56 protein-coding genes, 2 tRNA genes and 1 riboswitch (1 of these 59 running past the window's edge) are annotated in these 57225 nt (G+C 40.0%); of the genes, 22 read left to right on the top strand and 36 right to left on the bottom strand.

The features are described from left to right. Nucleotides 1-762, top strand: the 3' portion of a protein-coding gene (gene speB / locus ACTF5Q_RS04275) for an agmatinase (RefSeq protein ID WP_438953439.1). Its footprint begins 189 nt before the window's first position; 762 of the gene's 951 nt are visible here — the last part of the coding sequence; its start codon lies beyond the left edge, outside the window; it ends in the stop codon at nt 760-762. Between the two features lie 33 nt (nt 763-795). On the opposite strand, the gene ACTF5Q_RS04270 is transcribed toward speB, so the two are convergent. From ACTF5Q_RS04270 to ACTF5Q_RS04260, 3 genes are all read right to left on the bottom strand, one after another. After that, the gene (locus tag ACTF5Q_RS04270; protein WP_438953438.1) at nt 796-2289 is read right to left on the bottom strand and encodes a tripartite tricarboxylate transporter permease; all 1494 of its coding nucleotides are present in this window, start codon (nt 2287-2289) and stop codon (nt 796-798) included. Nucleotides 2290-2298: 9 nt separating this feature from the next. Further along, the gene (locus tag ACTF5Q_RS04265; protein ID WP_438953437.1) at nt 2299-2781 is read right to left on the bottom strand and encodes a tripartite tricarboxylate transporter TctB family protein; all 483 of its coding nucleotides are present in this window, start codon (nt 2779-2781) and stop codon (nt 2299-2301) included. A gap of 61 nt (nt 2782-2842) precedes the next feature. Continuing rightward, a complete protein-coding gene (locus ACTF5Q_RS04260) occupies nt 2843-3823 on the bottom strand; it encodes a tripartite tricarboxylate transporter substrate binding protein (protein WP_438953436.1) in 981 nt (326 codons plus the stop codon). 134 nt (nt 3824-3957) lie between these two features. Between ACTF5Q_RS04260 and ACTF5Q_RS04255 the strand changes: the two genes are divergently transcribed. Then, nucleotides 3958-4209, top strand: a complete 252-nt coding sequence (locus ACTF5Q_RS04255; protein ID WP_438953435.1) for a hypothetical protein — start codon at nt 3958-3960, stop codon at nt 4207-4209. 11 nt (nt 4210-4220) lie between these two features. Here the strand turns inward: ACTF5Q_RS04255 and ACTF5Q_RS04250 are convergent, their stop codons facing one another. Both ACTF5Q_RS04250 and ACTF5Q_RS04245 read right to left on the bottom strand, forming a co-directional pair. Next, nucleotides 4221-4427 (bottom strand): cold-shock protein, encoded by a 207-nt coding sequence (locus tag ACTF5Q_RS04250; RefSeq protein WP_438953434.1) that lies wholly within the window; start codon nt 4425-4427, stop codon nt 4221-4223. 219 nt (nt 4428-4646) lie between these two features. Further along, entirely contained in the window at nt 4647-5621 is a 975-nt protein-coding gene (locus ACTF5Q_RS04245) for an NAD(P)H-binding protein (protein WP_438953433.1), read from the bottom strand. A gap of 107 nt (nt 5622-5728) precedes the next feature. Between ACTF5Q_RS04245 and ACTF5Q_RS04240 the strand changes: the two genes are divergently transcribed. Then, a complete protein-coding gene (locus tag ACTF5Q_RS04240; RefSeq protein ID WP_438953432.1) occupies nt 5729-6190 on the top strand; it encodes a thioesterase family protein in 462 nt (153 codons plus the stop codon). Nucleotides 6191-6203: 13 nt separating this feature from the next. Here the strand turns inward: ACTF5Q_RS04240 and ACTF5Q_RS04235 are convergent, their stop codons facing one another. After that, the gene (locus ACTF5Q_RS04235) at nt 6204-6461 is read right to left on the bottom strand and encodes a hypothetical protein (protein WP_438953431.1); all 258 of its coding nucleotides are present in this window, start codon (nt 6459-6461) and stop codon (nt 6204-6206) included. 326 nt (nt 6462-6787) lie between these two features. Between ACTF5Q_RS04235 and ACTF5Q_RS04230 the strand changes: the two genes are divergently transcribed. Continuing rightward, nucleotides 6788-7513: a lipoprotein intramolecular transacylase Lit gene (locus ACTF5Q_RS04230; RefSeq protein ID WP_438953430.1), complete on the top strand. Its 726-nt coding sequence runs from the start codon at nt 6788-6790 to the stop codon at nt 7511-7513. Nucleotides 7514-7589: 76 nt separating this feature from the next. Here the strand turns inward: ACTF5Q_RS04230 and cobT are convergent, their stop codons facing one another. Further along, nucleotides 7590-8591: a nicotinate-nucleotide--dimethylbenzimidazole phosphoribosyltransferase gene (gene cobT, locus ACTF5Q_RS04225; protein WP_438953429.1), complete on the bottom strand. Its 1002-nt coding sequence runs from the start codon at nt 8589-8591 to the stop codon at nt 7590-7592. A gap of 95 nt (nt 8592-8686) precedes the next feature. Then, nucleotides 8687-8776: transfer RNA gene (locus ACTF5Q_RS04220), tRNA-Ser, on the bottom strand. Nucleotides 8777-8917: 141 nt separating this feature from the next. Between ACTF5Q_RS04220 and ACTF5Q_RS04215 the strand changes: the two genes are divergently transcribed. Genes ACTF5Q_RS04215 through ACTF5Q_RS04185 form a run of 7 tightly spaced genes read left to right on the top strand, consistent with a single transcriptional unit; the run spans nt 8918 to nt 15139 of the window. Then, a complete protein-coding gene (locus tag ACTF5Q_RS04215) occupies nt 8918-9649 on the top strand; it encodes an SPOR domain-containing protein (protein ID WP_438953428.1) in 732 nt (243 codons plus the stop codon). Then, nucleotides 9633-10823, top strand: a complete 1191-nt coding sequence (locus ACTF5Q_RS04210; protein WP_438953427.1) for a D-alanyl-D-alanine carboxypeptidase family protein — start codon at nt 9633-9635, stop codon at nt 10821-10823. Before ACTF5Q_RS04215 ends, ACTF5Q_RS04210 begins: the two co-directional genes overlap by 17 nt. Further along, on the top strand, nt 10820-11443 hold the full coding sequence (gene tmk / locus ACTF5Q_RS04205; protein WP_438953426.1) for a dTMP kinase: 624 nt from the start codon (nt 10820-10822) through the stop codon (nt 11441-11443). The genes ACTF5Q_RS04210 and tmk overlap by 4 nt, the downstream gene beginning before the upstream one ends. Nucleotides 11444-11446: 3 nt before the next feature. Continuing rightward, the gene (locus tag ACTF5Q_RS04200; protein ID WP_438953425.1) at nt 11447-12604 is read left to right on the top strand and encodes a DNA polymerase III subunit delta'; all 1158 of its coding nucleotides are present in this window, start codon (nt 11447-11449) and stop codon (nt 12602-12604) included. Beyond that, nucleotides 12597-13400 carry a TatD family hydrolase gene (locus ACTF5Q_RS04195; protein WP_438953424.1) on the top strand — a complete coding sequence of 268 codons (804 nt, stop codon included), beginning with the start codon at nt 12597-12599 and terminating at the stop codon, nt 13398-13400. Before ACTF5Q_RS04200 ends, ACTF5Q_RS04195 begins: the two co-directional genes overlap by 8 nt. After that, nucleotides 13400-14203, top strand: a complete 804-nt coding sequence (locus ACTF5Q_RS04190) for an MBL fold metallo-hydrolase (protein ID WP_438953423.1) — start codon at nt 13400-13402, stop codon at nt 14201-14203. Before ACTF5Q_RS04195 ends, ACTF5Q_RS04190 begins: the two co-directional genes overlap by 1 nt. A 3-nt stretch (nt 14204-14206) precedes the next feature. Beyond that, entirely contained in the window at nt 14207-15139 is a 933-nt protein-coding gene (locus ACTF5Q_RS04185; protein ID WP_438953422.1) for an AEC family transporter, read from the top strand. 107 nt (nt 15140-15246) lie between these two features. Here the strand turns inward: ACTF5Q_RS04185 and ACTF5Q_RS04180 are convergent. Continuing rightward, nucleotides 15247-15333, bottom strand: a tRNA-Leu gene (locus ACTF5Q_RS04180). Nucleotides 15334-15509: 176 nt separating this feature from the next. Here ACTF5Q_RS04180 and lipB point away from each other — a divergent pair. The 3 genes from lipB to ACTF5Q_RS04165 all read left to right on the top strand — a co-directional run bounded on the left by lipB (nt 15510) and on the right by ACTF5Q_RS04165 (nt 18524). Further along, entirely contained in the window at nt 15510-16157 is a 648-nt protein-coding gene (gene lipB / locus ACTF5Q_RS04175; protein WP_438953421.1) for a lipoyl(octanoyl) transferase LipB, read from the top strand. Between the two features lie 115 nt (nt 16158-16272). Further along, the gene (ctaD, locus tag ACTF5Q_RS04170) at nt 16273-17946 is read left to right on the top strand and encodes a cytochrome c oxidase subunit I (protein ID WP_438953420.1); all 1674 of its coding nucleotides are present in this window, start codon (nt 16273-16275) and stop codon (nt 17944-17946) included. A gap of 86 nt (nt 17947-18032) precedes the next feature. After that, nucleotides 18033-18524 carry a DUF2244 domain-containing protein gene (locus ACTF5Q_RS04165; protein ID WP_438953419.1) on the top strand — a complete coding sequence of 164 codons (492 nt, stop codon included), beginning with the start codon at nt 18033-18035 and terminating at the stop codon, nt 18522-18524. Here ACTF5Q_RS04165 and ACTF5Q_RS04160 read toward each other — a convergent pair. Then, nucleotides 18521-18982, bottom strand: a complete 462-nt coding sequence (locus ACTF5Q_RS04160) for a GatB/YqeY domain-containing protein (protein WP_153695801.1) — start codon at nt 18980-18982, stop codon at nt 18521-18523. The genes ACTF5Q_RS04165 and ACTF5Q_RS04160 overlap by 4 nt on opposite strands. 155 nt (nt 18983-19137) lie before the next feature. Here ACTF5Q_RS04160 and carA point away from each other — a divergent pair, with 155 nt between their 5' ends. Further along, nucleotides 19138-20307, top strand: a complete 1170-nt coding sequence (gene carA, locus ACTF5Q_RS04155) for a glutamine-hydrolyzing carbamoyl-phosphate synthase small subunit (protein ID WP_438953418.1) — start codon at nt 19138-19140, stop codon at nt 20305-20307. A 22-nt stretch (nt 20308-20329) separates the two neighbouring features. On the opposite strand, the gene ACTF5Q_RS04150 is transcribed toward carA, so the two are convergent. Next, nucleotides 20330-20965, bottom strand: coding sequence for a GntR family transcriptional regulator (locus ACTF5Q_RS04150; protein WP_438953417.1), 636 nt, complete (start codon nt 20963-20965; stop codon nt 20330-20332). 577 nt (nt 20966-21542) lie between these two features. Here ACTF5Q_RS04150 and ACTF5Q_RS04145 point away from each other — a divergent pair. Next, a complete protein-coding gene (locus ACTF5Q_RS04145) occupies nt 21543-22757 on the top strand; it encodes an FAD-dependent monooxygenase (RefSeq protein ID WP_438953416.1) in 1215 nt (404 codons plus the stop codon). A gap of 14 nt (nt 22758-22771) precedes the next feature. Here ACTF5Q_RS04145 and ACTF5Q_RS04140 read toward each other — a convergent pair whose 3' ends face one another. The 3 genes from ACTF5Q_RS04140 to ACTF5Q_RS04130 form a co-directional block, all read right to left on the bottom strand. Next, entirely contained in the window at nt 22772-23899 is a 1128-nt protein-coding gene (locus ACTF5Q_RS04140) for an aminotransferase class V-fold PLP-dependent enzyme (protein ID WP_438953415.1), read from the bottom strand. Nucleotides 23900-24005: 106 nt separating this feature from the next. Next, nucleotides 24006-24461, bottom strand: coding sequence for an Lrp/AsnC family transcriptional regulator (locus ACTF5Q_RS04135; protein WP_438953414.1), 456 nt, complete (start codon nt 24459-24461; stop codon nt 24006-24008). Further along, complete coding sequence (locus tag ACTF5Q_RS04130; RefSeq protein WP_438953413.1) at nt 24458-24913, bottom strand: Lrp/AsnC family transcriptional regulator; 456 nt, start codon at nt 24911-24913, stop codon at nt 24458-24460. The genes ACTF5Q_RS04135 and ACTF5Q_RS04130 overlap by 4 nt, the downstream gene beginning before the upstream one ends. A 128-nt stretch (nt 24914-25041) precedes the next feature. Between ACTF5Q_RS04130 and ilvC the strand changes: the two genes are divergently transcribed. Both ilvC and ACTF5Q_RS04120 read left to right on the top strand, forming a co-directional pair. Beyond that, entirely contained in the window at nt 25042-26064 is a 1023-nt protein-coding gene (ilvC, locus tag ACTF5Q_RS04125) for a ketol-acid reductoisomerase (protein ID WP_438953412.1), read from the top strand. A 92-nt stretch (nt 26065-26156) separates the two neighbouring features. Beyond that, on the top strand, nt 26157-27071 hold the full coding sequence (locus ACTF5Q_RS04120) for a DMT family transporter (protein WP_438953411.1): 915 nt from the start codon (nt 26157-26159) through the stop codon (nt 27069-27071). Here the strand turns inward: ACTF5Q_RS04120 and glmM are convergent. The 8 genes from glmM to ACTF5Q_RS04080 all read right to left on the bottom strand — a co-directional run bounded on the left by glmM (nt 27066) and on the right by ACTF5Q_RS04080 (nt 37335). Beyond that, on the bottom strand, nt 27066-28406 hold the full coding sequence (gene glmM / locus ACTF5Q_RS04115; RefSeq protein WP_438953410.1) for a phosphoglucosamine mutase: 1341 nt from the start codon (nt 28404-28406) through the stop codon (nt 27066-27068). The genes ACTF5Q_RS04120 and glmM overlap by 6 nt on opposite strands. 12 nt (nt 28407-28418) lie before the next feature. After that, entirely contained in the window at nt 28419-29423 is a 1005-nt protein-coding gene (folP, locus tag ACTF5Q_RS04110) for a dihydropteroate synthase (protein WP_438953409.1), read from the bottom strand. Between the two features lie 22 nt (nt 29424-29445). Next, nucleotides 29446-30387, bottom strand: a complete 942-nt coding sequence (locus tag ACTF5Q_RS04105; protein WP_438953408.1) for a dihydroneopterin aldolase — start codon at nt 30385-30387, stop codon at nt 29446-29448. Between the two features lie 102 nt (nt 30388-30489). After that, nucleotides 30490-31125, bottom strand: a complete 636-nt coding sequence (locus tag ACTF5Q_RS04100; RefSeq protein ID WP_438953407.1) for a cell wall hydrolase — start codon at nt 31123-31125, stop codon at nt 30490-30492. A 38-nt stretch (nt 31126-31163) separates the two neighbouring features. Next, nucleotides 31164-33701, bottom strand: a complete 2538-nt coding sequence (locus ACTF5Q_RS04095; RefSeq protein WP_438953406.1) for a putative PEP-binding protein — start codon at nt 33699-33701, stop codon at nt 31164-31166. 96 nt (nt 33702-33797) lie between these two features. After that, on the bottom strand, nt 33798-35891 hold the full coding sequence (gene glyS, locus ACTF5Q_RS04090; protein ID WP_438953405.1) for a glycine--tRNA ligase subunit beta: 2094 nt from the start codon (nt 35889-35891) through the stop codon (nt 33798-33800). 2 nt (nt 35892-35893) lie between these two features. Further along, the gene (locus ACTF5Q_RS04085; protein WP_438953404.1) at nt 35894-36415 is read right to left on the bottom strand and encodes a DUF6446 family protein; all 522 of its coding nucleotides are present in this window, start codon (nt 36413-36415) and stop codon (nt 35894-35896) included. Beyond that, nucleotides 36412-37335 (bottom strand): glycine--tRNA ligase subunit alpha, encoded by a 924-nt coding sequence (locus ACTF5Q_RS04080; RefSeq protein WP_438953403.1) that lies wholly within the window; start codon nt 37333-37335, stop codon nt 36412-36414. Before ACTF5Q_RS04080 ends, ACTF5Q_RS04085 begins: the two co-directional genes overlap by 4 nt. A 172-nt stretch (nt 37336-37507) precedes the next feature. Between ACTF5Q_RS04080 and ACTF5Q_RS04075 the strand changes: the two genes are divergently transcribed. Beyond that, the gene (locus ACTF5Q_RS04075; RefSeq protein WP_438953402.1) at nt 37508-39280 is read left to right on the top strand and encodes a trypsin-like peptidase domain-containing protein; all 1773 of its coding nucleotides are present in this window, start codon (nt 37508-37510) and stop codon (nt 39278-39280) included. Between the two features lie 6 nt (nt 39281-39286). On the opposite strand, the gene ACTF5Q_RS04070 is transcribed toward ACTF5Q_RS04075, so the two are convergent. The 7 genes from ACTF5Q_RS04070 to xseA form a co-directional block, all read right to left on the bottom strand. Continuing rightward, nucleotides 39287-40738 (bottom strand): TrkH family potassium uptake protein, encoded by a 1452-nt coding sequence (locus tag ACTF5Q_RS04070; RefSeq protein ID WP_438953401.1) that lies wholly within the window; start codon nt 40736-40738, stop codon nt 39287-39289. Nucleotides 40739-40786: 48 nt separating this feature from the next. Beyond that, complete coding sequence (gene folE2, locus ACTF5Q_RS04065; RefSeq protein WP_438953400.1) at nt 40787-41884, bottom strand: GTP cyclohydrolase FolE2; 1098 nt, start codon at nt 41882-41884, stop codon at nt 40787-40789. A gap of 89 nt (nt 41885-41973) precedes the next feature. Then, the gene (gene metZ, locus ACTF5Q_RS04060) at nt 41974-43164 is read right to left on the bottom strand and encodes an O-succinylhomoserine sulfhydrylase (RefSeq protein WP_438953399.1); all 1191 of its coding nucleotides are present in this window, start codon (nt 43162-43164) and stop codon (nt 41974-41976) included. A gap of 52 nt (nt 43165-43216) precedes the next feature. Further along, nucleotides 43217-43294: riboswitch (SAM riboswitch) on the bottom strand. 70 nt (nt 43295-43364) lie between these two features. Further along, nucleotides 43365-43961, bottom strand: coding sequence for an inner membrane-spanning protein YciB (locus ACTF5Q_RS04055; RefSeq protein WP_438953398.1), 597 nt, complete (start codon nt 43959-43961; stop codon nt 43365-43367). Between the two features lies 1 nt (nt 43962). Next, nucleotides 43963-44865 (bottom strand): EamA family transporter, encoded by a 903-nt coding sequence (locus ACTF5Q_RS04050; protein WP_438953397.1) that lies wholly within the window; start codon nt 44863-44865, stop codon nt 43963-43965. Nucleotides 44866-44923: 58 nt separating this feature from the next. Next, entirely contained in the window at nt 44924-46069 is a 1146-nt protein-coding gene (gene ftsY / locus ACTF5Q_RS04045) for a signal recognition particle-docking protein FtsY (protein ID WP_438953396.1), read from the bottom strand. 117 nt (nt 46070-46186) lie between these two features. Then, nucleotides 46187-47770 (bottom strand): exodeoxyribonuclease VII large subunit, encoded by a 1584-nt coding sequence (gene xseA, locus ACTF5Q_RS04040; RefSeq protein ID WP_438953395.1) that lies wholly within the window; start codon nt 47768-47770, stop codon nt 46187-46189. Nucleotides 47771-47840: 70 nt separating this feature from the next. Between xseA and purD the strand changes: the two genes are divergently transcribed. Next, a complete protein-coding gene (gene purD / locus ACTF5Q_RS04035) occupies nt 47841-49106 on the top strand; it encodes a phosphoribosylamine--glycine ligase (RefSeq protein WP_438953394.1) in 1266 nt (421 codons plus the stop codon). A gap of 20 nt (nt 49107-49126) precedes the next feature. On the opposite strand, the gene ACTF5Q_RS04030 is transcribed toward purD, so the two are convergent. Beyond that, the gene (locus ACTF5Q_RS04030) at nt 49127-49450 is read right to left on the bottom strand and encodes a 2Fe-2S iron-sulfur cluster-binding protein (RefSeq protein WP_438953393.1); all 324 of its coding nucleotides are present in this window, start codon (nt 49448-49450) and stop codon (nt 49127-49129) included. A 100-nt stretch (nt 49451-49550) separates the two neighbouring features. Between ACTF5Q_RS04030 and ACTF5Q_RS04025 the strand changes: the two genes are divergently transcribed. Next, nucleotides 49551-49925: an OB-fold nucleic acid binding domain-containing protein gene (locus ACTF5Q_RS04025; protein ID WP_438953392.1), complete on the top strand. Its 375-nt coding sequence runs from the start codon at nt 49551-49553 to the stop codon at nt 49923-49925. Between the two features lie 14 nt (nt 49926-49939). Here ACTF5Q_RS04025 and ACTF5Q_RS04020 read toward each other — a convergent pair whose 3' ends face one another. The 6 genes from ACTF5Q_RS04020 to rpiA all read right to left on the bottom strand — a co-directional run bounded on the left by ACTF5Q_RS04020 (nt 49940) and on the right by rpiA (nt 55908). Then, a complete protein-coding gene (locus tag ACTF5Q_RS04020; RefSeq protein ID WP_438953391.1) occupies nt 49940-51406 on the bottom strand; it encodes a Do family serine endopeptidase in 1467 nt (488 codons plus the stop codon). Nucleotides 51407-51530: 124 nt separating this feature from the next. Beyond that, nucleotides 51531-51725, bottom strand: coding sequence for a DUF2065 family protein (locus ACTF5Q_RS04015; protein ID WP_438953390.1), 195 nt, complete (start codon nt 51723-51725; stop codon nt 51531-51533). Then, entirely contained in the window at nt 51722-52594 is an 873-nt protein-coding gene (gene hflC, locus ACTF5Q_RS04010; RefSeq protein WP_438953389.1) for a protease modulator HflC, read from the bottom strand. The genes ACTF5Q_RS04015 and hflC overlap by 4 nt, the downstream gene beginning before the upstream one ends. Next, nucleotides 52594-53715, bottom strand: coding sequence for an FtsH protease activity modulator HflK (gene hflK, locus ACTF5Q_RS04005; RefSeq protein WP_438953388.1), 1122 nt, complete (start codon nt 53713-53715; stop codon nt 52594-52596). Before hflK ends, hflC begins: the two co-directional genes overlap by 1 nt. Nucleotides 53716-53775: 60 nt before the next feature. After that, a complete protein-coding gene (gene gorA / locus ACTF5Q_RS04000; protein ID WP_438953387.1) occupies nt 53776-55137 on the bottom strand; it encodes a glutathione-disulfide reductase in 1362 nt (453 codons plus the stop codon). A 42-nt stretch (nt 55138-55179) separates the two neighbouring features. Continuing rightward, nucleotides 55180-55908: a ribose-5-phosphate isomerase RpiA gene (gene rpiA, locus ACTF5Q_RS03995; RefSeq protein ID WP_438953386.1), complete on the bottom strand. Its 729-nt coding sequence runs from the start codon at nt 55906-55908 to the stop codon at nt 55180-55182. Between the two features lie 239 nt (nt 55909-56147). Here rpiA and ACTF5Q_RS03990 point away from each other — a divergent pair. Beyond that, nucleotides 56148-57225, top strand: a 1078-nt coding sequence (locus ACTF5Q_RS03990) for an L-serine ammonia-lyase (RefSeq protein WP_438953385.1), incomplete at its 3' end; no start/stop codon positions are given.

Genomic DNA, 57225 nt, shown 5'->3' with positions numbered 1-57225 from the left:
GCATCAACTTTGTTCAGTTTCGGACATTCGGGCGCATATGATCATGAAGACGACATAACTTACTTAAACGAAAACGTTAGGATTGTGGATATTGGGGATGCAGACATTATTCACACCGACACAAAAAAAAGTCATAAAAATATTGAAGATGGGGTCAGGTCTATAATAAGCGCAGGTGCTTTACCAGTTGTGCTTGGAGGGGACCATTCGGTAAATATTCCATGTGTAAATGCCTTTTCAAATTATGGCCCAATTCACATACTTCAAATAGATGCACACCTCGACTTTGTAGATATAAGGCATGGTGTAAAATATGGCCATGGAAACCCAATGCGAAGAGCTGCTGAAAAAAGCTATGTTACTGGGCTTACCCAAGTTGGGATCAGAAATGTAAGTTCCACTGCAAAAGAAGGATATGATAGTGCAAAGGCAATGAACTCAGATATATTGTCAGTTCGCCAAACGCGAAAAATCGGTCCCAAAAAATTAGTGGGCAGAATTCCTAAAGACGCAAAAGTTTACGTTACTATCGATATAGACGCTTTTTGTCCGTCGATTGCTCCTGGAACCGGTACGCCTAGCCATGGTGGCTTTCTATACTATGACGTTCTCGAAATATTACAGTGTCTAGCAAAGCAAAATAAGGTTGTGGGTATAGATTTGGTGGAAGTTGCCCCTGATTACGATCACTCTGGATCAACCACAATACTTGCGGCTCAACTTCTTTTAAATTTTCTTGGGTTCATTTTCCATAATCAATAATAGTCTCAGATTGCTTTCAAAACCCAGCAATACCTAATCTGTTTTCTTTGATTTGGCTAATCGCAAATACGGTAAGACAACCAAAAAAGCCGCGAGAAGTAAGAGGATCATTGTCATAGGTCTCTCAACGATAAAATTAATACCATCATACAGTTGCATAGACCTGCTAAAATTATCTTCTAGCATGCGACCCAATATAAATCCGATAAGTAAAGGTGCCATTGGATAATTAGCAAATCTCATTATTGTGGCACAAACTCCAAGCCCAACCAGGATTAAAAGTTCAGTGGAGTTGTTTTGTCCAATGTAGCTTCCCATGAGAGTAAAAAATAAGATAAACGGGATAAGAAACGTTCTAGGTATTGTAAGTACTTTCGCGATGTAGGGAATTAGGGGTAAATTCAGAATAAGCAACACTACATTCCCAATGTACATTGAAATGATGACGGCCCAAAAAATCTGTGGTTCATCTGTCATTAATCTTGGACCTGGGCTTACATTTAATGCAATTAAAGCACCTAGTAAGATAGCCGTTGTACCTGACCCAGGAATTCCCAACGTTAAAAGAGGCACAAATGACCCAGTACAAGCTGCATTGTTTGCTGTTTCAGGGGCTGCCAGCCCTTTTATAGATCCTTTACCAAACTCTTTCTTCTCATGCTCAGGCGCAATATTGCGTTCAACCGCATATCCCAAAAATGAGGCAATAGTCGCTCCCGCACCGGGCAAAACGCCAATAAAAAATCCTTGAGCAGACTGCCGCCCTATTACTGGAGCTATCGATTTTGCCTCTTGTTTTGTAATACGTAAATTCTCAATTTTTCCACTTTCACTGTGTGCAGCTCTTGCTGGGTTTAAAACTAAAAAAATTGCTTCTGGAAGGGCAAAAATTGCCATTGCTAGAGTTATGAAACTAAAACCAGACTGCAAATCCATTAGCCCCATAGTAAATCGAGGCATGTTAAATAATGCCCCCTCACCTACTGTGGCCATCATCAAACCCAGCAGTGTCATTAAGATTGCCTTAGCTACTTGACCACTTCCCGCGAAGGCAGCTATCGCACTCAATCCAACAATCATTAAAGCAAAATACTCTGCTGAATGGAACAACAATGCCACTGAGGACAAAGCTGGCGCAAATATCATAAGCAATATTGCACCAATAGTCCCACCAGCGAAGGATGAAATTGCCGCTATTGTTAGTGCTTTGCCCGCTTTCCCCGCTCTGGCCATCGGATAGCCGTCAAAGCTTGTCGCGACAGTACCAGCCACGCCTGGTGCATTTAAAAGAATAGAAGAAGTAGAGCCCCCAAAGATTGCCCCATAATAAACGCCTGCAAGCAGGATCAAGGCTGCGGATGGATCTCCTAAAGTTATGGCAACCGGTATCATTATAGCAATTATGGACATAGGACCAAGACCCGGCAGCATCCCTATAAAAGTTCCGATGATACACCCACCAATAACCATAAATAAATTTTTCAGAGAAAATGCAGTTTCTAGACCAATCAATAGACCTTCAAGCATGTTGCCTCTCTAAAATATCGATGGAAGCGGCCGCAAATATATACCCAATACTTGCTCCACCAAGTACCAGATAATAAACGACGCTATGGCAATTATAAAAAACAGACGAAAAATTTTGCGTTCACCTAGAGCGTAACCAGAAACCGTGAGAAACGTAATCGTTGAGATAAAAAAGCCTAACGGGCGCAGAGAAAGAGCGTAAGCAGCCATCATTACGATTAGAAATACCGCTTGACCAATATTATAATCAAAAAGACGTCTGTAATCGATCTCCGCCCCATCTTTAATATCTTTATTTTTTTCAAACCCAAGAACAATAATGGCTGATACCAAAATTGATAATACGCCTAAAATCTTAGGAAATGTCGATGGCCAAATAGGATTTCGTTGCATAAACGGAGGCAATAGCTGGTCCATAGTAAAAAATGCAGCATATGAATACAGCAGAGATATACTTAATATAACTAATGCAATCCAACGATCCAACGACATGATGTAGTAATACCGGAAAAGAAAATCGGCTTACAGAATAGTAAGCCGATTTCTAATTTATTTAAAGAAAACCCAATTGGCGCATTAAATCACCAATGACTTTTTCTTGATTTTCCAAAAATACTCGAAAATCATCACCATTGTTGTGGATATTGACCCAACCATTACGTGATCTTACAGCTTCCCACTCAGGAGTTTCGTACATTTTGGTAAGTGCATCTTGATATGCAGCCAAAGTGTCTGAAGGCAAACCAGGAGCGGCAAAGAAACCGCGCCAATTAACAAAGGATGTATCTATTCCCTGCTCTTTCATTGTAGGAGCACCATCATATGCTGGCACCCTAGCGTCAGATGTTACACCAAGAATTTTCACCTCACCAGCTTGTGCTAGAGCTACAGCCTCGGAAAATCCTGTTGAAAGTGCATTTATTTCACCAGAAAGCAAAGCGGCCATAGCGTCTCCACCCGCGTCATAAGGGATATACTTGACTGCTGTTGGGTCTTCCCCAGCTGCCTGCATAACCATAGCGGCCACGAGGTGATCCATGCCTCCTGGGACAGATCCTCCACCGATTGCCGTTCCACTAGGATCTGCACGATATGCACTCATCAAATCTCCCATTGAATTCAATGAGCTATCTTTACCAACGACCAACGCAGCGTAGTCACCAATAGTTCCAGCTACTAGAGTAAGATCTCTAAAATTATGAGGGAAAACACCCGTGAGTGATCTTATTACGATTGGAGTTGAATTAACCATTAGTGTGCCGTGGTTCGAAGCTGCGTTCTCTATAAGATAACCGATTGCTTTACCGCCACCGCCTCCAGACATATTTTCAAATGATGCTGAACCAACTAAACCAGCATTGGTCAAAGCCTCTCCAGTACCCCTAGCTGTGCCATCCCAACCACCGCCAGCTCCTCCTGGAATCAAAAAATGTATACTATCAACTACTTGATGCCCTCCGGCAAATACTGGATTTGCAAAAGACAGTACAGCGGCAGCAGCAACCACAGCTCTTCGGCCAAATTTCAATGTCATAAAATTTCCTCCCAATTGACATAAAGGGCGATTCTGCCCATGAAATTGCCTACAATGTTTTAGGCAGTTACGCAAACAACCATCCACTGAGAAAAAAATACAATGTCATTTATCCTGCAGATATGACAACTGTGATGTCTAGATCAATGATCCTTCCAGTAAGTTCTAGCAACGAACGATCAGCAAAACAATTTATAGATCATGTCCTTCAAACGGTGTATGGGGCAAACGTAACGGATGAACTATACAATTCGGATTTAAATAGGTTCGAAGAAACCACATTAAACCGGATCGTGCTCGGACCCGGTCTAATGGTTTTTTTAGACCAATTTAAAAAGCAAAAATTTTTAAAAGAATGGGAACGGGCGATATTACAAGCAGATTAAATAAGCTTGGATCAAGCTAATTTTATGTTTGTAGCTTGGTTTTTACCGTTTCGACCTTCCTCAATGTCAAAAGATACTTTTTGATTATCCTGTAGGTCATTAAGACCTGACTGTTGAACTTGTGAAATATGTACAAAAATATCAGCGTCACCTTCATCTGGAGCAATGAAACCAAAACCTTTTGTTCCGTTGAACCATTTTACTGTACCTGTAGCCATCAATCTTTCTCCTTGTTTAAGGGTTTCCCCCTTGTTGACCTAGTCTTCCAACTTCGAGAGACTGTCTTTTAGGATCAGCGATCGATATTAGTAAACTAACTGTGAAATAGCCGAAGACTTTCAAAAGGGCAAGCTATTTAACTTGTGTAAAAAAGCGGAAATAAATACCAAAGTGAAAGTACCAGCTTTGATACATGCGGTAGTAAAGAAAATTTTCATTCAACTAAATAGCTTTTGTGACCCCATATCAGGTATTTTTTCGGGCTCATCACGTAACGAACAGTAATATTCATAAAGCAAATTTTCACCAAATTGAGGAGTTTTACTCGCGTCGTATGCATCTACGTCAACATCATAAAAGAGCATCGATTCTTCGGCGTAATATTTACCAATTTTTATTAATTCTACCTTGTCTTTTATTTTTTGAGAAAAAAAAGAAACTGGGAATAATAAAATTAAAGCAAAGTCGAAAAAGCGTGGGGATATATGTTTTATTTTCTTTGGCTTATCAAATATCTCAAAAAGCATTTTTGCTTGATCCAGAGGAGTCACTGCCGGTCCAGGCCCACCTACTGGAAGCGATTTGTTCCAACTTTCCTCAGATTCAATACATTTAACAATATATTTTGCTAAATCTATCTCTGAAATTGGAAGCGAACTGGTCCGTTTACCATTTCCAAATACTATAAAAGACTTTCCATTTTTTATGCGATTAACCTGACCTGACAACGATTTAAAAAAAGCGGTGGGTAATACTATAGAGTATCTCAACCCAGAAGCCACTAGTTTACTGTTAAATCTCAATTTTGCACGTTGAAATGCAAGCTTAGGCTTTTGAATGCAAATGGCTGATAAAAGAATAAAATGTTGAAGTTTTATTTTTAGAGCAAAATACAACAGATCGGAATTTAAACTATAATCCACAAAATTTGCATCGCGCTCACATCCAGACCTGCTCGCAAGACAGGAAATTATAATATCAATTTTTGGAAGTTGCTTAGTCCAATCTGAATTTTCTCCAATTTCCAATGAAATAACATTGAGATTACTTTGATCCGAATATTCTAACCGATTTTCTTTCCTGACAATTGCGAATACAATGTAGTCTCTATCAAGTAACTCCGCTACAACGGCTTTACCGATATAACCGGTAGCGCCAGCCACCAAAACTTTTTTTTTAGATCCAGAAACCAATGCGTTTATAAAATCTTATTGATGAAAGTACATTACGATACATATCATGGCTAGATATTTGTCAATTATCTTACCTGTAATTTTTAGAAAAGAAACCGTTTCTCACCATGTTAAACGAATTTGTTTTTAATCAGCCTGTTAAATCAGAATGGATCGATTACAATAAACACATGCAAGACGCATATTATGGATTAGCGTTTAGCTACGCAGTCGACCACTTTCAGGACTGCGTTGGGTTTGATGAGAGGTACAGAACCCAATCTGGATGCACTATATACGTCTTAGAAGATCATAAATTTTACTTGAATGAGGTAAAATTAGGTTCCGAATTGGTGATTAGAACAAGTCTTGTGGATGCTGATAAAAAGAAATTTATCTTGCATTCTGAAATGTCCGTACAGGACACTTTAGTGGCTACCTCAGAGATGCTGCAAGCTCATATAAATACAAACCCAAGGCCAAAAGTTACTGAAATGCCGCTAGAAATATATGAAAGTTTTAAAAAACTTTTAGAGCAACCAAACAATGTTTTTCATCGCCGAAGCCGAAAGCTGACTTTGCACGATTAACCTCAAACTCATATTAACCTCCAACATAAGTTGCTTCGCCTTTCGGCCGATACCAAACTTTTTGGTTGTGCAATCTGCCTAGTAGGTCTCGGAGTTCGTCTATTTGGCCTTTCACCGTGACAGGACAACTATTGGACGAGGGTTGAGTGTTCTCGTTTACCGCCGTATTTATAATTGTTGAAGACTGTTTTGTTATGACTGAATTCAGTGCATTTTCGATTAGTTCCACGTCTCTAATCTCCAAGTTGAATGTGGTATTGGCTTTTGTCATGGCTCGCTCCTCGGCAACAATCTCAAAGTATAAAATATATGTAAAGAAGAGCCTTAAAACTTTAAAAGTCAACAAATACAATGGTATACTTTAAATTGCTTTATATTTCAGCGCACTAAATGGTGATCAAATTGAAGTTACCAAAGCCATAAAACCCAAACATTAACAGAAATTTTGCAAAATGAATCAGTGTCTACCAAAAGTATTGAGAAGATTCGGTTTAAGGAATTTTTTGTAAATTCAAATTACACAGTTCTCAGTTTTTAAAGTTGATATATGGAAAAACCTAAACTATTTAGACGGCGGTGAACCAACGGACATTCTAAATGGCGAAGCATTCTTTTAATTCCTTACTTACGATCACGTTATTTATTGTATGCTTATTTCTAGCATGGAAATCTTTATCAACAGTAAATTTTTTCTTCGATAGGCTGTATAAGTTCCATGCCATTGATGAACAGATTGAGAAATACGCTCCTCAAAATCGAAACAAAACCAACTTCGAGATAACATCTAGTACAGAGCACCATAGAATTTTTGCAGAAATTGTTTCGAGCATTAATTCGAGCGGTGATGGATTAGCAGGAATTGAATATTTTAGCACGTCAGGAGAAAAGATTGACACATTCCTAACGGAGGATGAACTCACGCACCTAAAAGATGTAAGTCAATTGGTAGTATCATCAGAACAGTTAGTGCTTATTCTAATTTCCTTTTTAGTTCTATTTTACGGATTCTGTTTTTATTACAAGGTAAGACGATCCCGCTATTTTTGGAAACCGGTCGGCACTATCTTATCGTTTTCAACAATGCTTTTAACTGTATTCTTAGGTGCGGGCATAGTAATGGTGATTGGGCCCAGAACCGTATTCCACCTTCTTCATGAATTGCTATTTGCGGGCAAAGGCCAGTGGTTTTTTTATTATCAAGAGTCGCTTATGACAACGCTACTTCCTGAAAGCTTGTTCGGAACAATAGCAATAATGTTAGTGGCGGCAGCTTTTATCTACTGGATGATAATAAATTTCATAATCCAAAAGATTCTGGAATGATGACTGTTTAATTACACGGCTAGCTTCTTGGATATGCCCAATCTTGGATAGCGCTAATAGAGAAACGCACTAAATATCAACCGGTCAAACCTGCTTCTGCAAATGTTGCCATACCATTATGACATGCTAAAGCTGATTTTATAACAGCTAGTGCGACTGCTGATCCACTACCCTCGCCCAGACGCATGTCGAGATCAAGTATTGGGACTTTGTCGATATGTTTCAACAATAAGTTATGCGCGAGCTCAGCGCTTTTGTGGGCCACGAGCACATGATCAAAAATTCCTTTGTACGGTGAGAGTGGTGCAACTGCTGAACAGGCTATGAAACCATCAAGCAGAACTGGAATACGATGTTTTCTAGCGGCAACGAGTGCCCCACAAATAGCGGCCTGCTCTCGCCCTCCCATAGCACACAATATTTCAAAAGGAGAACCTAAATTTGTTGCATTTACAGAATGCGCTAGATCAATCACCTTTCGTTTTAATTCTATTCCTGCTCGATCGGATCCAGTACCAGCACCAACCCAATCTTTTGATTGTCCACCAAAGCTAGCGAGACATAAAGCAGCAGAAATCGTTGAATTTCCAATACCCATTTCACCAAGAAGCAGAATGTCAGAGTTGAGATCAACTGAATTTGCGCCAACATTTAAGGCATTAAGGCACTCTTCTTCTGACATAGCTGGCCCTTTAGTAAAGTCGGATGTTTGCTTGCCTTCCGCCAACAATATGACATCCAATTCGGCACCATTTTGTAAGGCCAACTGATTTATAGCGGCACCACCTTTATTAAAATTTTTGACCATTTGAAGAGTAATTTCTTGAGGAAATGGATTTATTCCCTGATCACATGCACCATGATTTCCAGCAAAAACTAGAACCTGCGCTTTATCAGATTTTGGACGCTCGGTCTCTTGCCACGTTGCCATAAAACATGCTATTTCCTCCAATCGCCCTAAAGAGCCTTTAGGTTTAGTCAAAATACTTTGACGCTCCAAAGCAAGTTCATGAAAATTTCTATTTGGAATAGTTAGATTATTAAGTTCGGTCTCGAACTTTTTTACGGAATTGAACATTTATTTATATACTTTTTTCCAAATTAAATAACATGGCTACTTGCTCAAAGATCTACTCAAATTTTGGAAAAGTAGCGTACTTCAAATTTGAAAGCTGGCGGAGGAGGTGGGATTCGAACCCACGGTGGGCGTTAACCCACGTCGGTTTTCAAGACCGGTGCATTCAACCACTCTGCCACTCCTCCGTCATCGCTCCAATTATCGAAAATTTTTTGATTCTTAAAGTACAAAGATAAAGTTCTTTACTAATACATCGCTGCAACACCTTTTCACCTTGAACCTAAAGGGTTATAACCTTTGCATAATACTTCTTTAGGGTTATCAAAATGTACACATCAAAAATCTTGGTTCTGTTCTCTTTAGGTTGTTTATTACTAGTTGGATGCCAGTCCGCAAATAATGAAACAGTTGGCACTTTATCAAAACCCCTTGGGATTGAATTTAAAGAAAACGATGTTGAGGCTCCCGAGATTTTTAATGCTGAGGGTTTAGCGTACTGGGATGGTCAATCTTCACTAGGCGGCGTCTGGATAACTCATCCAAACGTCGATCAGGCAACTAGGGTTTTAATAAAAGATAAGTATGGTGGTAAGTCGGTGATTGGTGCAATTTTTAATAGAAGCGGTGACGAGAATGAAAAAAGGATGCTTTTATCATCGGAAGCGGCTACTTCTTTGGGCGTAGACGCAAACGAAAATCGCATTGTGACTGTGACTGCCCTTAGAGCTCTCAAAACGGTGAAATCGATTAAAGATAAATTGGATGTTGCAAGTTCAGAAGCGACGGTTGCTTCCGCACAAAAAAATGGAAGTGAAAATATTGCGTTATCAAAACCCTATATTCAGGTTGGTATTTTCAGTATTGAGCAAAATGCTCGTAACACTGCCGAAGTTATGAACCAACTTAATATTCAGCCAACCGTAAAAGAACAAACGAGTCGAAATAAGACTTTTTGGAGAGTTATTGTCGGTCCTGCTGTTGACATGAATGAACGATCCACACTTTTACAAAAAGTTAAAGCCGTTGGTTTTGGTGATGCTTATGCTGTATCAAAATAAATTTTTATCTGTTTTGAATTTTTCAATCACAATCTTGTTATCACTTATATTTTTGTCAACGAGCAAGGCGCTTTCCTTTGAAACCTCGGCAAAGGCTGCCTTTATTCTGGATCAAACTACCGGAACAGTACTTCTAAAGAAAAATGCAGATCAACCATTACCTCCAGCATCAATGTCAAAGTTAATGACACTTTATATGGCTTTTGAATACATCAACCAAGGAAGATTAGAACTTACTGAAAAACTTCCTGTTTCAGATGCAGCAGTAAAATATCGCGGTTCAACTATGTTTTTGAATACAAGTGATAGGGTCAGTGTAGAGGATTTACTTCGCGGTATTATTGTTTTGTCCGGTAATGATGCCTGCGTCGTTTTGGCTGAAGCTCTTTCCCCAGATGGTACCGAAAAAGGCTTTGCTGATTTAATGACCAGGCGAGCAAAAAAAATGGGAATGTTAAACTCTGTATTTGCAAACTCGAATGGATGGCCACACCCTGAACACAAAATGAGCGTTAAAGATCTTGCTATACTAGCGAATAGAATAATAAGTGATTTCCCAGAGTATTACTCAATGTTTGCTGAAGACATATTTGAATTTGATGGGAGAGCGGCTGCTAATACACGAAACCGAAATCCTCTGTTGGGTTTAGGGATTGGGGCAGATGGATTAAAGACAGGTCATACTAGCGAGGCAGGATACGGGCTAGTTGGATCTGCCTTGCAGGGGGACAGAAGAGTGATTTTTGTCATTACCGGATTGAGGAGTCAAAGTGTAAGAGCCGATGAAGCCGAGGCAATAGTAAACTGGGCATTTAGGCAATTTACGGAAAAAAAATATGGAAAAATCAATGATGTAATTGGATTCGCGCCGGTTTGGAATGGTGACACCCCACAGGTCGGATTAGCGCTTGCCGATGATTTAGATATTCTAGTTCCAGTATTTGATAACGAGGACATCAATTTTGCAGCACGGATTACAACCCCGATAAAAGCGCCAGTAACTAAGGGTGCTACTATTGGAAATTTAGTTATTTCAAGACCTAATTTACCAACTTTTGAAATTCCATTGCTAGCAGCTGAGAATATAGGCTCCGGTGGATTCAAGGAAAAAGTTCTTTCCGCTGCTAAATTTGTTCTTCGTTCAATTAGTCAAAACCCCGAGGCGGCATTTTGAATTTGAGTGGCAAATTTATAAGTTTTGAGGGAATAGATGGATGTGGAAAGTCTACTCAAGCAAAAATACTAAGTACCGAACTTACCGCTTGTGGAAACAAAGTTTTGCTCACGAGAGAACCTGGTGGCTCCGAAGGGGCTGAAGAAATTCGTAATTTGCTGCTTACAGGTAATCCAGATAGATGGTCAGCAGAAACTGAAATATTACTATTCACCGCTGCTAGGCGTGATCATTTGGAGCGAACCATTTTACCTGCACTTCAAAGTGGAACAACTGTTATTTGTGATCGTTTTGCAGACTCAACAAGGGTTTACCAAGGCGTTACGCGTGGTGATCTAAGAGACCTAGTAGATCAGCTTGATGATGCCATGATACCCCGTCAACCGGATATCACCTTCTTAATTGATTTGGATCCTAACATAGGCCTTTCAAGAGCACTTGAACGGTCAAACACCGAAGCCAGATTTGAGGAGTTCGGATTAGAAATGCAAATTAAACTCAGAGAAGGCTTTTTAAATTTAGCAAATGAATTTCCTAAGCGCTTTATGGTGGTAGACGGAAATAGAAGTGAGGCGGAAGTTTCACAAACTATAAGCAAACTACTTCATGAAACTGGTTGATTTATGACTGATGAAGAAGACAACCCTCTTTCCGATAAAATAGTTGGCATCCCACACCCAAAACTAGCGAAAAAGTTAATTGGCCACAGTACCCAAAAGCATTACTTCTTAAATTCTTACATTAGTGATAGACTCCCGCAGTGTTGGCTATTAGCAGGTGATAAGGGAGTAGGAAAAGCTACTTTTGCGTGGATGATAGCAAAGTTTTTATTAACCACAAATCAAGAGCCAGATGATATTAAAGTAGACCTTAATAGCTCAAATATTGACTCTATTTTGGCACCACAAGATGGAGGTACCTTAACCCGGATCATCTCAGGATCAGAACAAAGAATTTATGTTGTTAGAAAGGGGTATAATGAAAAACGGAAAGCGTTTTTCAAAAATATTTCTATCGATGATATTCGTAATTTACAATCTTACTGCTCACTTTCAATTGCTGACGGAGGTAGAAGGGTAATCATAATTGATACCGCAGATGATTTAAACTCAAATTCATGTAACGCACTTCTAAAATTACTCGAGGAACCACCTAAAAATACTTTATTCTTATTGATATCTCACCAACCAAATCTCTTGTTACCCACCTTGCAATCAAGGTGCCAAAAATTATTATTCTCGGCCCTAAGTCAACATGACCTGAAAGCAGTTGTTACCGCTACTGGTCGGGAAATAGACCCAGCAGAAGAAGTTTCACTTTCCATTTTATCTAATGGGTCCGCAGGCGTTGCCTGCCGACTACTAAATTCTAACTCTCTTAATTTGTATAGAGATATCTTAAACTTGGCATCCTCTCTGCCCAATCTTAATACAAAAAAGGCAATGCAGTTGAGCCAGGCCTATTTTGCCAAGGGCAAAGCTGCTGAGTTTGAAAATTTTATAGAAATGATGCAAAAATTTTTTTCCCGTTTATGCAAAACGGGAGCAATGCGAAGTCCAATATCACCGAGTGTGACTAACGATGAAGCAAAAATTATGACATATTTATGCCCATCTCTAAGTAGTGCTCATTTATGGGCAGAAGCTGCTGAAATTGTCATTGCTAAGTTGCATAAAGGCTATCTTTTGAATATTGATGTTGAAAGCCTAATAATTGATACATTTATCTATCTGGAAAAATGTTATAATGCTATCGATCCGAATAGGATTATAAATGAGTGATAAGCCAAAAATCACTGACAGCCACTGTCATTTAGATTTTCCAGATTTTAATGACGATCGTTCTGAGGTAATAAATAACGCTCTCCAAAATGGAGTGTGTAGAATGGTTACTATTTGTACAAGGCTAAAAAACGAACCGCTAGTGAGAAAAATTTCAGAGGATTATAAAGCAGTATACTATGCTGCGGGAAACCACCCAATGAGTGTTTCTTCAGAACCAATGGCTAATTTTAATGAATTGATTAGTCTTAGTGAACATCCAAAATTCATTGCTATTGGAGAGACCGGACTAGACTATTACTACACATCAGAGACGGCAGAAGCCCAAAAGAAGAGTCTGGAAATTCATATAAATGCAGCTCAAGAAACTAAGCTACCGCTCATAATTCATGCGAGAAATGCTGATAAGGACATTGCGGAAATTTTAGAAAGTGAGTTCAAAAACTCCCCGTTCTCTTGTGTAATGCATTGCTTCTCTTCGACAAAAGCACTTGCCATTAAATCTATCGAACTTGGGTTTTATCTTTCCATGTCAGGGATTGCTGCATTTCCGAAAAGTACCGAGTTACGTGAAATTTTCTCAATGGTACCATTAGACAAAATCTTAGTAGAGACAGATAGTCCTTACCTTGCTCCCCCACCCTATAGGGGCAAAAGAAACGAGCCCGCTTACGTTATTCACACTGCACGAATTGGCGCAGACATATTTGAAATTAGTTATGAAGACTTCGCTTTACAGACGGAAAGTAACTTTACGACCCTATTCAACAAAATCCTTACTGATGGCAAGCCCTAATGGATAGGCTTCGCTTTACTATACTGGGCTGTGGATCATCAGGCGGCGTGCCGCGTATCGGTGATAATTGGGGTGACTGTGACCCCAAAAATCCAAAGAATAATAGGCAGAGATGCTCTCTTTTAGTCGAACGACTGAACAAAACTGGTACAACGAGGATTTTAATTGATACTTCTCCAGATATGAGAAATCAGCTGTTAGACGCAGGAGTGGGTTCACTAGATGCTGTTGTATATACTCACTCCCACGCAGATCACGTACATGGCTTGGATGATCTTAGAATGATATTCTTTAATATGCGAACGCGAATAAATGTTTGGGCGGATCAGTCTACGCAAAACGATCTGATAGAGCGTTTTAAATATGCTTTTGTTCAGCCTGAGGCCTCCCCTTACCCTCCGATTTTAGATTTGAATACTATAAAAGGTATTACCTCTATTGAGGGAAATGGAGGACCGTTAACGTTTATCCCGTTTGAAGTCAAACATGGAAATATCAACGCTCTAGGCTTTAGAATAGGACCACTAGTATATCTTCCAGATGTTTCAGAAATGTCCACAGATGCCTGGAATGAGGTGGCAAAGGCGAGATGTTGGGTTTTAGATGCTCTTAGAAGGACCCCACATCCATCGCACTCGCATTTAGAAAATAGCTTAAGCTGGATAAAAAAATCAGGAATAGAAAAAGCTATTTTAACCAATATGCACGTAGATTTAGATTATGAAACGGTGATGAACGAAACACCAAAAAATGTTGAACCAGCCTTTGATGGAATGGTCCTAGATTTTGCGTTTTCGATCTAAAGCATGGACGTTTTACTAAATGTTATTTTGCCTGTTTTCCTTGTAATCGGAATTGGATACATTTCTGTTTGGCGTAATTGGTTAAGCACCGAAAATATTACTAGCTTAACGCGCTTTGCCCAAAATTTTGCTATTCCGTGCTTGTTATTTTATGCGATTGCGAAGATTGAAATTAGCGAGAATTTTAATCTACGACTTCTTTTTTCTTTTTACTTTGGTGCCCTAATTTGCTTCATCATTGGGTTTATAGCTGCTTACTTCTACTTCAAACGTAACAGGGAAGAAGCAATTTGTATCGGGTTTACCTGTCTGTTTTCCAATTCAATATTACTTGGCTTGCCTATCACAGAGAACGCTTATGGACCTGCATCCTTGGGTTCGAACTATGCAATAATAGCATTTCATGCCCCTTTTTGTTATTTAGTTGGCATCATATCGATGGAATTGTTCCATAGCAGTAGCGAGAAGTTTGACTTAAAAATTTTATCACATCAAGTTTTCAACCTAGCATTCAAAAATCCTCTAATATTTGCGATACTGATAGGTCTTTTGGTTAATTATTTTGGAGCACCGATACCATCCTCAATTTGGAATGGACTAAGTATTATTAAAGATGCAGCACTACCAACGGCTCTTTTCGCGCTCGGAGGTACATTATATCAATATCGCCCTGAAGGGGATGGTTTGACAATATGCTTCATTATTTTTGTATCGGTCATTCTCCATCCGGCAATCGTTTATTTTGCAGGCATAAATTTATTTCTTAATTTAGAGCAATTGAGGTCGGCAGTTATAACTGCGGCTATGGCACCAGGAATTAATGCTTTTCTTTTTTCTAGCATGTACAAAAAAGCTCAAAGAGTCGTAGCCAGTTCAATACTTCTCGGGACGATAGCGACAGTATTTTCAGCTAGTTTTTGGATATTAATCCTCTAATTTCGTCAGAAAATAGAATATAAGTAAAAAGCATTTAGAAAAAGTTCATAACTTCGATTGAAGCATGCTATTTTTTATCAATCATTTTTTTAAACACTTACTTTTTTTGGTGCGGTCGAGAAGACTCGAACTTCCACTCTTTTTACAGAACAGCGACCTCAACGCTGCGCGTCTACCAATTCCGCCACGACCGCACACAAACGCGTTTATCTAAAATTATTCGAATTGTGAAGGTGCAAACTATTATTTAAGGTATTTAAGAGTTCTATTTTTTAAGACAATTGAAAAAATTAACGAACAAGAAAAATTTTAAATGTTTATTGCTTTATAATTACTTATTTAAAATCTAAGAATTGCGGGTAAACAAGGCATGGTGGAGTGGTTAAAAACTGAGGGATTGGTTGATTATAACATCGCAGTAAATTTTATGGAGTCGCGTGCTTCTGAGATTGCAGCTAACAAAAACAAAGAGTTAGTTTGGCTACTTGAACACCCTCCACTTTATACCGCTGGTGCTTCTGCCAATGAAAACGACCTTTTGGATAAAGACAGCTTTCCTGTTTATCGTACAAGACGCGGTGGTCAATTTACTTATCATGGGCCAGGCCAAAGGGTTGCCTACATAATGCTGGATTTAAATAAACGGGGACGGGATGTTAGAGCTTTTGTGGAGTTTTTGGAGAAATGGATCATTGCCACACTTGAGGAATTTGATATTGAGGGAGAAATAAGATCTGATCGAGTTGGTGTCTGGGTTCGCCGAAAAGATAAAAAAAAGAGGAAAGATGGAGCATTTTTAGAAGATAAAATTGCTGCTATTGGCCTTAAGCTACGAAAATGGGTGTCATTTCACGGCATCTCAATCAATATAGACCCAAATTTGGAACATTTTTCCGGTATCATCCCGTGTGGAGAAGCAAACTTCGGCGTTACAAGTATTAATGAGTTGGGCGTCTCAGTAACTATGGATGACTTTGACCGCGCATTAAAAAATAACTTTTTTAAACTTTGCAAATAATCTCGCATGCGGCAATTACGAACATTGTGAATTACTCACAATTTGATTAGATACAAGTAGACGATTCAAAAGGGACAAAGTAGAGAAATTTTCTACTGAATTTAAGGAGAATACTATGGCAGATGCAGCCATTCAAGGAGCCGAACATAAAGATGATAGAGGGTTTTTTACCCGCTGGTTTATGTCAACGAACCATAAAGACATAGGTATACTGTATCTAGTAGTTTCTGCTTTTGTGGGTTTTATAGCTGTTGCTTTCACTGTTTATATGCGGCTAGAACTTATGAATCCTGGCGTTCAATATATGTGTTTGGAGGGCGCGCGATTAACTGCAGCTGCCATAGGTGATTGTACACCGAATGGTCATTTGTGGAACGTATTGATTACCGGTCACGGCATTCTTATGATGTTCTTTGTAGTTATCCCCGCCTTATTTGGTGGTTTTGGAAACTATTTTATGCCGTTACAAATCGGTTCTCCGGATATGGCGTTCCCAAGAATGAACAACTTGTCATTTTGGCTGTACGTTACCGGTACGTCACTGGCAATTTGTTCGGTATTATCTCCAGGGGGTAACGGACAATTAGGTTCTGGTGTAGGATGGGTATTATACCCGCCGTTATCAGTAAACGAGAGTGGTATGTCTATGGATCTGGCCATATTCGCTGTCCACGTATCAGGAGCGTCTTCGATCCTTGGTGCTATAAATATGATAACTACATTCCTAAATATGCGTGCACCAGGAATGACTTTGTTTAAAGTTCCTCTATTTTCATGGTCAATCTTTGTAACCGCGTGGCTTATCCTACTTGCCCTACCCGTCCTCGCTGGAGCAATTACAATGCTTCTGACTGACAGAAATTTCGGAACTACATTCTTTGATCCTGCAGGCGGAGGTGATCCGATACTTTACCAGCATATTTTATGGTTCTTTGGACATCCTGAAGTTTACATCATAATTCTTCCAGGTTTTGGGATCATTAGTCACGTCATAGCTACATTTGCGAGAAAGCCTGTTTTTGGATACCTACCGATGGTATGGGCTATAATAGCAATTGGAGCATTGGGTTTCGTTGTATGGGCACATCATATGTATACGGTGGGAATGTCCTTAACGCAGCAGTCCTATTTCATGTTAGCTACAATGGTTATAGCCGTTCCTACAGGCGTTAAAGTTTTTTCTTGGATCGCTACAATGTGGGGTGGCTCTATAGAATTTAAAACCCCTATGCTCTGGGCATTTGGATTTTTATTTCTTTTCACCGTGGGTGGTGTAACCGGAATTGTATTAGCCCAGGCCGGTGTCGATCGCGCATATCATGATACATATTACGTTGTGGCTCATTTTCATTACGTAATGTCGCTCGGTGCTGTCTTTGCAATATTTGCAGGTATCTACTTTTACTTTTCAAAAATGACAGGGCGCGCTTACCCCGAATGGGCGGGTAAATTACACTTTTGGATGATGTTTATTGGGTCTAATTTGACATTCTTCCCTCAGCACTTCCTAGGGCGCCAAGGTATGCCGAGAAGATACATCGACTATCCTGAAGCATTTGCTTACTGGAACGTAATATCTTCATACGGAGCATTTCTTTCTTTCGCTTCATTTCTATTCTTTTTCGGTATAATATTTTATTCATTGTTTTTCGGCGCCCGACAAAATGCTGCAAACCCATGGAATGAATACGCTGATACTTTAGAATGGACTTTACCGTCCCCACCACCGGAGCATACTTTCGAAATTTTGCCTGAGCAAAAAGATTGGGATAAGTCAGAAGCTCACTAAACTGCACCTTTGTCTCTTTTAGTAACTTGAGACAAAGGGCCTCTTAAGAGCCGCCACAAAAACATTGATACTTTTGTAATTATAAAATGCCTTACGTTTGGAGTTGTAAAGAAGAGCCTGAGTATTGCTTAGAGCTTTGGCCCCATAGCTCGCTTCCTAATAAAGGATTTGCTATATTCATTATAATTACATTTATAATGCTGAATTTCCCGCTATATGGCCTTCTTGGCACTAAATACTTTTGGGTCATATTCACCTTCCTATTCGTTATGCTGGCTTCTGTTTGGTATGCATTAAGAAGAAATTATAAAGACCGAAGAATCTTGGAAAAGTTAACGATCACATCAGAACTTTGCCGGCTCCTTAGACAAAACCCGACCGGTGAACACCAAAGTTGGGAATGTAACAGATATTGGACTAAAATTTCACTACATGAGACTGGTGGGCCCGTACCAAATTATATCACCTTGTCCGGTGGTGGCCGTGTCGTTGAAATAGGATCTTTTTTATCAGAACCAGAAAGAAAAGACCTTTATTTGGAATTAATAAAGGTGATTAAGAAATTTAAGTATAATTAATTTGATAGTTTCCGTTTGACTATTGGACCAACACTCCCAAAGTCCATCTGCCCTGTAAATCGTTCTTTTAAGCACGCCATTACGCGACCCATATCTCTAATAGAGGAAGCACCCTGCTCATCTATTACTTTGGTTACCTCTATCTCAATCTCTTCACTATTAAGTTGCCGAGGCAAAAAATACTCAATTACTTGTATTTCTGATAACTCTCGTTCGGATAAATCCAACCTGCCAGCTTCCTCATAGGTTTTAGCGCTTTCCTGGCGCTGACGGGTCATTTTCCCAAGAATTCCAAGTATTTCTGAGTCGTCAACCCCTTCTTCAACACCCTCCGCTCTAGCCGATATATCTCGATCTTTGATCGCGGCGGTTATCAACCGCAATGTAGACAATCGTAATTGAGCCTTTTCCTTCATAGCTTCTTTCAGTGCGGAATTTATTTCATTTCGAAGCGACATAGTACCCTCCAGAAAAGGTAAAAAAGTTTTTCTTTTTTCATTACATCATATCATTAACATCCACATCATTAAATTAACATCAAACTAAACTCAAGCTTGACCATTACAATGTCTGAGAATACGGTCTCGACGATTTACATGTTGGAGAATCAAGGATGAAAGATTCTTATGGGACCAAGCCTACTGCTTGTCTCGCCCTGTCTGATGGAACAGTTTTTTATGGTGAAGGCTTTGGCTCAACTGGACGGAAAACCGCCGAATTATGTTTTAACACATCTATGACTGGATATCAGGAAATTTTGACCGACCCTTCTTACGCTGGCCAAATTGTGACTTTTACTTTTCCACATATCGGAAACGTGGGGGTCAATCTAGAAGATAATGAAGCCAACATGCCATTCGCTTCCGGGATGGTAGTAAAATGGCGCCCAACTTTAGCTTCAAATTGGAGATCACAACAAAATCTAATTGAATGGTTAGAAAACAATAAGCTTATCGCTATTGGTGGAATTGATACAAGAAGACTAACTAGGATAATAAGAAAACAAGGAGCTCCACATGTTGCGATAGAGCACAATGCAGATAGTGACTTTGATACCGATAGCCTTATCAATGATGCTAGAAACTTCGCGGGGCTTTCAGGCCTCGATCTTGCAAAGAATGTTACCTCAAGCAAGACATATAGTTGGAGTCAAGACCGCTGGAGATGGTCTGGAGGGTACAGTAACATTGAAAAAAGCAAGGCACGGGTTGTCGCCATAGACTTTGGAGTTAAAGAAAATATACTTAGGTGTTTAACAGCAATTAAATGTGAAGTAATTGTTTTACCAGCCACTGCAACCGCTGAAGAAGTTCTAGCTTACGATCCAGATGGTGTATTTTTATCTAACGGCCCTGGGGATCCGGAAGCGACAGGTAAGTATTCTATCAATATGATTAGACAATTATTAAAGCTTCCTGAGTTACCAATATTTGGTATTTGCCTTGGGCATCAAATGCTCGCGTTGGCTTTGGGCGCCAGAACAATTAAGATGAACCACGGCCATCATGGTGCGAACCATCCCGTTAAAGATCTTACAACTGGTAAGGTTGAAATAACAGCAATGAACCATGGTTTTGCTGTAGATACACAATCTCTACCAAATAACGTGAAGGAAACTCATGTTTCCCTTTTTGATGGATCAAATTGCGGTATCAAACTTGTGGGCAGACCAGTTTACTCAGTTCAGCATCACCCAGAGGCAAGCCCAGGCCCTATGGATAGTTTCTATCTATTTGAAAGATTTGCAGCAGATATTGATAAGAAGAAAACAATGGCTGTGTAATAATTTTTATCTCAAGCTTGTTTTACTCTTCTCTGAGTTCTTGCTTCAATCTAGTGACGTAAGCGACAGATATATGATCCCTTAAACAATTATACGCATCTTGAGCTTTACCGGCAATTATTGCATCAACAATGGCTTGGTGTTCAGCCATAGCAATCTCCCCCCGACCATCAACAGCCAGAGACGTAGTTGCCATTAATGCCATAGACCTGTGAACCAAATCCAGTTGCTGTACCAAGTAGCGATTATGAGAAGCTAGATGAATTTGCTTATGAAATCTACGATTTGCCCTCGCAAGTGCAGTTGGATCTCCCATTAACGTTCGATCGTTGTCAACCATATCTTGTAGAACTCTTTTCTCCTCATCCGTGGCGTGTTTAGCTGCTAATTTCGCAGCCAAACCTTCTAATTCCGCACGAACAACATATAATTCTGCCATTTGGTTATGATCAAGCGATGAAACAATTAAACTTCGCCCATCTCTTTCCAAAAGAGATTGCGTTTCTAATTTTTGTAGTGCCTCTCTAATCGGGGTTCTAGATACCCCAAATTTATCAGCTAAATCAATTTCAACTAAACGATCTCCGGGTTTGAATACTCCAGTATCAATCGACTCTAGAATTAAAGCGTAAGCATCTTTATTTGTGTGTTTGTACATCTAAAATAGTAACTTGATATTTTACGATAAACTTAAGTAGAAATAAAAAGTTAAGTACAATTATCTAAAATAGCAACTAGAAAATTACTTTGGAAACATAAAATCGATAGCCGCTATCATTTTAGCTTAAACCATTTCTTACGTCGCAGTCAGTTTATTATTTAAATAATTTTAAAAAATTCGATCAGAATGCATCTAATCTATCGGAAATAGGTATTAGTTTGGCCCAACTATACATAATATCACAATGCTGCAAAACTTTATCTTCCCTACTCTCCAATGAAATATCAAAGAACAGGCGCATTGCCCAAAGTTAAACCAAATTTATAGGTTTTTTTTGATTGTAAAGATCCATATATGAACCTTTAAATTTCGTTATAAAGTATTAAATGTCGTGTTAAGAAGTGGTAGTGACAAATTATCACATTTTACAGGAAAATATTTTTGCCTAACACATCGATAAAGTGCGTTTAACAACGAAGAAACTAAAAGAATATTTGGTTGCATTCCTCATTCAAAAAATAAAAATATAATAAATCGAGCCAAATGCTTTTCAAACGTACCATGAGGTTAATGATTGAGAAATAGAAACATAGATATCTTTATATCTGGAGCTGGGCCGGCCGGTTTACTCGCCTCTTTATCTTTTGCATCTCTGGGCTACTCTGTATTTTGTGCGGACCCCAAAAAGCCAGTAACTCAATCAAACGAAGATGGTGCAGATCTCCGAACAACTGCATTCTTGCAGCCCGCAAAAACTTTCATGGCCTCACTAGGTTTGTGGGAAAAACTTGAGCATTTCGCTATCCCAATGGAAATTATGCGTATTATTGACTCAGCGGGTGACAATTGGCCTCCACGAGAAACGACAGCAAAAGACTTTTTAGCATCCGAGATTTCCGACCTGCCTTTTGGTTGGAATATACCCAATTGGCTGCTGCGACGAACTCTGCTTGAAAATGCCATGGAATATAGCAATCTTGAGTTAAAATTTGGCTTAACTACTTCATCAATTATACGACGTGACGACGCAGCATATGTATATCTCAACGACGGAAGTCAAATAAAATCTAAACTTATTATTGGTGCAGATGGAAGAGACTCTCTGGTTCGGGACAAATCTCAAATTAAAATTTCAAAAAGAGAGTTTCCCCAAAAAGCCTTAACTTTTATTGTCACTCATGAGAGACCCCATAAAAATGCATCGATTGAAATACATCGATCGGGAGGTCCATTTACTTTTGTACCGCTGGCAGACTTTGAAGGAAAACCTTGCTCTTCTGTAGTATGGATGGAAAGCAACAAAAATGTTAAACGACTTTTGACACTCAAAACTAAGGAATTTGAGGAAGAGGCAAATAATCGCTCGTGTATGCACTTGGGAAAACTCAGAGTAATAAGTGAGATCTCTGATTGGCCAATCATTTCACAACTAGCAAAGCAACTAACAGCAAAAAGAACAGCCTTAATAGCGGAGGCCGCCCATGTTTTGCCACCTATTGGTGCTCAAGGATTAAATATGAGCCTAGCCGATATAAAATCGTTACATGAGTTGGCAAAAAGCCCTTCTAGACTAAGTAACATCAATGAAATTTTGTCGAAATATGAACAGTCACGAAATCTCGATATCAAAACACGAGTTTTGGGAATAAACGCATTAAATGAAGTATCTAAAAGCTCGATATCTGTCGCTCAAAAGTCTCGGACGCTAGGGATAAATTTCTTACACTCATCTCCTAAGGTACGTTACAGACTTATGCAATTAGGGCTCGGTCTTAAGGGGCCCAATTAATAGCGAAAAAAAATCTAAAGAACTTGATCTATCACACGTCGTAACCGATCAACGGTCCCACTGACATCATAAAGTTTATCAAGCCCAAACAAACCTAACCTGAAAGTCATAAAATTTTGGGGTTCATCACAGGCTAATGGAACGCCCGCAGCGATTTGCATACCTAAATTGGTAAATTTAGAACCATTTTGTATAGAAGGGTCTTGTGTATAGCTCACAACAACACCAGGAGCACCAAAACCCTCAGGCGCTACGGAATTTACGCCTTTATCTTTAAGCATACCTCTGACTTTATTGCCTAAATCCCACTGTGCATCGTGTAATCTATCGAAACCATATTCCTTTGTTTCTAGCATAGTGTCTCTAAAAGCCCTCAACGCATCAGTCGGCATCGTAGTATGGTAAGCATGACCACCGCTCTCGTAGGCTTGCATTATCGAGTGCCACTTCTTCAAATCGATCGCAAAGCTGTCGGAGTTAGATGTTTCCATGCGTTCAATCGCTAAGGTTGATAGCATGACTAAACCTGCCGACGGTGATGCAGACCAACCTTTTTGTGGGGCAGAAATTAGAACATCCACACCTAGCTCGTTCATATCTATCCAAGCGCAACCTGATGCAATACAGTCGAGAACCATAATTGCTCCAACTTCATGGGCTGCTTCTGCCATTTTCTTAATATAACTATCGGGTAAAATTATTCCAGCTGACGTCTCTACATGCGGGGCAAAGACGATGTCAGGGGAATAAGACCTTATCTTTGAAACCAATTCATCTATTGGAACTGGATGGAAGGGTGCCTGCTCAGAATTTTTCTCTCTCCTCGCTTTCATAACCTCCACCGACTGAGCAAGGCCATTGCTTTCGAAGATCTGGCTCCAGCGATATGAAAACCACCCGTTTCTGGCCACTAAAACTTTTGCATCGCGACCAAACTGGCGTGCTACTGCTTCCATTCCAAAAGTACCACCACCAGGAACAATAACTACAGCATCAGAGCTATAAACTTCCTTAAGCATCCCTGAAATATCATTCATAACTTGCTGAAATGAGGACGACATATGATTAAGCGATCTGTCCGTGAAAACTACGGAAAATTCTTCCAAACCATTAGGATCAATATTATCAAGTAAAGCGCCCATTTTTGTCCCCTATAAAATCTCTAATTTTGATAATAAAACAACTGTATTCAAAATCAATCAGTTGAGTATAAATTTTTTAAATTTTACTTTTCAATGCAAAAAATAATCACACCGGGCCCTGCCGTTTCTCTTCACTCAGCAGAACATTTGCTTCAATCTCACCAGCTCCAGGAAGTGTCATAATCCTGCGTCTTAAAATTCGCTCAAAATCAGTAATATCTCGCGCTATAATTCTTATTCTGTAATCATAAACTCCTAAAACATGTTCAACAGTTTGTACCTCCGGTATGGCTGTAACTGCTCGTTCGAAATCTTCTAATCGAATTTGGCCTTTTCTGGCTAATTTTATGCCCAAAAAGACAGTGACACTAAAACCTACTTTTTCGCTATCCAATACTATACGACTACCAGAAATAATCCCCTCATTGTAAAACCGTTTAATACGGCGCCAGATGGCTGGTTGTGATAAACCAACTTGATCCACAAAAGAACCTGCCGACCTACTACAATCTCTTTGAAGTTCCTTGAGGAGCTGCAAATCTATTTCATCAAGTTCCGTCAAATCGGTAAAACCTCTTTATTTTGCACACGAGCAATGTGCATCAACGGCTCAATTTCCAATAGATGAGGTAAACGAAGAATTCTTTCTCTATAAACTTTTTGGTAATCATCCATATCTTTTGCAATTAAAAGTAACCTGACATCCACCTTGCCTAGAAAAGTTTGAATTTCAATTACCTCTTCAATCTTGCGAGCCTCAGACATAAAATTATCGAAAGCAGAGTGATGAGTTTTATCTAATGTTATGCGTAAGGATACTTCAACTTTATAACCTAATATTTGCCAGTTGATTATAGCCTCCTTTGCAACAATTTGACCATTTTGTCTTAATCGAGCCAATCTTCGAGACAAGACTGCCGGCGTTGTGCCCGCTTTTGACGCAAGCTGCGCCATCTGAATATCGGGGTCTGATTGGTAAATTCTCAAAATTCGAGCATCTAAGTCTTTAAGCATAACTTTTGCATTTATCTCTATATGCTTTTATTAAAATATTTAAAATAATATAACAAATTACAAAAAAGAAAACAATATTCGAATTTAAATGTATATTCAATAATTCAATTGTACTTTGCGAGGAAATTATGAGAGTTTATTACGATAGAGATTGTGACGTTAATCTAATTAAGGAAAAGAAAGTAGCCATTTTGGGATATGGATCTCAAGGGCATGCACATGCTTTGAATTTAAGAGACAGTGGAGCCAAAAATTTAGTAGTCGCTCTGCGTGAGGGCTCACCGTCCGCAAAAAAAGCACAAGGTGAGGGTCTTCAGGTGATGGAAATAGCCGAGGCTGCTGCTTGGTGCGATTTACTTATGTTTACCATGCCAGATGAGTTGCAAGCTCAAACTTACAAACTTTACGTGCACGACAATATAAAAGAGGGCGCTGCAATAGCCTTTGCGCATGGGTTAAACGTTCATTTTGGCTTAATTGAACCCAAAGATGGCGTTGACGTCATTATGATGGCGCCTAAGGGGCCAGGGCATACCGTTAGAGGGGAATATACCAAGGGAGGAGGCGTACCGTGTCTTGTTGCTGTAGATAATGACGCCAGTGGAAAAGCATTAGAGATTGGCCTTTCCTATTGCTCTGCTATTGGAGGCGGGCGATCAGGTATAATTGAAACAAATTTTCGCGAAGAATGTGAAACCGATCTATTTGGAGAACAAGCGGTTCTATGTGGCGGCTTGGTAGAATTAATCAGAATGGGTTTTGAAACTTTGGTGGAGGCCGGATATGCACCAGAGATGGCTTATTTCGAGTGTCTTCATGAAGTAAAGTTAATCGTTGACCTAATTTATGAAGGTGGAATTGCCAACATGAATTATTCAATATCTAACACCGCAGAATATGGTGAGTATGTTTCTGGGCCTCGAATACTGCCATATGATGAAACAAAAGCGAAGATGAAAGCTGTGTTGAAAGATATTCAAACTGGAAAATTTGTAAGAGACTTCATGCAAGAAAATGCAGTTGGACAGCCCTACTTTAAGGGAACACGGCGTTTAAATGATGATCACGAAATAGAAAAAGTCGGTGAAAAGTTAAGAGGTATGATGCCATGGATATCAGCAGGCAAAATGGTTGATAAAGATCGAAATTAAGGTTGATTTACAAAAGGCAGCTAAAGAATAATTGCTGCCTTTTATCTATCATGAGATCAAACCGAACGTTATCGTTTTATAGCGATAGTTAAATGGAAAATAACATAACTAAACAAAGCTGGCTCTTATTAACAGTTCTTGGGTTAATATGGGGCAGCACATTCATGATTATAGAATTGGCTCTAGATGGTATCACTCCATTTTGGCTTGCAGCAGCCCGGATATCGATAGCAGCTGTGATTACAAATATCATATGGCTTTTCTCATCTAGGCAACTATTCCTAACTCAGGCAAAAGACTGGCCCACCCTTATATTTTCGGGTGTTTTTGCAACCGCGGCTCCATTTATTGCTCTCAGCTGGGGTCAGCAATATGTAACCTCCGCTTTTGCGGGTATTTCAATGGCTTCTGTTGCATTATTAATCTTACCACTTTCATATTTTTTTGTCGTGAGTGAAAAAATTACAACTTTCACAATCTTAGGAATGTTCTTTGGATTCTTTGGGGTAGTTATCCTTTTGGGACCTGAAGTTTTTTTAACTTCAAATGAGACAAAAGAAGCTTACGGTAGGCTAGCTTGTTTATTTGCCACCTTTTGCTATGCAACTAGTGCCGTACTCACTAAGCGCTTACCCGCAATAGATCCAATTGGACTGGCGGCAGTTTCTTTAACCTCCGGTGCAATGTTTGTCATACCATCTGCATGGTTGATAGAGGGAGGTCCACCATCCGTATCTGAGCAAACACTAACTTACTTGCTTATTTTGGGTCTTTTCCCGACAGCGGCAGCAACTTTTTTAAGAATTATAATAATTCGAACTGCTGGTCCCATATTTATGACCCTTACAAATTTTCAGGTCCCACTTTGGTCTGTATTTTTTAGCATTATATTACTCAACGAACCTTTTAAAATTTCAATGATCATTGCGTTAGCGTTGATATTGATCGGACTTGCGATAAGTCAAACGTCAGAAATAAAAAAGGTTATAAAAATAAATAGTTTATAATTCTTTAATCGCTGCGACTACTGGCGACATTGTAGCGTCTATAACTGAGGCATCTTCAGCCTCAACCATTATTCTTATTAGTTTTTCCGTTCCCGATTTTCTCACCAATAAACGACCAAATCCTGAAATCTTTTTTTCGGACTCTGAAATTATTTTCTTGATAGATGGGTGATCTAAGGGATTCTTATCACCCGCATAAGTTATATTTTCTGTCTTCTGCGGAGCGAGATCAAATGGACGCCCGACCACACTAGCCACCTCACCTGTCCGAACCATTTCTGCTAGAAATTGCAATCCTGCCATTAGTCCATCACCAGTAGTTGAGTAGTCCATCATAACTACGTGTCCTGACTTTTCTCCCCCCAAATTAAAACCATTTAGCCTCATGCGCTCTACTACATATCTGTCTCCAACAAAAGTTCGCACTAGTTTTATTCCCTCTTGCTTCAGAAAAGCCTCTAACCTCATATTCGACATAACTGTCGATACCAAAGTATTCTCCACCAAATTACCGTTCTTGAACCACCGAGAGCCGATCATGCCCAAAAACTGATCACCATCAATGGGTCTCCCATACTCATCAATTATTAATACGCGGTCTGCATCCCCATCCAAACAAATTGCCACATCAGCGCCATGAGCAACAACTGTTTCAGCTGCTACTGTTGGACTAGTTGAGCCACATTCTAAATTAATATTTCTGCCGTCCGGTGAAACACCAACGGGTATGACTTCTGCGCCGAGTTCCCATAAAACTTCTGGCGCCGCTTTATACCCAGCTCCATTAGCGCAATCTATTACCACTTTTAGACCGTCTAATCTCATTTGATTTGGAAAACTAGATTTGACTCTTTCTATATATCTATACCGGCCATCATCAATTCGCTTTGCTCTTCCAATATCCTCTGGGGACACATAAACTATTCCTTTGGAAACTAACGCCTCAATTTCAAGTTCCACGCTGTCTGACAATTTATAACCATCAGGACCAAAGAATTTTATACCGTTATCACTATGTTCATTATGGCTAGCAGATATCATAATGCCCAAATCAGCTCTCATAGAATTTGTTAAAAGCCCTACCGCAGGTGTGGGAACTGGGCCAAGTAGTAAAACATTCATGCCAGACGAGGTCAGACCAGCTGTTAACGCATTTTCAAACATATAGCCGGACAGGCGTGTATCTTTACCAATAACAACACGATGAGACTTTTTATTTGCTCGCCGAAAGTATGACCCAGCTGCTGCTCCAAGTTTCAGACAGAAGTCTGCAGTCATGGGATAGGAATTAGCCCTACCACGAACTCCATCTGTACCAAAAAATTTACGAGACATTGAATCTCCTAGTTACTCTGAGTGTATACTATGCCATAGTTTCATAGCCTGAACAGTCTCTTTTACATCATGTACCCTGAAAATTTGCACGCCCTGGGACCTAGCAAACAAGGCAACAGATACCGAGCCTGACAATCTGTCTTCATTTTCTTCAAGTTCAGCAATAGTTTTTATAAACTTTTTCCTCGAAACACCAATAAGTATTGGCACACCCAATCCATGGAACAGACTTATCCGTCGCAATAAATCGACGTTGTGCTTTAAAGTTTTTCCAAACCCTATTCCCGGATCAACTATTATATTTTTTCTTTGCATGCCTGATTTTACAAGCTTTTCAATTTGCTCACTTAGAAAGTCATAAATATCCAAACATACATCTTGATATGTTGGCTTAGCTTGCATTGTTTCTGGAAGACCTTGCGAATGCATAATACATACCGGAATATTTTGCTTTACGCAGAGTTCACTCATTTTAGAATCAAATGTTAATCCAGAAACATCATTTACGAGCACTGCACCATTGGACACAGCCAACCCTGCGACTTCAGATTTTCGAGTATCTACCGAAATTGGCACTGGAATTTTTTTTGCCATCTTATCAATGATCGGTATTACCCTCGATATTTCCTCTGAAATTTCAACCTCAACAGCACCGGGCCGAGTACTTTCCCCGCCTATATCAATTATATCTGCTCCATCGGAAATCATAGATTTTAAATGCTCTTCGGCTGTTTCAACAGAAGAGTACTTTCCACCATCGGAAAAACTGTCTGGCGTGACATTTAATATACCCATAACCCTAGGAACATCAAAAGAAAGTCTACAAATATTCACTCTCTCGTTAGTAATATTCTGCAAGATATTATCAGGAATATTTTTCGCCAAAACTATCTGAGGCTCTGTATTTCTTGCTAGCTTTTCCGCATGGGTAAACCAAAAATGCGTACCTTGCATGACTTGTGCATTATCTGGAATGGAAAGATCAGTGTTGAGTATCGGACGGAAATATTCTGTCATTTTTAATGTCTGTTACATCTATTCAGAAAATATTTTCTTTCAACGGCAATATAACGGTGAGCCTGTCTTTATTATAGAGCACAGGCTCCACCCCGATAACACTTAACTTCTCTCCGTTAAGGTAGTTCATAAGCCAATAAGCCAACTGATAAGAGTGATCAGCATCAACGTCCGGAGGATCATTAGCATCCAGAATTATTTTTGACGGAGCCCAAACTGAAATTTGGCCCTGCTTTATTGCGTAATCCAATTCAGTTTTTGTTGAAACTACGACACATTTTGAGTTTTTACCTGCCAATATCCATGCATTCTGCTCAATTGATAGTAAATCCAGCCTTCGAAGAATTGCAGGTTTCTGATTTTTTGCCTCAAACGATGTTTCAGGAACGCCAACACATAGAACAACTGGTTGGGTTTTAGCGGAAAGCTGATTTATCCATGTATCCAAGTGAATCGAATTAATGGCTGCATTACTCAGATATATGACATGAGGTCTAATTGATACCTCATCGCCGTTTGCAGCAGACCGGGTAGTAGAATTGTAATCTTTTTCGGTCCGTACAATTTCCACTCCTAAAGCACCCGGACCTCTATCAAGCTTTTCAATTCTAACAAAAACTCGATGAGCTTGGGGCTCATTTAGCACTCTATCGGCAATACGTTCAGCTAGTGTTTCAAGAAGATTTACTCGCTCGGCAAAGACTTCGTCCGAAATAGCCTCAGTAACCTTATCATAAGATAAAATCTTATCTACATCATCGTCTATCACTTGATGGACTGGATTTACCTCAACAACAACGTTAAAACAAATCCTCTGAGTAGTTCCACGCTCTGATTGGAATGCACCAATTTCCACCTCTACTATATGATCACGAAGTGAAATTCTGTCTAGTTCAGTAGCAGAAAAATTGCTTCTAGACCTTTCAACTGGATGACTGAAAGCCAACTTAATTTCATTCGTCATTATTTAATCCTTTGAGCTGCTTAAGCTTCGCACAAATATCAACCGCAGACCATGATTAGTTTAGGTAATGTCAAACTATTATTTAAATTTAATGTAATTTAACTAATTAACTAATGCGTTATCAGAATAAAATTTATGATCGCCTATTATACCAGTTCTTACTAGCTTCTTCGCCCAACTAGGATTGACTGATTTGGCATGATAATAAAGAGCTCCGTTTGTGAGATTAATTTTTACATCCCATAAAGTCATCTTAGCTATTTTACCCGCTCTCGCATAGCTAGCTTTATCGTCGATACTCTCTAGCAATCCATCACACATGTAAGTAAACTGGCATTTATAACGGTTTTTATTTGTTCCTTGATTAACTACACCGCAAACAGTATCGGGAAATTTACTACTATCAGCCCTATTAACTATCACTTCAGCAACAGCAAATTGTCCAATCACAGATTCACCTCTTGCTTCAAAATAAAGAGCATCCGCCAGACACTTCCATTCTTTACCACCGTGATAACTTGGTAGTCCATCAATATAACTTTGATCGACAATATTCTCAACACGCCTCATGGAAGGATCTACTAACATATCCATTACGAAAATTGGCAAGCTGTCATGATGACTTTTTTGTATTTCAATTAGCGTATTAAGGCTGTTCCCATTCGCCAAAGAAAAATATGAAGTTGAAGTAATAATCACGGCTATTGCAATTATTTTTTTATAATTTGCGTATACCATTTAAGCGACCAAGTTTCATTATTGCTCAGGTTCTGGATCTAACTAATTTGAGTTGAAATGGCAACCTGCGCGGCTGCAAGTTTTGCTACCGGAACACGATATGGTGAACAAGAAACATAATGGAAGCCTAATTGATGACAGAAAGCTATTGATTCTGGATTACCTCCATGCTCGCCACAGATTGAAAGAGTAATATTAGGCTTGATAGATCTTGCTCTATCCGCACCCAATTTCACAAGCTCTCCAACACCCTCAGGGTCTAAGATGTGAAAAGGATCCTCTTGAAAAACGCCTTGCTGAACGTATTGAGACATAAACTTTCCCGCATCGTCTCTCGAAAGGCCATAAGCCATTTGTGTTAAGTCGTTTGTTCCAAAACTCAAAAACTCTGAGTTCATAGCAATATCACTTGCTCTTAGGGCCGCACGTGGGGTTTCCACCATCACACCCAGTTTATAATTTACCTCTGCAGATGTTTCTAATTCTACTTGCGACGCTACAGAAGCAACTCTTTTCTTAACAAGTTCTACTTCGCGTTTAGCACTTACAAGTGGTATCATTATTTCTGGAACCACTGAAATACCTTCCTTGCTCACTTGAACTATAGCCTCAAAAATTGCCCTGGCTTGCATTTCGTAGATTTCTGGCACTGTAACGCCTAAGCGTACTCCACGCATACCTAACATTGGATTGTATTCACCCATTGTTTCGACTCTTCTTACGACGTCTGATAGCGGCAAACCCAAAGCTTCTGCCAAATCATGCATACCTTCTCTGTCGGAGGGAAGGAATTCATGAAGTGGCGGATCGAAAAGCCTTATACAAACAGGTAAATCCTTCATGATTTCAAATAATTCAATAAAATCTTTACGTTGCATGGGCAACAATCTTTCCAAGACTAACCGCCGATCCTCGGCAGATTTCGCAAAGATCATTTCCCGCATCACAGTAAGACGGTCACTTTCAAAAAACATGTGCTCTGTTCTGCAAAGGCCAATCCCCTGAGCATTAAATTTCCTAGCAGTTAAAGCATCTTGAGGAGTATCAGCATTAGCGCGAACTGTCATGTCTGAAACTTCATCAGTCCACTCAAGAAGTGTTTGAAAAGCATCATCTAAGGCCGCCTCAACCATTTTAGGAGAACCGAACAATATGTCACCGCTTGTTCCGTCAATAGTTATTTCATCACCTTCTTTTAATTGACGGCCGTTATTGCAAATTAGACTTTTCCTCTTAATTTGAAATCGAATATCCTTTACGCCCACCACACACGGCAAACCTATGCCTCTTCCAATTACTGCTGCGTGACTAGTTATTCCACCTCTTTCTGTAACAACCCCAACCGCTGCGTGCATTCCCCTCACGTCTTCTGGCGACGTTTCTCTCCGCACCAAGATACAGTCAATTCCCCTAGATGCGTGTGACTGCGCAGCTTCGGCTGAAAAAACAATTTTGCCAGTTGCCGCACCTGGGCTCGCCGCAACCCCACTTCCCAACACATCGCGGTCAGCATCAGGATCAATTTGCCTATGCAGTAGTTCACTTATCGCTCTTGGCTCAACTCTCATGATAGCTTCATTGCGTGAAATAATGCCATCTTCGGCAAGTGACACAGCAACTCTCACAGCAGCCTGTGAGCGCCTAGGAGTTCTAACTCCATCTAAAATGTTTAAGATACCATTTTGAATACTGAACTCAATTTGCATTTCTTCACGCAATTTCAATCGCATAATGGTAGCAAATTCAACTAGTTGCCTAAAAATTTCTTCATTATTATCTTCCAACGACCAGCCTCTATCATCCTTAGTTAAATAGAGAGCGCCTACACTGGATTTTTCTGGTCGTATTTGCGATTGCTCCTTATACCGACCCTTAATTTTTGGCTTTCCATCGTTTTCATCAATAAGTTGCAAAGTCCCAGTGCCACACTCCCCTTCTCCTAAGCCGAATGCCATCACTTGGATAACCAAACCCAAACCAGCATCTAATGGTGCCCCTTTTGCCTGTCTTAACAACCTTGCAGTGGTACTTTCCCAAGTGCGCGCCATGGACCTAAGAATTTCCGAAAGCTGTTTAGTAATATCCTGTGGAAATTCATGCTCCGTTTCATTTTCATAAATCTCTAATACCTTAGCCAATGCTGCACTATTTTGAGTTTCAACTGGATTAAAAATGTCTGGATCTAAGCGAGCCACATGAAGCGAATAGGCCTGCACGAAATTAATATAGATTGATGATGCAGCATCTGCCCCGAGTTTTTGTTTTAGCTCTTCATAACGCAAATTATTCATACCAATATTCATGATAGCACTTGGGCCACCCCAATCTAGACTTTCTGATGATGGACGCACACAAAGTAGATCATTATTATTAAAATTACTTAAGATTTCTGGAAGGTCCTCAAAATTCCCTGCCGCAATTGAGTGGACGCCAGAAAATGAAATTGCAACTGTCTTAGGTACCGGCAGGTCTAATCGTAGCAATCGTTGAAGACACTTTGCTCTACCGCCATGTGTTGCTGTTGCTATTCTGGCTGACGGTGTAATTAGCTCGTAATCCAACTCACCTTGTCCCATTTCATTTCCTACTTATTTATTGGCATGGCGTTAAATTAAGTAATCATTATTATGCAAGCATTGCACTAAAAATCTTACCTATAAATTAATATTCTACTAACCAGATTGACCTTCGATTTTGCTAAGATCAGCTACTAAATTGCAAGTGGCTCGAATTTGGCCGAGTAAATTAAGCCGGTTCCGCCTAACAATGTCATTCTCAGAATTAACCTGAACACATTCGAAAAAATGATCTATCGGTTGTCTAAGATCCGTAACAGCTAAAATAGCCTTTTGAAAAGCTTCTTCAAAAACTGCCTGCTCAACAACTGAGTGCTGTTCCTTCAAGGCATTAAATAATTCCTTTTCAGGATCAACTTCCATATATTTTATTTCAGCTCCAAAAGAATATTCTACACCGTCTTTTTGCTCTGCTTTAGCCAAAATATTATTTGCTCGTTTAAATCCTTGAAAAAAGTCCTCGGCTTCATCACTACTTAAAAGGTTTGTAAGTGCACTAATTCGCTTTTTAACCAGCTTAAGATTTCCAACTTTTCCAACTGCTAAGCATGCATCGACTACATCATAACGGATATTTTTATCCCGGAGATAAATCTTAAACCTATCACGAATAAAATTCATCACATCAGATACTGCATCTGGATGATTACCAAACTTAGATAAATGTTCTAAATGAGCATTGAGAAGTTCGACTAAATCGAGTTCCAGATCATTTTCAAGAATTATTCTTATGACCCCAAGTGCAGCTCGTCTGAGTGCAAATGGATCTTTTGAACTAGTAGGTTTTTCATCAATAATCCAAAAGCCAAGTAATGTATCTAATTTATCAGCAAGAGAAACCGCGACGGATATTGAAGCCGTTGGCACAGGGTCATTTGGCCCCTTAGGAGCATAGTGGTCTTCGCATACTTTAGCTACATCTTGAGAATATCCTGCGCTTAAAGCGTAATATCTGCCCATAACACCCTGAAGCTCTGGAAATTCATAGACCATTTCAGACGCCAAATCACTCTTGCAGATATTTGCGCTCTTTACAGCATCTTCTATGTCGCACAAGAGTCGCTTTGCCAATATCTTTGTTAGAGCAGAAACACGCGTAACCTTATCCGCCTGACTTCCCAGTTTATTGTGAAATGTCACATTAACGAGCCTTCCTAGCCAAGCATCAAGACCGTCTTTTTGAATTAAACGAATGTCATTCTCCCAAAAGAATTTTGCATCGGATAATCTAGCATAAAGTACCTTTTGATTTCCCTTTAAAATCGTTTCGCCATTGTCTGCAGCTTCAATATTAGCAACTGTAATAAATCTTTCAATTTTACCAGTTTTCGAATTCTTTAACGAAAAAAACTTCTGATGTTCTTTCATAGACGCTTGGAGCACTTCAGCCGGTAGATCAGAGAATGCAGTATCTACTTCACCCAACAGTACAACGGGCCATTCAACCAAACCTGAAACTTCTTCTAATAAAGCACCATCATGGATCAGATCTAATCCATGAGCAAACGCCAAGTTATTTGCATCGTTTAAAATTATCTCAGCTCGTTCCTTGTGATCTAGGATTACATAAGCATCTCTTAACTTTCTTTTATAATCTTCAAAGTCTTTAACTTTAAAGTAGTCAGGAGCCATAAACCTATGGCCGGCAGTACGCACATCTGAATGTATTCCATCTATCTGCAACTCGATTAACTGATGCTCATCATTCCTTATAAAAATGCACAGTATTCCTTTAAGAGGTCTAACCCATTTTAGTGATGATGCACCCCATCGCATAGACTTCGGCCAAGGGAATGACCTTATTGTTTTTTCTAAAGCTTCAGCAACAATTTGCGTACAGATCTTTCCAGGCTTTTCTATCGATGCAAAATATTTATCTACATTGCCGTCCCTTTTTACTTCTAACTGATCTAAATTCAAATCAACGCTTCTCAGAAAGCCATCCACAGCCTGCTGAGGCGCATCTATTCTAGGCCCTTTACGCTCTTCATTGATATCAGGGGCTTTTTCGGGCAAACCACTCATAAATAGTGTAAGTCGTCTTGGGGTGGAATAGGCAGTTGCCGCGATTTCAGAAACGCCTTGATCAGCAAGAAAACTTAGCATGTTCTTCTTTAACTGATTTGCAGCAAATTCCTGCATTCTTGCTGGGATTTCTTCTGAAAGCAGCTCAATCAACAAATCTGGCATGATTAATCTCTCTTAGGGCATTCGTTGGAAACTGGAGAACCATCGTATAACTTATCTCCACAATCATTTATTTCATGCCAAATGTAACCTTTTCCGTTGTCTAAAATTGCCACAACTCTATCGACTCCATACATAATATTTTTCTTTGACAAAAACACCTCACCTTTCGCGCCATCTGCAAGGGAAAAACCCAAATCCTCTGCATTAAAGCACTCAAACCAATAGGGAGCAATTTTAGGTTCTGCACCTTCATATACCAAATATCTGTTGCGCAGATCATTCAGGTCTTCTGAAGTTTCAAAACAAGCACGGTATCGAATGGGCGAACTTTCAGAGGTAATTGCATGAAAATTCGAATAATCAATAACCTCTGGAAGCTCAGTTTTCTTTTCCACTATTGCAACGTCCGTTGTTCCATTTGGAATAACTTCTTCATAGAAGCTAAAAATTTGCAAATAATACAGGGCTGCACCTGCTAAAATTGCAGGTAAAACCAGAAAAGCCACAATTACTTTTCCGTTCAATTTTTTTGTCCTCCTGCCGCTGTTTGCACAAATGCATCTGCACATTTCTTTGTCAAATTTCTAACCCGAGATATATACGCCTGTCTTTCTGTAACGGATATAACACCACGCGCGTCTAATAGATTAAAAAAATGGCTCGCCTTTATGCACAGATCGTAAGCAGGATGAACCATAATTATTTTTTTTCCAGTCTTTGGATCCAATTCGTCGTGAGTTAAAATACGTTCACATTCTTTTTCAGCATCCTCAAAGTTTTTAAAAAGTATATCAGTATTTGCTGCATCAAAGTTCCATCTTGCATATTCCTGTTCAGTTTGCAGAAAAACATCGCCATACTTCAACGGCACTAGCGCTTCCGGCGAATTGAATGGCATTTCCATAACGTGGTTTACTCCCAAGACATACATCGCAAGCCGCTCCAGTCCATAGGTAAGTTCACCCGAGACGGGTTTGCAATCATGGCCGCCGACCTGCTGAAAATAGGTAAATTGGCTTACTTCCATACCGTCGCACCATACCTCCCATCCAAGCCCCCATGCGCCCAGCGTCGGGCTTTCCCAATCATCTTCGACAAACCTGACATCGTGAACACTCATCGACAAACCAATCGTTTCAAGGGACCCCAAATATAGTTCTTGAAAATGCTCAGGACTGGGTTTCATTATGACCTGAAATTGATAATAATGTTGCAGTCGATTAGGATTTTCGCCATATCTTCCATCGCTTGGTCGTCTGGACGGCTGAACGTAAGCAGCAGCCCAATGATTTTCGCCAAGTGATCTCAGTGTAGTAGCGGGATGGAACGTCCCTGCACCAACCTCCATATCGTAGGGCTGAAGAATTGCACAACCATTGTCTGACCAGTAGTTTTGCAACCTCAAAACAATTTCTTGGAACGATTTAGGTTTTGAAACATTCATAATTTTTACCATGTAATTCCATATACCTGCTTGCGACCTACTTATGCAATGCTATTACTAGGGTCAATTGGCAACAGTTTATTGATTTTAAATGATTTCAAAAATTTTTTATTGTAGATATTTTACAGGAAGATCACGGAACAACACCAAATCACTTGGGGTCGGGAATATTATGATAAGAATAATTCTTACATTATACCTTTTTATAGGCTCAGCAGTAACTGCAAATGAAATCCGCTGGATACAAGTCGAAACACTGCCGGGCATTGTTAGGGCTAAAGAGGCCACAAGCAGATTCTCAACAATTTTAACTGAAAATATTAATATATTTTCGTTAGATGACGGCTGGTATGCTGTATCCTTGGGGCCTTATGACACCGCGAAAGCATTTGAAATCTTAAACAATAAGTTGGATGCTAAACTCATTTCTCCAGATAGCTTTGTGACAGATGGTAAATATTACGGTGAGAAAGTTTGGACAGCGGGTAGCTTTGACATGGCAGATCTTGAAAAACTTTCTAATAATGGCAGCGCCGAATATGATCAAAATTATACCTTTGACTTAAATAAAGACATTCTGGATCCCTCACAAAGCAATAATTTATTATTTTCAAGCCTTGAGGAATTAGAACCGCTCGAAAAAGCACAATTTTTCGAGTCAAAGTTAAGTGATTTTTACAAAAAAGCCGTTCAATCAGCTTTGTTCGCTGAGGGTGTTTATGATTCTGAGATCGATGGACAATACGGTCCTGGCACTAGAAAGGCGATTACTGAGTGGCAAATTAAAAATGCTTATGAAGCAACAGGCTTTTTAACAATTTCACAGCAGTCAGAGCTTATAAAAAAGTACTTAAAACCATTACACACAAATGGTTTAAAGGTTGAGAAAAACATTCTGGCTGGAATAAAAATTCCATTGCCGAAAATTTTTAAAAAGCCAGCGAAGATAAATCCACCAATTATAACTTACGAGGCTGAACCTGAATCAAAAATAAAGGTTTTTCTGATATCGCAGCATGGTGATGAATATGATTTAAAAATTCTTTTTACCGCAATGCAAGATTTAGAAATAATTCCAAGTGGTGGGAAAAAAGTATTATTCCAAAACTCGTTTGAGCTGTCAGGTAAAAATAACGAGTTTGAGAGTTTTTTTACGGCAGTAAGTTCAAATAATAAGGTGAAGGGTTTCGGGTTAAAGTGGCCAATCGAGGAGGATTATATTGCAAAGAGGCTACTAGTAAAAATGAGGTTGGAGTTTGAAAGTATTCCGGGAGCACTCAGAGAGAGAGGGGGAGCAAATGAGGATCAAAACTTAAATGAATATCTTGGTTTTGAATTACGTCGTCCAAAGTACTCACGATCTGGTCTTTTTATTGATGAGGAAGCAAAAATAATAACGCAATCAAGCGGCCTGTCAGATTGCTCCAGTTTAACCGTAAATGGGATATATAAGTACAAAATTGCAGCAGAGAATAAAGATTTAGACCTTGTACTTCTGGCTCCCGAACAAGTTCTAAAACCACTGAGCGTCATCGAGTATACAACTACTATGCCTAAAATTGGTGAACAGGTAGCTCTGTCAAGTTTTCCATATCAGGGAAAATTAAACAGATCTACCTTAACAGAGGGAACTGTAAGGGAATTGGAAGATTTAGGGGGAGATAAAAGAAAATTCCGCGTATCGATTCCAGTCAATCCAGGTGATAGTGGCGGCGGTTTATTTGACTTATCAGGGAATTTTATTGGACTTCATTTAGCAGAGCCATCTTACATAAATTTAGATGCTCAAATTGTTTTAAAAGCAAGAGAAATAACTAAATTTTTGGGCGAGGTTGGTTTATCAGAGTTAAAGCGCTCTTATCGCGCTGAGCCACTAGATCTACGGCAGATTGATTCTATGGCGAACCGAGTAACAGCTTTGATAAGTTGCTGGGAACAATATTAAATTTTCTTAGTTTCTCCAAAACTTCCTGGTGAATAAAATGTAAACCGCCATTAGTTCGAGGCGTCCAACTAACATTCCTATAATTAGCAACCATTTTGCCGCGTCATTTAAGCCCATAAAATTTGAAGACGGCCCAATTCGATCCCCTAAGCCAGGACCAATATTGCCCAAGGCTGCCACCGCTCCGGAAACCGACGTGATTAGATCTAATCCTGTTAATGACAGCAATATTGCAAGCACTCCAAGACTCAAAAAAAACATAACAAAAAAAGTCATCACCGAGTGGAGAACATCTTCTGCTACAGGGCGACCATCATACTTCAAAACTACAACTCTATGTGGGTAGCGAATTTTCCTGAGCTGTAAAAGAATAGCGGAAGCTACTAACTGATAACGAAAAACCTTTACAGAACAAGTTGTTGACCCAGCACACCCTCCAATCAGCCCAATGAAAAAAATCACAGAAACGAGCATACCTCCCCATTTCATATAATTGTCACTTGAATAACCTGTTCCTGAAATAATTGATGTTATATTAAATAATGATTTTCGCAGAGAATTTTCCCAATCCCCTGGAAATAGTGAGTTCAGAACAAAAAATACAAAAATAGCAATTGATAAGGTACTTATTAAAAATGTCTTGATCTGTGTGTCAGTAAAAATTGCCCGGCTATTTCCATTAACAAGCTGCACGTACCGAACAAAAGGTAGGGCAGCCATTATCATAAAAAATATGGCAACGTACTCTGCAGGTCCAGAAAAATTGCCAAAACTTTTATCATAATTTGAGAAGCCGCCAGTTGAAACTGTAGTAAAGGAATGAACTATTGCATCAAAAGCTGTCAGACCGACGGCCACATACGATAATGCACAGGCAATCGTAATGCCGAGATAAATTACAAATATTTGCAAAGAAATAGTAGTTGCTCGCGGTAAAATTTTGCCCATGGTATCGAATGCTTCTGCTCTGAAAATTTGCATCCCACCCACTCTCAACTCAGGTAGGAAAACCATGGCAACCACTATTATACCGATTCCACCAAGCCACTGCAAAATACCTCTCCATAAAAGAATACCTTTTGGTAGACTTTCAAGCCCAGACAGCACCGTCGATCCAGTAGTCGTGACGCCCGAGACAGCTTCGAAAAGAGCATCAACAAAGGAAAGCTGAGTACTTCCTATAATAAAGGGAATAGAACCAAATAGTGGAAGTGCAATCCAAACACCCGTAGTCAGAAGGATAGTTTTTTGAATATCAAGGCCTTCAGCCTTTCCGTTTGAGCACGCAATGGCAAGAAAACTTCCCGTTAATATTGTTATAAGAGCACTTTCAGCAAACACGCCCACATATCCCCGGCCCTCTGAAAAATCAACGGCCATTGGAACTAGCATTGCGACGCCTAACAACGTCAAAAGAATTCCTATGACATAACCTATGGGACGTAAATCTAACCGCATATGCTACGCTTGAACTTAGACATGGTTCCTGTCAAGCTTCAGTTACAACTATCCCACATGAATTAAACTAGAGAACATTTTTGGATCAAATGTATTCTGATCAAACGTCGGACCTTCGCATATGATAGAAATTGCATCATGGCTATGTAAACTTTCCTGATGACTTGCTATAACACGGAAATCACCAACACGGTCATCTGCTTTTAATGCTTCACAAAAAAGCCGCACAGCATCTTCAACAAAAATTGGATTCGCGGCATTCATTTCTGCGAATGCCTGTTCATCTTCTCTTTTAACCATAACCTGAGTTTCCGTAGGCACTGCACTTCGACAAATGTCAATTAAATCTTCGAACCAAAGTATGTGAGTATCTAAGATTTCGACAGAAATCCTAGCTACCGACCTCTGGGAATGAGGTGTGGCTAGCTGATTTCGTTCTTTTCTTGCATGTTCAGATAATTCAAGAGAGCATGGGCATGTTGAGCTATATACATAGTCTAAATGGATATAACGCGACCTTACGTTTTTTTTGTCCACCACCTCGACGCTGATATCATAATATTGAAATCCTTGAAGATTTGACCGCAAGCTCTTGATGGATTGCGGAAAAGATAATCGAAGCATTATTCTTGCATCAAAAGTATCTAAATCCTCTCTATAGTCATTTAAGGCAGATTCAATAACCTCAAAACTAAAAGTACTTTCTGAATACTTGTAGAAACTTCTCATTATGCGGGACATATTTATTCCCTTTTTATCCGCATCGAGACTTACTGATCCAGTCACGGAAGTCTCAAGCGTAAGCTCACCACCGTCTTTTTTCCTAAATTTGAGTGGAAGCCTAAAATTAGAAATACCCACGTGCTGTATAGATTGACGGGAACCTTTAATCATTGCAGCAGGACCATTTTGTAGGTCTGGCATTCTTGAAGCATAGTCTTTGTTTACTTCAAAATCATGTGGATATTCAGTATTAAAAACTGGATAGTCCTCTTTTTTAGGCAATAAACATTTGACAGCTACCAATTCTTCCTCTGTAAGCCTCCGCTTACCACCCTCGGAGAGCCATTGACGTAGTGTGTCAAGACTATCGGATCTCTGAGGAGTTTCTACAGTACTTTTATGGTTGGAAGCATGAACATTCATTATGTATTCCAGTCCTTATGTAAATTTTATTACATTTTATTCCTAAAATACGAAGAAAAACAACTTGTAGATCAATTAAACATGTATTTTTATCTGACAAGATTGCCTAAAGCGGAAGACAAATCCTTGATGAGATCCTTAGAATCCTCCAAACCCACACTTAATCGGAGCAACCCTTGCGTTATTCCTAGCTGCTGTCTCCGATCAGCCGACAGTCGCTGATGGGTAGTAGTCGCAGGATGGGTTATAATTGATTTTGCATCCCCTAAATTATTAGAAATAAGCACTATCTCTAGCGAATTCATTAAAGAGAAGGCTGCCTCTTTGCCACCTAGCAACTCGAAAGCAATTACTGTCCCACCCTTTTCCATTTGCTCCCTACATAAATCGTATTGAGGGTGCGTTTCCAAACCGGGGTATCTTACAGAAGAAATGCTTTCGTGACCAATTAAAGATTTTGCTATCTCCAAAGCGGAGTCGGATTGGGCTTGCACCCTTAAATCCAATGTTTCTAATCCTTTAAGTAACACCCAGCCTGTAAATGGACTCATTGAGCCACCAGTGTGCTTCATAAATGGCTCAACTGTATTTCGGATATAATCTTCCGACCCTAAGATGACACCCCCGAGAGTACGTCCCTGGCCATCAATGTGTTTGGTAGCAGAATAAACCACAACGTCTGCACCTAAAGATAAAGCATTCGAAAAAATTGGAGTTGTAAAAACGTTATCTACAACTGTTAAAGCATCCACAGATTTAGCAATATCCGCTACTGCTTTAATATCAATTACTTCAAGCGTCGGATTTGATATACTTTCAAAAAAAACAACCTTTGTTTCCTGCGAAATCGATTTTTTCCACTGATTAATATCCGTGCCATCAACAAATGTCACCCTCACGCCAAAACTTGGTAAAATATTTTCCAAAATGTATAAACATGATCCAAAAAGAGCCCTTGCTGCCACAACGTGGTCACCTGCAGAAAGCATAGACATTAATGCTCCATTCACTGCGGCCATTCCAGATGCAGTCGCAAAAGCTGCCTCAGCCCCTTCTATTGCAGCAATTTTATCTTCGAACATTGCAATAGTGGGATTACCGTACCTAGTATAAATAAAATCATCGTTTGGTACATCTGATGCAAATCTTTTTTCAGCGTCCTCAGCAGTTTCATAAACAAAGCTTTGGGTTAAAAAAATTGCTTCACTGACTTCATTGAATTGGCTACGTCGATTTCCAGAATGGACAAGATTGGTTCTTTTATTCCAAGTAGTTTTCATAATTTACTCTGTTTAAAAAATAAAAGCCTCAATTCGCGGCCAAGCGAAAGAAAGCGCTTCCATCCTGACCTTTTAGCGGTTTTTTTGTGTGTGGCCCGCAATCTGGTTACAAATCGCCACAGTGATCACGTAACGTTATGCAGGCTCGCAGTCAATAACTGAAGCGCAAGATAAAATTTCCAAAAACATTTACTGACGAGCTAATCCTTAAAATTGCCATAGGTTTTGAATACTGAATATTGGGAAATAAAAAATGCGAACATGGCAACTGTTAGACCAAATGTTTTAAAATATACCCACACTTCTGTGGATTGAGTGCGCCAAACAAATTCATTTAGAGCTGCTAAAAAAAGAAAAAAGTACGCCATCCTGCGCGTTAAAATCATCCAACCATCGTAGGAAAGTGGTAGCGCTTTCCCCAGAAGGGCTTCTAGATAAGAGGTTTTTCGAAAAACGCCTACCAGTAAAATAATTGAAAAAAGAGAATAAATAAGGGTAGGTTTTATCTTCAAAAAGCGTTCATCGTTGAAGAATATTGTCATACCCCCAAAAACTACGACTAGCACAAGCGTCAATAATTGAACACGCGACACTTCTTTCAAAACAATCCAACTAATAGCGGTAGTAAATACCACAAGTGGAACGAACGCTAATGTTGCTAAAACAAAGCCACTCAAATCGCGCCCGAATAATACAACTACGTCATCCTTAAAAAGGATAAAAACAATAAAAAATACGGCGATCGGAATATACTCTAAAAGGTTTTTCAGGAGTGTATTCTCATTTTCTTCTGACATATTAAGCTCCCCACTCAACAATTACCGCACCAATCACAATCAATAAAATCAGCGTTATTCTTCTTGGGCCCACAGTTTCCTTTAAAAAAAGCCAGCCAATTATTGCTGCGAAAACGATAGACGTTTCACGTAGTACAGCCGCCTCACCCACTTTGTCTAGCCTTGTTGCAAGCATGATTGATCCAAAACTAAAAAAAGCAATCAAACCACCAATTATTCCTCTTGGTATCAAACTTTTTAGCTCGCTGTATCTAATAGCTTCTTTGGATTTCCAACATGCTATTAAGGGCATTGCAATTCCATCAATTAAGAAAAACCATGCAAGAAAAGTAAATGGATTGGCAGTAGCTCGAATGCCATAGGCATCATATGTGGTATACAAGGCTACTAAGACACCAGTTATACATGCAAAAATTAAAGCAGTAGCTAATGTTTCTCTACCCTTTGATAAAAATCTTAAATTATAAATGGCCAAGCCCAGTATACCGAACAGCAGAATAACAACGCCAAACCATTGTATGTGATTGAAACTTTCCGAAAATACAAAGTAGGCCACAATAACTGTAAGCAATGGTCCAATGCCCCTAACAATCGGATAAACTACAGTGAATGCCCCTCGAGAGTAAGCCATTGCTTGCATAACTTTGTATGCAGTATGGATAATAAAAGCTCCTAAAAATATTGGCCACATGTAATATTCTGGCCACGGAACAATAAATAACGCGAAAGGCAATGCCATTAATCCATAGGATAGGTCAATGGCAGCTCTCATGAGCCAAGGATTAAATTTACCTTTTTGTAAAGCACCAAAAATAGCATGCAAAAAAGCTGCCTTTATAGCCAAAAATAATGCTAAGTTACTTCCGTGCTGAGTATTTTCAGCCTGCAACAACCACTCAACCATTATAAATTCGTTACAGCAATCATAAAGCAATGCTCATAAAAAAATATTTTGCATTCTATTAGTAATCAATTCCAAGCAACGCACTTGCGAATTCTTTTGGATCAAAGGGAGATAAATCGTCAAGTTGCTCTCCCACCCCAATAGCGTGGATTGGAAGTGCAAATTGATCAGCTAGAGCAACTAAAACGCCCCCTTTGGCAGTACCGTCCAACTTAGTCATGACTAATCCTGTAATATCTACCAGCTCTTTAAAAATTTTAACTTGGCTTAGCGCGTTCTGGCCAGTTGTTGCATCAAGCACCAACAAGGTATTATGGGGAGCTGATATTTCTTTTTTCTTTAATACTCTCACAATCTTTGCCAATTCTTCCATTAGATCTGTGCGATTCTGTAATCTCCCAGCAGTATCGATCATAAGAATGTCAGAGCCTTCTTCTTGCGCCTTTGACAGAGAGTCATAGGCAAGCGAAGCTGGATCCGATCCCTCGGGCGCTGCTAAAACTGGTACGTCTGCTCGTTCACCCCATATTTGGAGCTGTTCAACGGCGGCTGCCCTGAATGTATCTCCTGCTGCAATTATGACAGACTTATCCACAGCTTTAAGTTGGCTCGCAATCTTGCCGATTGTTGTTGTTTTACCAGCCCCATTAACTCCCACTACTAAAATCACTTGAGGCTTTTGCGCGAAGATAGGTAGGGGTTTTGCAACTGGCTCCATTATTCTTTCTACTTCTTTTGCCAATAAAAGTTTAATTTCATCCACTGACAAACGTTTACCCATATTGCCTTGAGCCATATTGGAAACAACCCGTAGAGCTGTTTCAACGCCAATATCTGCTGAAATTAGCAATTCCTCTAATTGATCTATCATCTCATTGTCTAAAGCACGCTTTGAGGAAATAGCGTTTTTTCGGCCGCGTTTAAAAATTTTACCAATAATACCAGTCGGCTCTGGCTCTGGCTCTGGCTCTGGCTCTGGCTCTGGCTCTGGCTCTGGCTCTGGCTCTGGCTCTGGCTCTGGCTCTGGAGGCAATTCTTCTGACACATTTATATTGTCAATACTGCCTTTCAAAACCTGGACTTCTTCTTGACCCTGATTAATGGGCACATCTTCTGCCGCTTCTTGAACAATGGCTTCCAACCCCTCGTCAATTTTTGACGACGACTTAAATAACCTATCTTTCAATTTCTTAAAAAAAGACATTATGCCTCCCAAAGCGACTCTGGCCCAATTTTCTATCTATTAAATTAATAATACAGCTTAAAGTTTCATGGGTGATTTTTTTTGATATCTTCATTGACCAAAAAATTCCATATTTCGCTAAAAGAGGCTACCCTGCTTAGGCACTCTACCTTTAGCGTCGGATTTGTTGTTTTGCTTGGCAACCGGTTTTTTTGTAATAGCGGTTTTGTTGGAGATACAAACTCCAATTCTCCCATCTTTGAATTCTACTTCAAGCTCAACATTTTCAATGACCTCTGAAACAGAAGTCACGACTGATCCATCCGCTCTGATTACCGAGTAACCACGATTTAAAGTTTCTTTATAACCAAGTGTTTCTCTTAGCCGATCCAGGTTATTTAAATTTGCTAGTCTTTGCACTATGATATTGGATCCTAAGTTTAAAACACGTTGGGTTAACCGGTTTAAATTAAGTTCCTTTCTTTTAATCTCTCGATGCAAATCATTGGCTCGCAAATCACTCAGTTTTAGCTGAAGCTTGATAGATTTTGTTTCTAAATTTTTCTTGAAACCAGCCCTTAATGATTGAAAATAATTTGTCTTTTTTTCATACTGCGCCTTTACCACTTGCTTCAGAAACCGTGGCTGTAGACCTGCAAACACCCTCGCGCTCTGCAATTTGTTACGCTGAAGTAGACTTATGAGACCCCTGGGCAATCTTTCAGATGTAACATCCAATCTTTGACTTTGTAACGCACAAAGTTCTTCACTTCTCGGCATCAACCTTGAAATATCAACCAATCTCTGCTCAGAAATTAATAGCTTTTGCTTGAGTTGCTGCCATTGTCTATTTACGATCTTATCTAAAGCTTTGGATATCTCACTTAAAACCGGAACTGCAATTTCTGCGGCAGCGGTTGGTGTGGGCGCCCTTACATCGGAAACAAGGTCAATTAAAGTGGTGTCGGTCTCATGTCCTATTGCAGAAATCACAGGTATGTCCGATGCAGCAACAGCACGCAATACAATTTCTTCATTGAAGCCCCATAAATCTTCCAATGATCCACCTCCCCGAGCCACAATTAGTAGATCTGGTTTCTTAATTTCATCAAATTCTGTCAATCTGTTGAAGCCATCAATAGCCCTGGACACCTCCAGCGCACACCTATCGCCTTGAACAGAAACGGGCCAAACTAAAACCTCTCTCGGAAAACGGTCTTTCAGCCGATGCAGTATATCCCTTATCACCGCCCCGGATGAGGACGTTATGACGCCAATAACATCCGGCAAATAGGGTAAAGGCTTTTTCCTTGACACATCGAACATGCCTTCCTGCTTAAGCTTTTCTTTACGCTTTTCGAGCAAAGCCATCAATGCACCCTCACCCGCGGGCATGATCTGATCTACGATCAGTTGATATTTAGATTGAGCCCCGAAAGTGGTTAACTTTCCCGATGCAACAACTTCTAAACCCTCCTCTGGCATTGCTGGAAGATTTCGGACATTTCCCTTCCAAATAACTGCCGCTAAAACTGACCTTTCATCCTTAAGATCCAAATAGATATGACCAGATCGGGGATTTGAAACTCGACCAATTTCACCTCGAATTCGAACGTATTCAAACTCACTTTCAATAAGCCCCTTAACAACGCCCGAAATTTCACTCACGCTATATTCAGGTTGGTTATCGCCCACTAGATTATTCTCTATTACTTCAGACATTTACCGCCCTTGCTTTCTAATTAATGCAAGCATAAAACGCTGATAGATGGAGTCCAAGGGGTCTTGAAACATGAATATCCTTATACTTGGCAGTGGTGCTCGAGAACACTCTATAGCTTGGGCTGTCAAACAAAATCCAAAATGTAGTAGATTACTTGTGGCCCCTGGAAATGCCGGGATAGCAGATATTGCTGAAATTTCAAAGACCAACATTGAAAATTGCGACGAAGTAGTAGCTTTAGCAAGACGCGAGAAGATAGATTTTGTTATAATCGGCCCAGAAGCACCTCTGGCTGCCGGCGTTTCAGATGCACTTAAACATAATGGTTTCCTTGTCTTTGGCCCAACCCAAGCAGCCGCTAATTTAGAAGTTTCAAAGAGCTTTATGAAAGAAATATGCACGTCTGCGAATATACCAACTGCAAAATACGCAAAGTTCAATGAACTGGGATCTGCAAAAGAATATGTAGAAGAACAGGGTGCTCCAATAGTAATAAAAGCTGATGGTCTCGCTGCCGGGAAAGGCGTTACTGTCGCAATGGATTTGCCAACTGCTTATCAAGCATTAGAAGATATATTTAATTCTGGTAATCAGAATCTAGAACCGAAAGTTGTTATTGAAGAGTTTATGGAGGGTGAGGAGGTATCGTTTTTTGTACTTTGTAATGGGCAAAAACTACTACCGATTGGAACAGCTCAAGACCATAAGCGCGTAGGCAATGGTGATACGGGACCAAATACAGGTGGAATGGGTGCTTACTCACCAGCACCTGTTTTAACAGGAAAGATTGAAGACACCGTAATTGAGGAAATCATTAAACCAACTTTGCGTGAAATGGAGAGACGAGGCGAGCCATATCAAGGGGTGCTTTATGCAGGATTAATGATTAAAGATGAGAAGGCACGTTTGGTAGAGTATAACGCAAGATTTGGTGATCCAGAATGTCAACCTTTAATGATGAGATTAGGCGCGCAAGTCCTGGATTTACTTATAGCAACAAGCAACGGCGACTTAGATGAGTGCCAGATAAGTTGGGCCGACGATCATGCTCTTTGCGTAGTTATGGCATCTATTGGATATCCAGGCAAAATTAAAAAAGGATCTATTATAAAGGGTGTTAAAAACTTGTCTAGCTCCTCGTCCCAAATGTGCTTTCATGCAGGAACTACGAAAGAAGCCAATAATTTGGTAGCAAACAGTGGACGAGTTCTGAGCTTTACAGCAAGGGGGGGAACTTTGGCGGAAGCGCAATCAGTTGCTTATGAGATGGCCAAATCGATTGATTGGAAAGAAGGCTTCTATCGGACTGATATTGGGTGGAGAGCTTTATTGTAATGTCACCATTTAACACAGAATTATATTTGCTTTTCTGGCATTTGAACGACCAAACCATCCAATGCATCTGTGACTTTGAGCTGACAAGTTAACCTAGATCTTACCGGATCCGGCTCATAAGCAAAATCGAGCATGTCTTCTTCCATGGGTTCGCGCGCTGGTAGTTTTTCAACCCAATCACGGTGAACGTAAACATGACAGGTTGAGCATGCACACGCACCTCCACAGTCAGCATCAATACCAGGTATATTATTATCCCTAGCTCCCTCCATTACTGTAAGACCGGTAGAGACTTCTACTACATGTTCACTGCCGCCATGCTCAACATATGTAATCTTAGGCATTTGTCACTCTCTTCGCTTAAATAAATTTTTATAAGCGACTACTTAACCTTCAAAAAGGAAATTTGCGACCCCTGATTTTATATCTTGCGACAAAATAACAATGTTCTATATTTGTTCTATGTCTTACGAAGAGCTTTATAACTGGCCTAAACCCCCTAGTGCGTGTCCCGCAAATATGCTTAAAAAGGCAGCCCATTTGACTCCAATTTGTGTCGCAGGTTTGGTAATTTTACGCCAAAGACCAGGCACGGCAAAGGGAGTTATCTTCCTTACTTTAGAGGATGAAACAGGTTACGCAAATATAATAATTTGGCGCAAGGTATATGAAAAAAATAGACGTGCTATAATATCAGGAAGACTGTTACGAATTACTGGTAAACTCCAACATGAAGGAGACACAACCCACGTAGTAGCTGAAAAAATTGAAGATATTTCGGACCTTTTGGACAAATTAATTTTCTCTAAAAGCCAATAAAAGATTAAATTAGTTTAATCATCTATAGGTAACACTACAAACCTTGGCTGCCCATCTCGGCGAACTAGCAACAATACAGATTCTCGACCAGCTTTCTTCGCTTCGTCAATTCGAGTAAGAAAATCACCCAAAGTGGAAACTGCTTTTTGACCAGCATCGCTAATTATGTCGCCAGGCCTAATACCCTTGTCAAATGCAACACTCTCTTCTCCCACTTCCATCACTATTAGACCTGAGCTTTCAGATGGAAGATCCATCTCTTGCCTTTGAACATCCGTAATCTCTATTAAAGACATTCCCAATATGGTTTGCGGCTCTTCTTTCTTTGGTACTATTTCTTGCCGTTGGGCTAATGCGTCAGGATCAGGCCTCTGCCCTAGTGTGATCGATAAGGTCTGCTCGCTACCCTCTCTTACAATAATAGCATTAACTGTTTTGCCAACTGCTGTTTTACCCACAAGTCTTACAAGTTCTCCCGAACTTCCTACATCTTGCCCGTCGAAAGATATAATTATATCCATGCTTTTCAGTCCAGCATCCAAAGCAGGACCATCAAAAACGTCTAAAACTATTGCACCCGAGGTATCTGACAAGCCAAGAGCCTCTGCCATATCATCAGTAACATTTCCAATGTTAACACCTAACCAGCCTCGCCGAACTTCTCCAAATTCTCGCAGTTGATCTACTACTGGAGCGACCACATTGGATGACATTGAAAAACCTATGCCTATCGAACCCCCATTTGGCGACAAAATAGCTGTATTTACACCAACAACTTCACCGTCCATATTGAATAGAGGCCCTCCAGAGTTACCCCGGTTTATCGCTGCATCGGTTTGTATGTAATCATCATAGGCACCAGAAAGTTCTCTATTTCTGGCTGAGATTATTCCTACAGATACTGAGAAACCCTGGCCTAGTGGGTTTCCCACAGCCATTACCCAATCTCCTACCTTAGAAATATCGCTATTACCGAATTGCACGAAGGGTAGATCTACATCGTGCTCAACTTTAAGCAGCGCTATATCAATATTCTTATCTACACCGACAACCTTTGCCTCAAGCTCTATACCATCTCTAAATTCTATGCGTATCTCGTCAGCGTCTTCAATCACGTGGTTGTTCGTTATTACGTACCCGTCATTAGAAATAACAAACCCTGATCCCAAAGCTGAAGAGTTTCTTGGAGCTCCATTGCCCCCGTTACGATCCTGAAAATCACGGAAAAGATCTTCAAATGGACTACCCTCCGGCACTATCCCTTGTGGACCAACTGGAGCCGTAACCGTTGTAGATGTAGTGATGTTTACCACAGCAGGACTGACTTTCTCGACCAGTGGTGCGAGGCTTTCTGGGGCAGCTTTTATTATACTTGCAGTTAGTTGAATAATCAAAAAACAAGAAACCAAAAAAAGTATCCTAGCTTGGCTTCTTACTTCTACTGTTCTGCCGCGCACGAGAAATTGCGATTTATAAAGCATATTGTCGATCCGAAGTTTTTTTAAAGTTGAACTGAATGAGACGTATTTATGTTTTTATACAGATAGGGTGGCAATCATATTACGACAATAGCTCGGTATAAAAATTGAATAGCTTTTACAATCATTAGCTTAGAAATTTTACTACGCACAAAATCGATGTGCCTGCTAATGCCATTGAGGCCCCTAGCATTCTCCTCTGCTGAATTGACGTTTTAGCTACTATTTTTACAACGCTTTCTACTAAGGAGGGCGCAGCTAAATAAACTATACCCTCCAACAAAAAAAGCAATCCTACTCCCCAAAAAAGAGTCGTTATCATTGCAGACCAATATCTGACTTGAGGTAATCAAAAAATTCAGAATCAGGTGAAATCACCATGGTAGAGTTCTTTCCTTGAAGAGCATTTTTGTATGCTGTCAAAGACCGGTAAAATTCAAAAAACTCTGGATCTTCTCCAAATGCATTTGCAAAAATAGCATTACGTTCTGCATCCGCTTCACCACGAATAATTTCACCATCGCGACGAGCATCCGATACTATCTCAACTTCGGTTCTGTCAGCTAACGCTCTAACTCGTTGAGCAGCTTCGTTGCCTCTGGCTATTTCGTCAGCTGCTTCACGTTCTCTCTCTGCTCTCATCCGGGCAAAGGTAGCATCTAGGTTTGCTCTGGGAAGATCAGTCCGTTTAAGCCGCACGTCAATTACCTCAATACCAATGGCACGGCCCTTGACAATAGCTCCACTTAAAATGCGCTCCATCAATAAAGCGCGATCTGAACTTAAAATATCATTAGATGAGACTGAACCAAGGACTTCCCTTAACTCATTCCGTAAAATACCATCTAATCTACCTTCCGCAGCTAACTCTCCACCTGTACCAACTGCTTCTCTAAATTGATTAACATCTGATATACGGTATCGCGTAAATGCATCAACAACCAAACGGCGATCATCCAGAGGGGTAACTTCAAGAGGGTCTATTACACTACTGAGTATTCTGTCTTCATAGTACACCACATTTTGGATGAAAGGTACTTTGAAAGATAGCCCAGGCTCCTCGTTTATGGCAACTACCCTACCAAACTGTAAAACTAACGCTTTGTTTCTTTCGTCAACTATAAAAACTGATGAGAGAGCTAAAACTAGAATCACAACTAAAGCGGGGATTAAATATGAAATTCTACGCATTACTTATTCTCCCTGCGCAAATCGTTTAACGGCAAGTATGGAACAACGCCTTGGCCACCACCACTTTCGTCAATTATTACTTTCTCAACGTCAGAAAAAACCTGCTCCATTGTTTCTATATATAACCGTTTTCTAGTAACTTCGGGTGCTTTTTTGTATTCTCGAAGGACAGCAGTAAACCTGCTAGCCTCACCAGTCGCTCCATTTACTACCTGAGCCCTGTAACCTTCTGCCTGTTCTAAGGTTTGGGCTGCCTCACCCCGAGCCTGGGCAAGCACCCTGTTTGCGTACGCATCCGCCTGCTTTTCAAGTCGATCTCGCTCCTGCTCAGCAGCTTGAACCTCTCTAAACGCATCAATTACCTGCTCGGGAGGATCCGCTCTGTCGAAGTTAACACGCACTACGTTGATACCACTGTCATAACGATCCAGGGTAAGTTGTATAAGTTCTTGCAACCTTGAGGCGATAGAACCACGATCTCGGTTTAGGATCGGAGCTAGCTCGGATTGAGCTATAATTTCACGCATTGCAGACTCTGCTACCGCACGGATTGTAATCTGCGGATCCCTCAAATTGAAGAGATACTCGGCGGGATCCCGAATATTCCAAACAACTTCGAAGTCTATATCAACAATATTTTCGTCCCCAGTAAGCATAAGGCCTGCATCTGATCCACGACCACCAACACCAATTTGCTCGTTCTGTTCGCGAGTGACCGGCAAGACCTCTTTAGTTACTAATGGCCAAGGCGCAAAGTTCAAACCAGGATTTCCAATCGATGAAAATTTTCCTAGAAACAACTCTACCGATTTTTCTTCAGGTTTAACTGTATAAAAACTTGCAAATGCCCATAGACCCGCAATTAGTAAAAAAATTAGTACAAAGCTATTGCGGCCCATACCCCCGTCACCAGAATTACCCGAGCCACGGCCACCTCTTTTCGAACCTCCGCCCATGAGCACACGTAGTTGTTCTTGGCCCTTTTTAAGCATATCATCAATTTCTGGAGGAATTTGCCCCTGATTGCTATTTTTAGGAGGCCTTCCACCGTCATTGCCATTGCTGGGACGCTTCGGTCCTCCAGATCCACCGCCCCAAGGGCCGCCAGAATTACCCGCCATTAATTTTTCCTTTTTGTTAGCGTGTGCTTTTTAGTATAACTGGGAATTAATCTGTAAATTTCAACTACTCCGTATTGGTTTTTGCATAGTAACTATCTCTTCCGAAAGCGTTGGATGGACGGGCAAAGTGTTATCAAAGTCCTTTTTCGTTGCCCCTATACTTAGTGCAATTGCTGCCATTTGGATCATCTCACCCGCGCCAGGTGCGACGATATGCACCCCTAAAACCTTATCTGTTTTTTTACACACTACCAACTTGATGAAAGATTTATCCTCATTATCAGCAAACCCAGTCTTCATTGGTTTAAAATATGTTGTAAATATATCAACTGGGCCTCGTTCAACAGCTAATTCCTCACTTAAACCAACCGTGCCCATTTCTGGTTTTGTAAATATTGCTGTAGGAATACAATTATAATCTAAAAAAGTTGGATTTTTATGAAAAACAGTTTCAACAAAAGCCATAGCCTCTTTGATTGCAACAGGCGTAAGCTGTTTTCGGTTAGTGAGGTCACCAATTGCGTAAATAGAACCGATTGAAGACCTGGAGTATTTATCAACCAAAACCTCATCATTTATACCGAATTTCAAGCCAGTTGATCCAATTTGCAGTCCCTTTGAATTGGGAGTGCGGCCTGTGGCAAATAAAATCTGGTCAAAATATTGATCCCGCCCAAAACTATCAGTAACATGAAAACCGTTTTTTTCTTTCTCTATTTTTAGTACATTCACACCAAATTGTAGATCTATGCCATTTGATTTCATTTGGGTGGCAACAAGAGAAGTAGCTTCAATATCAAAACCTCGGAGGATAGTATTACCTCTGCAGAACTGAGTTACGCCAGAACCAAAGCCGTTGAATATTGAAGAAAATTCACATGCAATATAGCCACCACCAACAACTAAAAGCTTTTCAGGGAGGGCACTCAACGAAAAAACCTGATCCGATGTTATTACATTATCAATTCCAGGTATATCTGGTAAGTCCGGTTTGCCTCCAGTAGCGAGCAGGATATACTCCGACGTAATTTGTGTCCCACTCTCCAACTCAATAGTATGAGCATCGACAACTTTCGCACGCTGATCAAACGTTTGAACGCCTGAATTCTTTAAAAGATTACGATATATTCCTTCCAATCTAGATACTTCAGCGTTCAGTTTTTTTGAGAAAAGATCCCAGTCGATTCTGTTCGCTTTTGGCAGCTCCCATCCATACGCTACAGCTTCCCTGAATGCAGAGGGAAAATCAGAAGAAAACACCATGAGCTTTTTAGGCACGCATCCTCGAATGACACACGTACCGCCATATCTATCCATTTCAGCCAGCCCAACGCGTTTGTCACGCAATGCGGCAGTTACTCGGGCAGCTCTAACCCCGCCTGAACCGCCACCTATAACAAACAAATCAAAATCATAGCCCATTAAATTTACTCAACCATTTTTTTGTAATGGCTTTTAAGAATCTCAACCATCACTGTCTTTCAATTCTACAGTGACCTGCTCATTTTCATCAGCCAAGACAGCACATTTACAAATATTAACGAACAAGCCATTTTCTACTACGCCTGGAATTAAATTTAAATCAGTTGAGAGATTATCTTCATCAGAAATAGAATTTAGGTGAAGGTCTAATATTAAATTACCTTCATCTGTAATAAATCTTTCGCCCTCCAACGATCGAAACACTGCTCGTGGGTCCTTATATCCGATCTCCACTAGATATCGAATAACCTGAATTTTAGTAGACTCACAGCCGTATTGTATCACTTCCAAGGGTAGTGGAAATGAACCCAATTCAGAGACTTTTTTCGATGTATCGGCAATGACAATCATTTGATCGGAAGCCATAGCGACTATTTTTTCCCTCAAATGAGCTCCTCCTCCACCCTTAATTAAATTGAAACTTGGACTGATTTCATCTGCACCATCGATGGTCACATCTAACCAACCAGCCTGATCCAACGTAATAAGTGGAATGCCCTCTCTCTCGGCAAGCTCTGCTGTTTTTTTTGAGGTAGGCACACCCTTGATCTTTAAATCCCGCTCACGTACTTTTTGACCTAAATGCTTTATAAGCCAGTAAGCAGTGCTGCCGGTACCCAAACCAACTTTCATTCCAGACTCGACAAATTCAGTAGCTTTCTCTGCGCACAAGTATTTTGCTCGCTCGTTTGGTGACAAATCAGTAAGCATTATCTTCCTCTGGCTTATTTCACAAAAAATTAAAGCAAAAATGGTTGACTGCGTTTACTCTATATTGACATTTCTTCGTCATTAACAGTCGTTTCTATTAGTAATTTGAGTTATCTAATACCCTAGAGTGCAAAGGGTAATTATTGTTAAAGCTTTTAGTAGAAATTTCGTTATACGAAGTTGGACACGAGAAAAAATATAACTTTTCTCTAAACTATTAGAAATATGGGAACTTTCTGATGTTTGTTTCAGTATTTGATATGTTTAAAATTGGGATTGGCCCATCCTCTTCTCATACCATGGGTCCAATGGTGGCGGCAAATAATTTTCTCGAATTAATGCGATCTTCACCGTTTAACTTTGCGGGCGTACGTTGTCGTTTACATGGCTCACTAGCATTTACCGGCGCAGGCCATGCGACTGATAGAGCTATCACACTAGGCCTCGAGGGGTTTACGCCAGAGAATTATGATGAAGTAAAAGCAAGTAAGGCACTTTCCAGAATCCAATCAACACATTTTTTAGAACCTGATGGACTTGGCAAGTTAAAATTTAATACATCAGAAGATTTAATTTTTGATTATGGGCCAAGACTAAACGAACATTCAAATGGATTGATTTTATACGCCATAGACCACCAGGGAGATGTAATACTGGAAGAAATATACTTTTCTATCGGTGGAGGGTTCATACTAACAAAGTCCGAATTCTCAAAGCAGTCCCAAAATGAAATTGAAACCGAAGTGCCTTATCCTTTTAAAACCGCAGCTGAAATGCTTCAAATGGCAAGGAGTTCTGGCAAATCCATAGCTGAAATGAAAAGGGATAATGAAAAAGCCATACATTCTAACGCAGTTATAAAAGACGGGCTATCCCGAATTTGGAAGACTATGGATATGTGCATAAAGCGAGGTCTCGAAAATGATGGACAGCTCCCAGGAGGGTTGAATGTAAAAAGACGGGCTAAGGGTATTTATGATGCTTTAATTTCAGAAAAGGGCAAAAATTTGACTCCCCCGCATACTACTAACGATTGGATGAGTGTTTATGCCATGGCGGTAAACGAAGAGAATGCAGCTGGCGGGCAAGTAGTAACTGCCCCGACCAATGGTGCAGCAGGTGTTGTGCCATCGGTGCTCCGATATTATTTAGACCACGTTCCAACGAGTTCACAGTCAAAGATTGAAGATTTTCTATTAACAGCGGCCGCTATTGGCGGGTTGGTCAAATTCAACGCGTCCATTAGTGGAGCCGAAGCTGGGTGTCAAGCAGAGGTAGGCTCAGCCAGTGCAATGGCTGCGGCAGGATTTTGTGCAG

Origin of the sequence: Candidatus Salinivivens marinus, from assembly GCF_965655845.1 — a bacterium.
GTDB classification, from domain to species: Bacteria; Pseudomonadota; Alphaproteobacteria; order Rhodobacterales; family Rhodobacteraceae; genus Salinivivens; species Salinivivens marinus.
The sequence above is the reverse complement of the archived record's forward strand: the minus strand, read 5'-3'. Positions and strand labels throughout refer to the sequence as shown.

Excerpts from the sequence above, each read along its gene's own strand:
- ACTF5Q_RS04270 (WP_438953438.1), bottom strand. The coding sequence starts at position 2,289 with ATGCTTGAAGGTCTATTGATTGGTCTAGAAACTGCATTTTCTCTGAAA.
- ACTF5Q_RS04265 (WP_438953437.1), bottom strand. The coding sequence starts at position 2,781 with ATGTCGTTGGATCGTTGGATTGCATTAGTTATATTAAGTATATCTCTG.
- ACTF5Q_RS04260 (WP_438953436.1), bottom strand. The coding sequence starts at position 3,823 with ATGACATTGAAATTTGGCCGAAGAGCTGTGGTTGCTGCTGCCGCTGTA.
- ACTF5Q_RS04255 (WP_438953435.1), top strand. The coding sequence starts at position 3,958 with ATGTCTAGATCAATGATCCTTCCAGTAAGTTCTAGCAACGAACGATCA.
- ACTF5Q_RS04250 (WP_438953434.1), bottom strand. The coding sequence starts at position 4,427 with ATGGCTACAGGTACAGTAAAATGGTTCAACGGAACAAAAGGTTTTGGT.
- ACTF5Q_RS04240 (WP_438953432.1), top strand. The coding sequence starts at position 5,729 with ATGTTAAACGAATTTGTTTTTAATCAGCCTGTTAAATCAGAATGGATC.
- ACTF5Q_RS04235 (WP_438953431.1), bottom strand. The coding sequence starts at position 6,461 with ATGACAAAAGCCAATACCACATTCAACTTGGAGATTAGAGACGTGGAA.
- ACTF5Q_RS04230 (WP_438953430.1), top strand. The coding sequence starts at position 6,788 with ATGGCGAAGCATTCTTTTAATTCCTTACTTACGATCACGTTATTTATT.
- cobT (WP_438953429.1), bottom strand. The coding sequence starts at position 8,591 with ATGTTCAATTCCGTAAAAAAGTTCGAGACCGAACTTAATAATCTAACT.
- ACTF5Q_RS04215 (WP_438953428.1), top strand. The coding sequence starts at position 8,918 with ATGTACACATCAAAAATCTTGGTTCTGTTCTCTTTAGGTTGTTTATTA.
- ACTF5Q_RS04210 (WP_438953427.1), top strand. The coding sequence starts at position 9,633 with ATGCTGTATCAAAATAAATTTTTATCTGTTTTGAATTTTTCAATCACA.
- ACTF5Q_RS04200 (WP_438953425.1), top strand. The coding sequence starts at position 11,447 with ATGACTGATGAAGAAGACAACCCTCTTTCCGATAAAATAGTTGGCATC.
- ACTF5Q_RS04195 (WP_438953424.1), top strand. The coding sequence starts at position 12,597 with ATGAGTGATAAGCCAAAAATCACTGACAGCCACTGTCATTTAGATTTT.
- ACTF5Q_RS04190 (WP_438953423.1), top strand. The coding sequence starts at position 13,400 with ATGGATAGGCTTCGCTTTACTATACTGGGCTGTGGATCATCAGGCGGC.
- ACTF5Q_RS04185 (WP_438953422.1), top strand. The coding sequence starts at position 14,207 with ATGGACGTTTTACTAAATGTTATTTTGCCTGTTTTCCTTGTAATCGGA.
- lipB (WP_438953421.1), top strand. The coding sequence starts at position 15,510 with ATGGTGGAGTGGTTAAAAACTGAGGGATTGGTTGATTATAACATCGCA.
- ctaD (WP_438953420.1), top strand. The coding sequence starts at position 16,273 with ATGGCAGATGCAGCCATTCAAGGAGCCGAACATAAAGATGATAGAGGG.
- ACTF5Q_RS04165 (WP_438953419.1), top strand. The coding sequence starts at position 18,033 with ATGCCTTACGTTTGGAGTTGTAAAGAAGAGCCTGAGTATTGCTTAGAG.
- ACTF5Q_RS04160 (WP_153695801.1), bottom strand. The coding sequence starts at position 18,982 with ATGTCGCTTCGAAATGAAATAAATTCCGCACTGAAAGAAGCTATGAAG.
- carA (WP_438953418.1), top strand. The coding sequence starts at position 19,138 with ATGAAAGATTCTTATGGGACCAAGCCTACTGCTTGTCTCGCCCTGTCT.
- ACTF5Q_RS04150 (WP_438953417.1), bottom strand. The coding sequence starts at position 20,965 with ATGTACAAACACACAAATAAAGATGCTTACGCTTTAATTCTAGAGTCG.
- ACTF5Q_RS04140 (WP_438953415.1), bottom strand. The coding sequence starts at position 23,899 with ATGGGCGCTTTACTTGATAATATTGATCCTAATGGTTTGGAAGAATTT.
- ACTF5Q_RS04130 (WP_438953413.1), bottom strand. The coding sequence starts at position 24,913 with ATGCTTAAAGACTTAGATGCTCGAATTTTGAGAATTTACCAATCAGAC.
- ilvC (WP_438953412.1), top strand. The coding sequence starts at position 25,042 with ATGAGAGTTTATTACGATAGAGATTGTGACGTTAATCTAATTAAGGAA.
- ACTF5Q_RS04120 (WP_438953411.1), top strand. The coding sequence starts at position 26,157 with ATGGAAAATAACATAACTAAACAAAGCTGGCTCTTATTAACAGTTCTT.
- glmM (WP_438953410.1), bottom strand. The coding sequence starts at position 28,406 with ATGTCTCGTAAATTTTTTGGTACAGATGGAGTTCGTGGTAGGGCTAAT.
- folP (WP_438953409.1), bottom strand. The coding sequence starts at position 29,423 with ATGACAGAATATTTCCGTCCGATACTCAACACTGATCTTTCCATTCCA.
- ACTF5Q_RS04105 (WP_438953408.1), bottom strand. The coding sequence starts at position 30,387 with ATGACGAATGAAATTAAGTTGGCTTTCAGTCATCCAGTTGAAAGGTCT.
- ACTF5Q_RS04100 (WP_438953407.1), bottom strand. The coding sequence starts at position 31,125 with ATGGTATACGCAAATTATAAAAAAATAATTGCAATAGCCGTGATTATT.
- ACTF5Q_RS04095 (WP_438953406.1), bottom strand. The coding sequence starts at position 33,701 with ATGGGACAAGGTGAGTTGGATTACGAGCTAATTACACCGTCAGCCAGA.
- glyS (WP_438953405.1), bottom strand. The coding sequence starts at position 35,891 with ATGCCAGATTTGTTGATTGAGCTGCTTTCAGAAGAAATCCCAGCAAGA.
- ACTF5Q_RS04080 (WP_438953403.1), bottom strand. The coding sequence starts at position 37,335 with ATGAATGTTTCAAAACCTAAATCGTTCCAAGAAATTGTTTTGAGGTTG.
- ACTF5Q_RS04075 (WP_438953402.1), top strand. The coding sequence starts at position 37,508 with ATGATAAGAATAATTCTTACATTATACCTTTTTATAGGCTCAGCAGTA.
- ACTF5Q_RS04070 (WP_438953401.1), bottom strand. The coding sequence starts at position 40,738 with ATGCGGTTAGATTTACGTCCCATAGGTTATGTCATAGGAATTCTTTTG.
- folE2 (WP_438953400.1), bottom strand. The coding sequence starts at position 41,884 with ATGAATGTTCATGCTTCCAACCATAAAAGTACTGTAGAAACTCCTCAG.
- metZ (WP_438953399.1), bottom strand. The coding sequence starts at position 43,164 with ATGAAAACTACTTGGAATAAAAGAACCAATCTTGTCCATTCTGGAAAT.
- ACTF5Q_RS04055 (WP_438953398.1), bottom strand. The coding sequence starts at position 43,961 with ATGTCAGAAGAAAATGAGAATACACTCCTGAAAAACCTTTTAGAGTAT.
- ACTF5Q_RS04050 (WP_438953397.1), bottom strand. The coding sequence starts at position 44,865 with ATGGTTGAGTGGTTGTTGCAGGCTGAAAATACTCAGCACGGAAGTAAC.
- ftsY (WP_438953396.1), bottom strand. The coding sequence starts at position 46,069 with ATGTCTTTTTTTAAGAAATTGAAAGATAGGTTATTTAAGTCGTCGTCA.
- xseA (WP_438953395.1), bottom strand. The coding sequence starts at position 47,770 with ATGTCTGAAGTAATAGAGAATAATCTAGTGGGCGATAACCAACCTGAA.
- purD (WP_438953394.1), top strand. The coding sequence starts at position 47,841 with ATGAATATCCTTATACTTGGCAGTGGTGCTCGAGAACACTCTATAGCT.
- ACTF5Q_RS04030 (WP_438953393.1), bottom strand. The coding sequence starts at position 49,450 with ATGCCTAAGATTACATATGTTGAGCATGGCGGCAGTGAACATGTAGTA.
- ACTF5Q_RS04025 (WP_438953392.1), top strand. The coding sequence starts at position 49,551 with ATGTTCTATATTTGTTCTATGTCTTACGAAGAGCTTTATAACTGGCCT.
- ACTF5Q_RS04020 (WP_438953391.1), bottom strand. The coding sequence starts at position 51,406 with ATGCTTTATAAATCGCAATTTCTCGTGCGCGGCAGAACAGTAGAAGTA.
- ACTF5Q_RS04015 (WP_438953390.1), bottom strand. The coding sequence starts at position 51,725 with ATGATAACGACTCTTTTTTGGGGAGTAGGATTGCTTTTTTTGTTGGAG.
- hflC (WP_438953389.1), bottom strand. The coding sequence starts at position 52,594 with ATGCGTAGAATTTCATATTTAATCCCCGCTTTAGTTGTGATTCTAGTT.
- hflK (WP_438953388.1), bottom strand. The coding sequence starts at position 53,715 with ATGGCGGGTAATTCTGGCGGCCCTTGGGGCGGTGGATCTGGAGGACCG.
- gorA (WP_438953387.1), bottom strand. The coding sequence starts at position 55,137 with ATGGGCTATGATTTTGATTTGTTTGTTATAGGTGGCGGTTCAGGCGGG.
- rpiA (WP_438953386.1), bottom strand. The coding sequence starts at position 55,908 with ATGCTTACTGATTTGTCACCAAACGAGCGAGCAAAATACTTGTGCGCA.